The 57,292-nt window shown below is 53.1% G+C and carries 54 protein-coding genes (2 of these 54 only partly in view); 27 read left to right on the top strand and 27 right to left on the bottom strand.

All coding sequences use genetic code 11. The features are described 5' to 3' along the window. From H8B09_RS24380 to phnE (H8B09_RS24355), 6 genes are all read left to right on the top strand, one after another. A protein-coding gene (locus H8B09_RS24380; protein ID WP_191206203.1) for a tyrosine-protein phosphatase crosses the window boundary here: on the top strand, nucleotides 1-744 show its 3' portion. The gene continues 381 nt to the left of window position 1, outside the view; the window shows 744 of its 1,125 coding nt (coding positions 382-1,125); the start codon falls outside the window, past its left edge; its stop codon occupies nucleotides 742-744. 148 nt (nucleotides 745-892) lie between these two features. After that, nucleotides 893-1,273, top strand: coding sequence for a cupin domain-containing protein (locus tag H8B09_RS24375; protein ID WP_191206202.1), 381 nt, complete (start codon nucleotides 893-895; stop codon nucleotides 1,271-1,273). Nucleotides 1,274-1,479: 206 nt separating this feature from the next. Next, nucleotides 1,480-2,628 carry a phosphate/phosphite/phosphonate ABC transporter substrate-binding protein gene (locus H8B09_RS24370; RefSeq protein WP_318152745.1) on the top strand — a complete coding sequence of 383 codons (1,149 nt, stop codon included), beginning with the start codon at nucleotides 1,480-1,482 and terminating at the stop codon, nucleotides 2,626-2,628. Between the two features lie 337 nt (nucleotides 2,629-2,965). Further along, the gene (gene phnC / locus H8B09_RS24365) at nucleotides 2,966-3,751 is read left to right on the top strand and encodes a phosphonate ABC transporter ATP-binding protein (RefSeq protein WP_191206201.1); all 786 of its coding nucleotides are present in this window, start codon (nucleotides 2,966-2,968) and stop codon (nucleotides 3,749-3,751) included. Beyond that, on the top strand, nucleotides 3,741-4,556 hold the full coding sequence (gene phnE, locus H8B09_RS24360; RefSeq protein ID WP_191206200.1) for a phosphonate ABC transporter, permease protein PhnE: 816 nt from the start codon (nucleotides 3,741-3,743) through the stop codon (nucleotides 4,554-4,556). The genes phnC and phnE (H8B09_RS24360) overlap by 11 nt, the downstream gene beginning before the upstream one ends. Nucleotides 4,557-4,614: 58 nt before the next feature. Then, complete coding sequence (gene phnE / locus H8B09_RS24355; protein WP_191206413.1) at nucleotides 4,615-5,418, top strand: phosphonate ABC transporter, permease protein PhnE; 804 nt, start codon at nucleotides 4,615-4,617, stop codon at nucleotides 5,416-5,418. Between the two features lie 18 nt (nucleotides 5,419-5,436). Here the strand turns inward: phnE (H8B09_RS24355) and H8B09_RS24350 are convergent, their stop codons facing one another. Further along, a complete protein-coding gene (locus H8B09_RS24350; protein ID WP_191206199.1) occupies nucleotides 5,437-7,026 on the bottom strand; it encodes a bifunctional metallophosphatase/5'-nucleotidase in 1,590 nt (529 codons plus the stop codon). Nucleotides 7,027-7,292: 266 nt separating this feature from the next. Between H8B09_RS24350 and H8B09_RS24345 the strand changes: the two genes are divergently transcribed. Continuing rightward, on the top strand, nucleotides 7,293-8,252 hold the full coding sequence (locus H8B09_RS24345; RefSeq protein WP_191206412.1) for an MraY family glycosyltransferase: 960 nt from the start codon (nucleotides 7,293-7,295) through the stop codon (nucleotides 8,250-8,252). A gap of 88 nt (nucleotides 8,253-8,340) precedes the next feature. Here the strand turns inward: H8B09_RS24345 and H8B09_RS24340 are convergent, their stop codons facing one another. Beyond that, nucleotides 8,341-9,279 carry a LysR family transcriptional regulator gene (locus tag H8B09_RS24340; protein ID WP_224753956.1) on the bottom strand — a complete coding sequence of 313 codons (939 nt, stop codon included), beginning with the start codon at nucleotides 9,277-9,279 and terminating at the stop codon, nucleotides 8,341-8,343. Nucleotides 9,280-9,350: 71 nt separating this feature from the next. Here H8B09_RS24340 and aroC point away from each other — a divergent pair, with 71 nt between their 5' ends. Next, nucleotides 9,351-10,406 carry a chorismate synthase gene (aroC, locus tag H8B09_RS24335; protein ID WP_191206197.1) on the top strand — a complete coding sequence of 352 codons (1,056 nt, stop codon included), beginning with the start codon at nucleotides 9,351-9,353 and terminating at the stop codon, nucleotides 10,404-10,406. Between the two features lie 153 nt (nucleotides 10,407-10,559). Here the strand turns inward: aroC and H8B09_RS24330 are convergent, their stop codons facing one another. Continuing rightward, complete coding sequence (locus H8B09_RS24330) at nucleotides 10,560-12,056, bottom strand: S-layer homology domain-containing protein (protein WP_191206196.1); 1,497 nt, start codon at nucleotides 12,054-12,056, stop codon at nucleotides 10,560-10,562. A 242-nt stretch (nucleotides 12,057-12,298) separates the two neighbouring features. Here H8B09_RS24330 and H8B09_RS24325 point away from each other — a divergent pair, with 242 nt between their 5' ends. Next, the gene (locus H8B09_RS24325; protein ID WP_191206195.1) at nucleotides 12,299-13,129 is read left to right on the top strand and encodes an ankyrin repeat domain-containing protein; all 831 of its coding nucleotides are present in this window, start codon (nucleotides 12,299-12,301) and stop codon (nucleotides 13,127-13,129) included. Nucleotides 13,130-13,217: 88 nt separating this feature from the next. Here the strand turns inward: H8B09_RS24325 and H8B09_RS24320 are convergent, their stop codons facing one another. Beyond that, the gene (locus H8B09_RS24320; RefSeq protein WP_397376094.1) at nucleotides 13,218-13,850 is read right to left on the bottom strand and encodes a sterol desaturase family protein; all 633 of its coding nucleotides are present in this window, start codon (nucleotides 13,848-13,850) and stop codon (nucleotides 13,218-13,220) included. Nucleotides 13,851-14,076: 226 nt separating this feature from the next. On the opposite strand from H8B09_RS24320, the gene H8B09_RS24315 reads away from it, so the two are divergent. The 5 genes from H8B09_RS24315 to H8B09_RS24295 all read left to right on the top strand — a co-directional run bounded on the left by H8B09_RS24315 (nucleotide 14,077) and on the right by H8B09_RS24295 (nucleotide 20,497). Then, nucleotides 14,077-14,883: an AAC(3) family N-acetyltransferase gene (locus tag H8B09_RS24315; protein ID WP_191206194.1), complete on the top strand. Its 807-nt coding sequence runs from the start codon at nucleotides 14,077-14,079 to the stop codon at nucleotides 14,881-14,883. A gap of 233 nt (nucleotides 14,884-15,116) precedes the next feature. Beyond that, nucleotides 15,117-16,028 (top strand): iron-hydroxamate ABC transporter substrate-binding protein, encoded by a 912-nt coding sequence (locus tag H8B09_RS24310; protein ID WP_191206193.1) that lies wholly within the window; start codon nucleotides 15,117-15,119, stop codon nucleotides 16,026-16,028. 220 nt (nucleotides 16,029-16,248) lie between these two features. Beyond that, nucleotides 16,249-17,259 carry a FecCD family ABC transporter permease gene (locus H8B09_RS24305; RefSeq protein WP_191206192.1) on the top strand — a complete coding sequence of 337 codons (1,011 nt, stop codon included), beginning with the start codon at nucleotides 16,249-16,251 and terminating at the stop codon, nucleotides 17,257-17,259. Next, nucleotides 17,256-18,260 carry a FecCD family ABC transporter permease gene (locus H8B09_RS24300; protein WP_191206191.1) on the top strand — a complete coding sequence of 335 codons (1,005 nt, stop codon included), beginning with the start codon at nucleotides 17,256-17,258 and terminating at the stop codon, nucleotides 18,258-18,260. The genes H8B09_RS24305 and H8B09_RS24300 overlap by 4 nt, the downstream gene beginning before the upstream one ends. 419 nt (nucleotides 18,261-18,679) lie before the next feature. Beyond that, on the top strand, nucleotides 18,680-20,497 hold the full coding sequence (locus H8B09_RS24295) for an AAA family ATPase (protein WP_191206190.1): 1,818 nt from the start codon (nucleotides 18,680-18,682) through the stop codon (nucleotides 20,495-20,497). 72 nt (nucleotides 20,498-20,569) lie between these two features. Here the strand turns inward: H8B09_RS24295 and H8B09_RS24290 are convergent, their stop codons facing one another. Both H8B09_RS24290 and sigJ read right to left on the bottom strand, forming a co-directional pair. Next, entirely contained in the window at nucleotides 20,570-21,016 is a 447-nt protein-coding gene (locus tag H8B09_RS24290) for a carboxymuconolactone decarboxylase family protein (RefSeq protein WP_191206189.1), read from the bottom strand. A gap of 133 nt (nucleotides 21,017-21,149) precedes the next feature. Next, nucleotides 21,150-22,052, bottom strand: coding sequence for an RNA polymerase sigma factor SigJ (sigJ, locus tag H8B09_RS24285; RefSeq protein ID WP_191206188.1), 903 nt, complete (start codon nucleotides 22,050-22,052; stop codon nucleotides 21,150-21,152). A 65-nt stretch (nucleotides 22,053-22,117) separates the two neighbouring features. Here sigJ and H8B09_RS24280 point away from each other — a divergent pair, with 65 nt between their 5' ends. Further along, complete coding sequence (locus H8B09_RS24280; protein ID WP_191206187.1) at nucleotides 22,118-22,300, top strand: HD domain-containing protein; 183 nt, start codon at nucleotides 22,118-22,120, stop codon at nucleotides 22,298-22,300. Between the two features lie 22 nt (nucleotides 22,301-22,322). Here the strand turns inward: H8B09_RS24280 and H8B09_RS24275 are convergent, their stop codons facing one another. Then, a complete protein-coding gene (locus H8B09_RS24275) occupies nucleotides 22,323-22,760 on the bottom strand; it encodes a GNAT family N-acetyltransferase (protein ID WP_191206186.1) in 438 nt (145 codons plus the stop codon). Then, complete coding sequence (locus H8B09_RS24270; protein WP_191206185.1) at nucleotides 22,747-24,711, bottom strand: dihydroorotate dehydrogenase; 1,965 nt, start codon at nucleotides 24,709-24,711, stop codon at nucleotides 22,747-22,749. Before H8B09_RS24270 ends, H8B09_RS24275 begins: the two co-directional genes overlap by 14 nt. A 203-nt stretch (nucleotides 24,712-24,914) precedes the next feature. On the opposite strand from H8B09_RS24270, the gene H8B09_RS24265 reads away from it, so the two are divergent. Both H8B09_RS24265 and H8B09_RS24260 read left to right on the top strand, forming a co-directional pair. Continuing rightward, a complete protein-coding gene (locus H8B09_RS24265) occupies nucleotides 24,915-25,679 on the top strand; it encodes a YqjF family protein (RefSeq protein WP_191206184.1) in 765 nt (254 codons plus the stop codon). Nucleotides 25,680-25,841: 162 nt separating this feature from the next. After that, nucleotides 25,842-26,198 (top strand): hypothetical protein, encoded by a 357-nt coding sequence (locus tag H8B09_RS24260; RefSeq protein ID WP_191206183.1) that lies wholly within the window; start codon nucleotides 25,842-25,844, stop codon nucleotides 26,196-26,198. 107 nt (nucleotides 26,199-26,305) lie between these two features. Here the strand turns inward: H8B09_RS24260 and H8B09_RS24255 are convergent, their stop codons facing one another. The 8 genes from H8B09_RS24255 to H8B09_RS24220 all read right to left on the bottom strand — a co-directional run bounded on the left by H8B09_RS24255 (nucleotide 26,306) and on the right by H8B09_RS24220 (nucleotide 35,095). After that, nucleotides 26,306-27,124, bottom strand: coding sequence for a carbohydrate ABC transporter permease (locus H8B09_RS24255; RefSeq protein ID WP_191206182.1), 819 nt, complete (start codon nucleotides 27,122-27,124; stop codon nucleotides 26,306-26,308). A 24-nt stretch (nucleotides 27,125-27,148) separates the two neighbouring features. Beyond that, entirely contained in the window at nucleotides 27,149-28,057 is a 909-nt protein-coding gene (locus tag H8B09_RS24250; protein WP_318152742.1) for a carbohydrate ABC transporter permease, read from the bottom strand. Nucleotides 28,058-28,148: 91 nt separating this feature from the next. Continuing rightward, nucleotides 28,149-29,474, bottom strand: coding sequence for an ABC transporter substrate-binding protein (locus tag H8B09_RS24245; protein WP_191206180.1), 1,326 nt, complete (start codon nucleotides 29,472-29,474; stop codon nucleotides 28,149-28,151). Between the two features lie 114 nt (nucleotides 29,475-29,588). After that, entirely contained in the window at nucleotides 29,589-30,374 is a 786-nt protein-coding gene (locus H8B09_RS24240; protein WP_191206179.1) for a tyrosine-protein phosphatase, read from the bottom strand. A gap of 27 nt (nucleotides 30,375-30,401) precedes the next feature. After that, entirely contained in the window at nucleotides 30,402-31,232 is an 831-nt protein-coding gene (locus tag H8B09_RS24235) for a metallophosphoesterase family protein (protein WP_191206178.1), read from the bottom strand. Nucleotides 31,233-32,137: 905 nt separating this feature from the next. Further along, complete coding sequence (locus H8B09_RS24230; protein WP_191206177.1) at nucleotides 32,138-33,253, bottom strand: helix-turn-helix transcriptional regulator; 1,116 nt, start codon at nucleotides 33,251-33,253, stop codon at nucleotides 32,138-32,140. A 336-nt stretch (nucleotides 33,254-33,589) separates the two neighbouring features. After that, complete coding sequence (locus tag H8B09_RS24225) at nucleotides 33,590-34,243, bottom strand: GntR family transcriptional regulator (RefSeq protein WP_191206176.1); 654 nt, start codon at nucleotides 34,241-34,243, stop codon at nucleotides 33,590-33,592. 30 nt (nucleotides 34,244-34,273) lie between these two features. Beyond that, complete coding sequence (locus tag H8B09_RS24220) at nucleotides 34,274-35,095, bottom strand: AraC family transcriptional regulator (RefSeq protein WP_191206175.1); 822 nt, start codon at nucleotides 35,093-35,095, stop codon at nucleotides 34,274-34,276. Between the two features lie 122 nt (nucleotides 35,096-35,217). On the opposite strand from H8B09_RS24220, the gene H8B09_RS24215 reads away from it, so the two are divergent. After that, nucleotides 35,218-35,670 carry an SRPBCC domain-containing protein gene (locus H8B09_RS24215; protein ID WP_191206174.1) on the top strand — a complete coding sequence of 151 codons (453 nt, stop codon included), beginning with the start codon at nucleotides 35,218-35,220 and terminating at the stop codon, nucleotides 35,668-35,670. A 267-nt stretch (nucleotides 35,671-35,937) separates the two neighbouring features. Here H8B09_RS24215 and H8B09_RS24210 read toward each other — a convergent pair whose 3' ends face one another. Beyond that, complete coding sequence (locus tag H8B09_RS24210) at nucleotides 35,938-36,600, bottom strand: DUF2306 domain-containing protein (protein WP_191206173.1); 663 nt, start codon at nucleotides 36,598-36,600, stop codon at nucleotides 35,938-35,940. 282 nt (nucleotides 36,601-36,882) lie between these two features. On the opposite strand from H8B09_RS24210, the gene H8B09_RS24205 reads away from it, so the two are divergent. Then, nucleotides 36,883-38,253 (top strand): TolB-like translocation protein, encoded by a 1,371-nt coding sequence (locus H8B09_RS24205; RefSeq protein WP_191206172.1) that lies wholly within the window; start codon nucleotides 36,883-36,885, stop codon nucleotides 38,251-38,253. A 139-nt stretch (nucleotides 38,254-38,392) separates the two neighbouring features. Here the strand turns inward: H8B09_RS24205 and H8B09_RS24200 are convergent, their stop codons facing one another. Then, nucleotides 38,393-38,968, bottom strand: a complete 576-nt coding sequence (locus H8B09_RS24200; protein WP_191206171.1) for a GNAT family N-acetyltransferase — start codon at nucleotides 38,966-38,968, stop codon at nucleotides 38,393-38,395. Between the two features lie 231 nt (nucleotides 38,969-39,199). Further along, nucleotides 39,200-39,967, bottom strand: coding sequence for an exodeoxyribonuclease III (locus H8B09_RS24195; RefSeq protein WP_191206170.1), 768 nt, complete (start codon nucleotides 39,965-39,967; stop codon nucleotides 39,200-39,202). 291 nt (nucleotides 39,968-40,258) lie between these two features. Between H8B09_RS24195 and H8B09_RS24190 the strand changes: the two genes are divergently transcribed. Further along, on the top strand, nucleotides 40,259-40,930 hold the full coding sequence (locus H8B09_RS24190) for an NAD-dependent epimerase/dehydratase family protein (RefSeq protein ID WP_191206169.1): 672 nt from the start codon (nucleotides 40,259-40,261) through the stop codon (nucleotides 40,928-40,930). A gap of 16 nt (nucleotides 40,931-40,946) precedes the next feature. Here H8B09_RS24190 and H8B09_RS24185 read toward each other — a convergent pair whose 3' ends face one another. Continuing rightward, on the bottom strand, nucleotides 40,947-41,462 hold the full coding sequence (locus H8B09_RS24185) for a DUF1648 domain-containing protein (RefSeq protein ID WP_191206168.1): 516 nt from the start codon (nucleotides 41,460-41,462) through the stop codon (nucleotides 40,947-40,949). A 153-nt stretch (nucleotides 41,463-41,615) separates the two neighbouring features. Here H8B09_RS24185 and H8B09_RS24180 point away from each other — a divergent pair, with 153 nt between their 5' ends. Further along, the gene (locus tag H8B09_RS24180) at nucleotides 41,616-41,978 is read left to right on the top strand and encodes a hypothetical protein (RefSeq protein WP_191206167.1); all 363 of its coding nucleotides are present in this window, start codon (nucleotides 41,616-41,618) and stop codon (nucleotides 41,976-41,978) included. Continuing rightward, the gene (locus H8B09_RS24175; RefSeq protein WP_191206166.1) at nucleotides 41,971-42,852 is read left to right on the top strand and encodes a hypothetical protein; all 882 of its coding nucleotides are present in this window, start codon (nucleotides 41,971-41,973) and stop codon (nucleotides 42,850-42,852) included. Before H8B09_RS24180 ends, H8B09_RS24175 begins: the two co-directional genes overlap by 8 nt. A gap of 50 nt (nucleotides 42,853-42,902) precedes the next feature. Here the strand turns inward: H8B09_RS24175 and murI are convergent, their stop codons facing one another. Next, nucleotides 42,903-43,697 (bottom strand): glutamate racemase, encoded by a 795-nt coding sequence (gene murI / locus H8B09_RS24170; RefSeq protein WP_191206165.1) that lies wholly within the window; start codon nucleotides 43,695-43,697, stop codon nucleotides 42,903-42,905. A 236-nt stretch (nucleotides 43,698-43,933) separates the two neighbouring features. Between murI and H8B09_RS24165 the strand changes: the two genes are divergently transcribed. Together H8B09_RS24165 and H8B09_RS24160 are read left to right on the top strand one after the other, a co-directional pair. Next, nucleotides 43,934-45,463 (top strand): MDR family MFS transporter, encoded by a 1,530-nt coding sequence (locus H8B09_RS24165; RefSeq protein WP_191206164.1) that lies wholly within the window; start codon nucleotides 43,934-43,936, stop codon nucleotides 45,461-45,463. A 179-nt stretch (nucleotides 45,464-45,642) separates the two neighbouring features. After that, entirely contained in the window at nucleotides 45,643-47,100 is a 1,458-nt protein-coding gene (locus tag H8B09_RS24160) for a stalk domain-containing protein (protein ID WP_191206163.1), read from the top strand. A gap of 76 nt (nucleotides 47,101-47,176) precedes the next feature. Here H8B09_RS24160 and H8B09_RS24155 read toward each other — a convergent pair whose 3' ends face one another. Further along, the gene (locus H8B09_RS24155) at nucleotides 47,177-48,058 is read right to left on the bottom strand and encodes a DMT family transporter (RefSeq protein WP_191206162.1); all 882 of its coding nucleotides are present in this window, start codon (nucleotides 48,056-48,058) and stop codon (nucleotides 47,177-47,179) included. Between the two features lie 126 nt (nucleotides 48,059-48,184). Between H8B09_RS24155 and H8B09_RS24150 the strand changes: the two genes are divergently transcribed. Next, nucleotides 48,185-49,036, top strand: coding sequence for an AraC family transcriptional regulator (locus H8B09_RS24150; RefSeq protein WP_191206161.1), 852 nt, complete (start codon nucleotides 48,185-48,187; stop codon nucleotides 49,034-49,036). Here the strand turns inward: H8B09_RS24150 and H8B09_RS24145 are convergent, their stop codons facing one another. After that, nucleotides 49,037-50,476 (bottom strand): HEAT repeat domain-containing protein, encoded by a 1,440-nt coding sequence (locus H8B09_RS24145; RefSeq protein WP_191206160.1) that lies wholly within the window; start codon nucleotides 50,474-50,476, stop codon nucleotides 49,037-49,039. Between the two features lie 243 nt (nucleotides 50,477-50,719). Here H8B09_RS24145 and H8B09_RS24140 point away from each other — a divergent pair, with 243 nt between their 5' ends. After that, nucleotides 50,720-51,082: a cupredoxin domain-containing protein gene (locus H8B09_RS24140; RefSeq protein WP_191206159.1), complete on the top strand. Its 363-nt coding sequence runs from the start codon at nucleotides 50,720-50,722 to the stop codon at nucleotides 51,080-51,082. A 118-nt stretch (nucleotides 51,083-51,200) separates the two neighbouring features. Here H8B09_RS24140 and H8B09_RS24135 read toward each other — a convergent pair whose 3' ends face one another. From H8B09_RS24135 to H8B09_RS24120, 4 genes are all read right to left on the bottom strand, one after another. Next, complete coding sequence (locus tag H8B09_RS24135) at nucleotides 51,201-53,042, bottom strand: ABC transporter ATP-binding protein (RefSeq protein WP_191206158.1); 1,842 nt, start codon at nucleotides 53,040-53,042, stop codon at nucleotides 51,201-51,203. Nucleotides 53,043-53,080: 38 nt separating this feature from the next. Next, a complete protein-coding gene (locus tag H8B09_RS24130; protein ID WP_191206157.1) occupies nucleotides 53,081-54,808 on the bottom strand; it encodes an ATP-binding cassette domain-containing protein in 1,728 nt (575 codons plus the stop codon). A gap of 340 nt (nucleotides 54,809-55,148) precedes the next feature. Further along, entirely contained in the window at nucleotides 55,149-56,195 is a 1,047-nt protein-coding gene (locus H8B09_RS24125; protein ID WP_191206156.1) for a Gfo/Idh/MocA family protein, read from the bottom strand. A 24-nt stretch (nucleotides 56,196-56,219) separates the two neighbouring features. Further along, nucleotides 56,220-57,107, bottom strand: coding sequence for a sugar phosphate isomerase/epimerase family protein (locus tag H8B09_RS24120; protein ID WP_191206155.1), 888 nt, complete (start codon nucleotides 57,105-57,107; stop codon nucleotides 56,220-56,222). A 122-nt stretch (nucleotides 57,108-57,229) separates the two neighbouring features. Between H8B09_RS24120 and H8B09_RS24115 the strand changes: the two genes are divergently transcribed. Continuing rightward, nucleotides 57,230-57,292: the start of a helix-turn-helix transcriptional regulator gene (locus H8B09_RS24115; protein ID WP_191206154.1), read on the top strand. It continues 828 nt past the right edge of the window; the window shows 63 of its 891 coding nt (coding positions 1-63); the start codon lies at nucleotides 57,230-57,232; its stop codon lies beyond the right edge, outside the window.

Genomic DNA, 57,292 nt, shown 5'->3' with positions numbered 1-57,292 from the left:
CAAGGCGCGTTCAACTTCCGTGATCTCGGCGGCTACCAAACGACAGATGGCAAGACCGTGAAGTGGGGCAAGTTGTTCCGCGGCGAAGAGCTTGGCCACCTGACGGCTTCCGATCTGAAATATGTTCAGAACATGGGACTGAAATCGATCGTTGACTACCGCACGGACGCAGAAGTTAATGCACTCGCTGACCCTGTTATTCCAGGTGCGAAGTATATCCGTACGGACGAAGGCAATGCAGGAAGCGCAGCTGACCTGAACTCGATGATCGCTTCAGGCCTGATGAAAGACGAAGCTTCGGCTGTTGCGATGATGGCTGGTTTCAACAAGCAAATGGTCGATGCGCCGAAGTTCTACATCCAACTGATGGAGCTGCTGAACGATCCGAACAATATCGGTCTCGTACAACACTGCACAGCGGGCAAAGACCGCACGGGCCTTGGCTCGGCGATCATTCTTCTCGCGCTTGGCGTTGATGAGAAGACGGTAATGGAAGACTACCTTGCATCGAACGTTTATCGTGCAGAAGCGAATAAGAAAGCAGTAGAAGCAGTGAGGCAGCAAATCGGCGATGAGAACGTAGTGGCTGCTATTACGGCTCTGATGGGCGTGCAGAAGGAATTCCTGCAAGCAGCAATCGACGAGATGAAAGCGAAGTACGGCTCGATCGACAACTTCATTGAGCAAGGCCTCGGCGTTACGAAACAAGAACGTGCGAAGCTGAAAGCTATGTACACGGAATAGTCCATTCAATACCTGTGCCAAGAAGGCCTTGCCGTCAATGAGACGGCAGGGTCTTTTTTTTCATCCGAATAGATGCAGCTGGGGAGGTGAACACTACTGGTGGCTTTTGCCACCTACTACGAGATGCCCGAATTGGAGTGAAGCCCGAATGGCGGAACGAACGGTATTCGCTTATTTCAATACGCCGGAGCAGGCGAATCAAGCGCTGGAGCAGCTTCAGTCATTGAAGCTCGTCGAATATGCGATTGAACGAATTGACGGTTACGCAGGTACAGGCTATCAGAGCATTGATCAGATTGGCAATACGATTACAGGCAATTTCCCTGGACTTGGTTATTTGACGCTTAGCGGTGACTTCGACCTGCCTGACTCAGGGATATTGGCAGCAGCAAGCGTCAGCGCGAGCGGGTATAGCACAGGTGGACCGGACAACCGCGTTACTGGCAGAGATATTATGCTCGTCGCAATCGTAGATGAGGAAGATTATGAGCAGGCGAGTAAGATCGTGAAGGAAGCAGGCGCGTTGTAAGCTGCATAGATCGAACGATAGACCGTTGACGCTATTGCGTTAACGGTTTTCTTTTTGGCTGCAAATACGTGGCCGCCTCCGCCTAATTAACAATACATACATAATTTCACAATACTCTTCTAACATTCCGATAATCGCCCGTTAATAGAGTCGGCGTACGATAGTTTCGTGATACGAATGACGAAAAAAGTGGAGGGTTATCGAAAGTGAAAAACAAGCTTGTACTCTTTGTCGTATTTGCACTCCTTATTGGACTTATGGCCGGCTGCGGTTCGGACAAGAAAGATGACAAGACTGATACCGCTGCGAACAATACGTCGACGACGACTGACAATTCGCAATCAGCAACGAATACGGACACGAAGACTGACACAACGGATACCAAAGCTTCGACGACGGATGCTTCCAAACAAATCGGTGAACTGAAAGTAAGCTTCGTACCTTCGAAGGACCCAAGTGAAATCATTACGGCAACGGATCCGCTTAAGGATTTGCTCAAAAACCAACTGGCGACGGAAGGTTACACGGTAGATAAAGTTACGATCGATGTCGGCACAACGTACGAAGCAGTAGGCGAAGCATTGACGTCTGGTTCGACGGATATCGGGTTCATTCCGGGCGGCACTTACGCGTTGTACAGCGATGGCGCTGACGTTATTCTGACGGCTACGCGCGCAGGCCTGTCGAACGATTCGGACAATCCGAAGGATTGGAACGACAACAAGCCAACAAAGGCGACGGAAAACCAAGCAACGTACTACCGCGCCCTGTTCATTGCAGGCCCAACGAAGAAAGGCCAAGAGCTGGCTGCGAAAGTAAACGGCGGCGAACAACTGACGTGGGACGATCTGAACAGCGCGAACTGGATGGTCATGTCGACTTCTTCGTCGGCAGGCTACATCTACCCTACGCTCTGGCTGCAAGCAAACTATAACAAAAGCATTACCGACCTCGCGCATGTCGTAACGTCGGATTCGTATGCAAGCTCCTTCGCTCGTCTGGCTGGCGGACAAGCTGACGTCATCGTGGCTTATGCGGACGCTAGACGCGATTACGAGGAGAAATGGACGACGGATCTCGGCCGCAAAGCTTCGATCTGGGACGAGACGAACGTTATCGGCGTAACGCAAGGCATCTACAACGATACGGTCAGCGCGAGCAAGGAAGCAAAAGATTCGAAGATGACGCCAGAATTCAAAACGGCGCTGCAAAACGCATTCATCGCCATCGCTGCAACGGATGCAGGCAAGAACGTGATCAAGATCTACAGCCATGAAGGCTACAAAACGGCTCAAGCTTCTGACTATGACAACGAAAGAAAAGCGCAAGACCTGATCAAGAGCTTGAAGAAGTAATCAAAAGAAGTAATCAAAAGAAGTAATCAATAGCGCTAGAATTCTTATTTTCGAATAAGCAATCTCCATATGGTTGAAGAAAGATGAGCGCATCAGCCTTGATGTGCTCATCTTTTCCTAGTTCAAGACTATAAGATCAACCATGTTCAAAAAGTTCGGTTTTCAGCACCGAGAAGGTTGGATCAAGCGGGGAATGAGGATCGGAGCGTAGTGAAGTGCTACGTGAGAACCGGAAGTCTCAGCTTCATCCAGGATTCGATGCCGAATACTCTTCCTGTGGTGCTTCGTGATCAAAAGCGGACTTTTTGAACTACCTCTATAAGATCGGGGAATCCACATGATAGCGTTTATTAACGTGAACAAAACATATGCGAACGGCACGACCGCCTTGAACAACATCAACGTGAGCATAGAGCAAGGCGAATTCGTTGCGGTAATCGGCCTGTCGGGTGCCGGCAAATCGACCTTGATTCGTTGTATTAACCGGATGCACGACATTACGGACGGGCAGCTGCTTGTAGACGGCGTCGACGTGGCGAAGCTCAAGGGCAAGCAAATCCGACGATTCCGCCGGCGGATCGGCATGATTTTTCAATCGTTCAACCTGGTCACTCGCGCGACCGTCATCAACAACGTGCTTGTGTCTCTAGTGCCCGATCTGCCGATGTGGCGGAGGGTGACAGGGATCTTCTCAAGCAACCAGAAGCTTAAAGCGCTCGAGGCGCTGGAGAAGGTAGGTATTCTGGACAAAGCGTTCATCCGCGTTGACCAGTTGTCGGGCGGCCAGCAGCAGCGGGTAGCGCTGGCGCGCACTCTTGCTCAGAGTCCGGACATTATTCTGGCAGACGAGCCGATCGCCTCGCTGGATCCGGTCACGGCGAAGCTTGTAATGGATGATTTTAAGCGGATCAATCAAGAAATGAATATTTCCGTCATTATGAACATCCACCATGTGGAGATCGCGCTTGAATACGCGGATCGGATTATCGGCATTCGCCAAGGTGAGGTCGTCTTCGACGGGCGTGCCGCTGAGGTGACGAAGGATGTGCTGTCCTATATTTACGGCGGCAAAATGGAAGAAGCAGCAGCCTCGGCCGAGGAGCGTGCGTTCCATGTACGATAAAATGTTCCCGCCGAAGCAGATCGTGCTGCCAAGCGGCAAAGTCGTGTACCAGAAGCGAACGCGGCTGCCGCTTATTGCCGTTATCGTCATTGCGGCTGTCTATTATTCGGTCGAGCTCACCGACTTTAATCTGCACAAGCTTGTAACTCGGATCGGTGAATTTTTTGTTCTCATTGATGCGATGATTCCGCCGGACTGGAGCTCTTGGCACAAGATGTCGACAGCGCTGCTTGATACGCTGCAAATGTCGCTGCTCGGCTCTTTGCTCGGATCGCTGCTCGCTGTACCGTTCGCGATTGCGGCCTCCTCCAATATTGTCCGCAGCCGAATCGTCGTCGCGTTGTTCAAGACGATCCTCAGCCTGCTCAGGACGCTGCCGACGCTCGTCACGGCGCTTATTGCGACTTTCGTGTTCGGACTGGGGCCGATGGCTGGCGTAGTGGCTATCACGCTATTCACGATTTCCTATGTCGGAAAGCTGCTCTATGAACAGATTGAGAACGCAGATATGGGACCGTTCGAAGCGATGGAATCGCTGGGCATGACGCGTATTCAGGCGTTTCGCAATGCGGTTGTTCCTCAAGTGCTTCCTGGCTATTTGTCGACTTCGATATTTTGCTTCGAGGGCAATGTGAGGTACGCATCCATTCTCGGTTTAGTTGGCGCCGGCGGCATCGGCTTGCTCATCAAAGAAGATATCGGTTGGCGGGATTACCCGGGCGTGGGGATGATTATATTGGCGCTAGTCGTTACCGTCTATCTGATCGAAACGGTAAGCGAGCATATTCGGAAGAAGTTAATTTAATGCGTGTTCGAAAAGTGGACTTTTTGAACGACCTCTTTAAGGAGAATCGGTTGTTATGATGACGACAGTAGAAAGACAGCTTCTGACTTCGCCGCGCAAGATATGGTACAGACTGGCCATTACGTTCATCGCCATCATTCTGATCGGCTGGTCGGTGGGGGCTGTAAGCTTCAAAGACGTGAACCAGAGCGGTTTTCAAATCGCGTTTAATATTGTAAAAGGCATCGTTCATCCTGATCTTGACCTGCTGTTCAACGTATCCAAGCAAAGTGTACCCTATTTGCTCGTTCAGACGCTGGCGATCGCGTTTCTCGGTACAATCGTCGGCGGCATCCTCTCTGTCCCGCTTGCTTTCTTAGCAGCTTCCAATGTCGTCCCGAGGCCAGTCGCTTGGCTGACAAGGCTTCTGCTGATCGTTATACGAACGATCCCGGAGCTCGTCTACGGCCTTATGTTCATCAAAGTGGCCACGGGGCCGCTTGCAGGCGTGCTCACCATCGGCATTGTGTCCATCGGCATGCTGGCCAAGCTATATGTAGACGCGATCGAAGAGTTGGATGTGAAGGTGCTCGAATCGATGACGTCCATCGGCTGCACGACGTTCGAGAAGATCCGCTACGGCATCATGCCGCAGCTGTTATCGGTTTTCCTGTCCGTAACGATTTACCGGTTCGACATGAACATGCGCGAAGCTTCCATACTCGGGCTCGTCGGCGCCGGCGGCATCGGCGCGCCGCTTATTTTCGCAATGAACAGCTACAAATGGGATCAGGCCGGATCGATTCTGATCGGGTTGGTCATCCTTATTCTGCTGATCGAATTGGTCTCCAATAAGATGCGCGCCAGATTGGTCAAAGGGTAGCAAAGCCGCCCGAGCCCTTTAATAAACGATCCAGTTATGATTGCATTCGCTGCGAATCGTTCCGCGCTTCATAATGTAATCGGCTAGAATTTCCGTCATATCTGTCGGTATTTCACGCACGACCGTCCGGCCCTTGATCATATCGAAGTTGCCGCCGCCGCCCGCGCGGTAGCTGTTCATAGCGACCTCGAAGAACGTTTCGGGATCGATGGGCGCGTCGTTCCAGAGCAGCTTGACGACACGCTCTCCGACAGGCTGCGAAATATCGAGCGCATACTCGATGCCTTCCCACATGTCATAGTCAAAATGGCGTGGCTTCGGCAGGAGGTAAGCATCAGAAACCCGCAGCTCGCCCGTATGCTCATCCCGGTCGAAATAGCTGGCGCTCTGCTCAAGCGCTTCGAGGATTTCGCGGCCTGTTAGCCGAACGACCTTGAGCGTATTCGGGTAAATGTAGTTCGCCGTAACGTCGCGCATCGTAATCTGCCTGCCGAAGCCTCTCGCTTCATCGGTGAAAATAGCGGCGCACGAGATCGCAGCACCCGTCGTCTCCATCTGCACCCGATTGATGAATTCGGTGAACGGGTGATCAGCCTGCCGCGCCGCGAACGGCTCGGATATTGCTAGGTCGCCCTCCGCGTTGCCGATTGGCTGGTCGAGCCACTGCTGCGTCTGCCGCTCGCGCTCGGCGAACCGTGCTAGTAGTTCTTCGTCAGCCTGCTGCTCGGCATCCGCCGTAAGAAGCAGGCTGGCTCTCTTGCTGCGCAGCGACCATGCGCCTTCATCCGTCTGCTCGAATGTCAGTTGGACTTTGGCAATGGCTTGTCCGGCGAAGCCAGGCTGCGCGATGGCTACGCCATTGATTTCACCGGCAAGCAGGCGATGCTGATGCCCGGTGAATAGGACGTCCATGCCGTCGATCCGCATGCACATTTCGTAGCCTTGATTCTCGCTGGTAAGCGGCTCGGTCGGCTCGCCGGTAGCAGGATCACGTTCGAAGCCGCCGTGATAGCAGACCACAAGGGCATCGGGACGCTCATGCTCGTGAATATGCCGGGTCCAGTGTGCGGCCGATGCGAGTGCGTCCTCGAAGGCGAGACCGCGAATATGATCAGGGTTTTCCCAGTTCGGAATATAATGCGTCGTTACGCCGAGTACGGCAATGCGGATGCCCGCAGGCAAGGTGAAGATTCGGTAAGGGCGCCCGAACGCGGGTTGTCCGTCTGCTTCGTTCACGATGTTGGCGGACAGCCACGGGCAAGCAGACTGATAGACGGTATGCTTCAGCAGATCAGGTCCGTAGTTAAACTCATGATTGCCGATTACAGCGGCATCGTAACGCAGTGCATTGAGCGCCTCGGCGGCAGGGTGGATGCCGTCTCCGTCATATTTGGCATAGTGGTACATGAACGGCGTCCCTTGCAGCAGATCCCCGTTGTCAATGAGCAGCAGCGAAGGATCGATGCTCCGCTCCTTGCGGATGATGGTAGACAGCTTGGCAAGCCCAATGGGCTTGTCTTCGGCTCCCCGATAATCGGTGGGATACAGATGTCCGTGCAGATCGGATGTTTCCAATAATGTAACGATGGCTGTTTGCGGCGAATTCATAGGTATGCTGCTCCTGTTCGTCGAAGAGTAGATGATAGCTCCCTTCATTGAACCATATTTATGCAGGAAATGATGTTAAGCTTTTGCTAATTGTCCTATCTTGAAGCGAACGCGCACTCGGGCGTCATTGTGCCTGGTATTATCGTGATGGTGACGCTGATTGACACAATATCTGGTTTTTTGAGGAAGTCGATGGTTTAATCGACACAATTAGCGGTTAATATAAGGTGACTCGTATTTCGAAGCCTATGTAGGTGGTGAGGGAAATCTTATATTTAGCCGCTTTTGCGCTTTCATTTCTGATTGTTATCGCGCTCATACCGCCGTTCGGGAAGCTGGCTTTCCGGCTTGATTTTGTGGACAAGCCTCGCGCAGACGTGGAGCGTAAGCTGCACCGCAAGCCGATACCGCTTACGGCGAGTTATGCGATTTTTATTGGTTTCTTCGTCACGTACCTGCTCATTACGAAGGATTTCTCGTGGGAGACCGCGGCGCTTGTCGCTGGGGGCATTCTGCTGCTCGTCATCGGTACGGTTGACGACTGGTACAAGACGAAGGGCAAGGATTTTCCGGCGCTGCCGAAGCTGATCGTGCAAGTGTCAGCCGCAGTGCTCGTCTATATGGCAGGCGTTCAGTTCTCCGGCTTCTACAATCCCTTGTCGGGCGAATACGTGGTGCTTCCGGTTATTTTGCAATTCGTTCTGACGATTCTATGGATCTTCGGGGTGACGACCGTCATTAACTTCACGGACGGGCTGGATGGCTTGGCAGGTGGCTTGTCCGCGATCTCGGGACTCACCTTGTTCGTCGTGGCACTCGTGATGGGGCAATCGAACTCGGCGCTGCTTGCGATTGTGCTTGTCGGCGTGACGGCAGCTTATCTGCTGTTCAATCGGCCGCCTGCACGTATCTTCATGGGTGATGCAGGGGCGACATTCATCGGCTTCATGCTGGCCGTCATCGCACTGGATGGCGCGTTCAAGCAGGCGACGGTGCTGTCGATCTTCATTCCGATTCTGGCGCTGGGCGTACCGATCTTCGACAACCTGTTCGTTGTCGCTCGAAGGTTCATGCAGGGCAAGTCGATTTATCAGGCGGATGCGAGCCAGGCTCATTATCGGCTGCTGCGCGCCGGACTTAACACCAAGCAGGTGCTCATGTTCCTTTGCTTGATCAGCATGTGCTTCAGTTTAACGTCGATAATTTTGCTATTGGTTCAGATATAAAACATGTGAAGACGCAGCGGATAGGCCCTTCGGGCTTGTACGCTGCGTTTTTTAGTGTGTGATCCTAAGCAAGGAATTGCCTGATTTACTATCGAGAGGTAGAAGACAGCAGCCCCATATAGTAATCCGCAATTAACGATAAGGAAGCGTTGTTCCGGGTTGCGACGCCAATGAAACGCTCGGCAATCGGTGCTGTCGTCGTCAACTCGAACAGTGCTTCTTCACGAAGTTCATGCTGAACGAATGAACGCGTAACGTAGGCGGCACCATAGCCGTGGCGGGCAAGCTCAACGAGCATCTCGGAGCTGTTCAGCTCCATGTCGACTTCTGCCGTAATTCCCTGTTCAGCGAACCATCGCTCGATGAACTGCCGGGTATGGCTTCCTCGAGACAATAGAAGCAGCGGCAGCTTGTTTAGCTCCTCTGGTGTAATTGGCTGACTAGCCAGCTCCTTGTAGGCCGGACCAACGACGAAGCAGCCTTGGATCGCAGTGAGCGGCTTGATCTCAAGCTCGGGGTCGACGTACGGCAGATGCACGAAGCCAAGATCAATCTGACCTTCGACCAGCCGCGTACGAGTGTCAGCAGTGTTGCCTTGAAACAGACGAATGCGGACATTCGGATGCTGCGCGCGCAGCTCGTCCAGCGGCGGGAGCAGCAAATGTTTAATAATCGGTCCGCTTGCCCCGATGCGCAGCTCGCCCGATTCATAATTGCGCAGAGAAGCGATCTGCTTCTCGCCGTTATCGAGCAGCAAGAACGATTTCTCGACATAGTCGAGCAGCATACGCCCTTCGGAGGTTAGCGCAACGCCTTTCGACTGTCGGTCGAACAGCTTAACGCCAAGACTATCCTCTAGCTGCTTGATTGCATAACTGACGGACGGCTGCGTAATGTGGAGCTCTTGGGCTGCATGCGTCAAGTTGCCGGCCCGCGCGGTATGGAGAAATATGCGGTACCATTCCATATTCATTATCGATTTGATATAGATCACCTCTATGGCTGGTGTTCGAAATGATGATTTCATTAATTTCACTAATGCGATTATACTGAATATAGAGGAAAATACAACGTTCAGCATGATGGAGGGTATTGCATATGCCAGGTAGCACGTTTGGTGAAGCTTTCAAAATTACAACGTTCGGCGAATCGCACGGCGAAGCGGTAGGCGTTATTATCGATGGCATCACGCCAGGTCTTGAAATTAGCGAAGCAGAAATTCAAGTACAGATGGACCGCCGCAAGCCAGGTCAATCGTCGGTTACGACGCCGCGCAAGGAATCGGACAAGGTGCACATCGTATCCGGTATCTTCGAGGGCAAGGCAACGGGAACGCCGATGATGGTCGTCCTGTACAACCATGATATGAAATCCGAAGCGTACAGCGACATCCAGAATCTGTTCCGTCCGGGTCATGCAGACTATACGTACCTGAAGAAGTACGGCATCCGCGATCACCGCGGCAGCGGTCGTGCATCGGGTCGGGAGACAGCTGGCCGCGTAGCGGCAGGTGCGATTGCACGTAAATCGCTGGAGCAGCGCGGCGTCAGCATCGTGGCTTACACGAAGGAGATCGGCGGCATTCAATGCGAGACGTACTCGGAGGATGCTATCGAGAAAAACGCGGTACGCGCTTGCGATCCAGTTGCTGCTGAGAAGATGGTTAAGCTCATCGAAGGACTGGCGAAGGAAGGCAACAGCTGCGGCGGTGTCGTGGAATGCCGTATTCGCGGCGTGCAGCCAGGCCTTGGCGAACCGGTATTCGATAAGATCGACGCGGACTTGGCGAAGGCCATGCTGTCGATCGGCGCCGTGAAGGGCATCGAGTTCGGCGCAGGCTTCGCGGCAGCGCGTATGCTCGGCAGCGAGCACAATGATCATATGAACAAAGACGGCTTCGTTACGAACAATGCTGGCGGTATCTTGGGCGGTATTAGCACGGGCGAAGAAATCGTCTTCCGTGTTGCAGTGAAGCCAACTTCCTCGATCTCGGTTCCGCAGAAGACGATCGACGTTAACGGCGAAGAGAAACCAATCGTGACGGAAGGCCGTCATGACCCATCAATCTGCCCGCGCATCGTGCCTGTTATCGAAGCGATGGCTTGCCTCGTGCTCGAGGATCACTACAAGCGTCAAGCGTCATTGCACGCGTAATTTGTTGGACAAGGAGCAGCAGTTGTCGCGAAAGCGACGGCGGCTGCTTTTTTTTGCGTAGAGGGAAGTGGGCAAGGTGGAAGGAATGTCGGATGGAGCTAATAAAAAGAGAGATCCTGACGGATCCCTCTCGTGGTATTAAGAATTAGTCCATTAACCCAGCGTAAGCGTGAGCGAAACTTCTCTGACGTTGCCTGCCTCATCTGTCAATGTACCTGTAAGAGTGAGCGAATTCGCTGCGCCAGTCAGTACCTTCAGTTGGCTGACGGACAGACCGTCACCTTGTGCATCTGCACTGCCAAGGAAAGTTGCCAAGTTCAAGGTTTCTGCCGTTCCAGCTCTCAGATCCTTCGAGTAGGTAAGTGCTGGGTAAGCCGTCAGGTCGACAATTCCTTTAATGCCAGTCACCTTGAATGCAGCGTTCTCGTCAGCTGTGATCGTGCCAGTCTTCAGGTAAGCATCCGCTCCGAGCGTGAAACTGCCCGTGTTATTGTTGATCGTTACAGGGCTGCCGTTAATCGTTGCTGCAGTCAGGTTTGGCTTCGCATCGTCTGCTTTGATCGTTAATGTAACATTAGTGGAGTTACCTGCACTATCGCGCAGCGTGCCGCTGATGACGAAACCGTCTTGATTTTTATCCAAACTGTTCAACAGAGCCATCGATATACCATTTCCACCATGATCCAATGTACCCAGCTTTTCGATCAGATTGAATTTATTCTCTCCGGCAACCAGTGTCTGTGAAGTCGACAATGCCGCATAGTCAGTCAGTGTAATGCCTTCCACTGCAGTTACGGTCAACGTGGAGGCTTCACTTACGGTAATCGTTCCTTTGTTGAGAGATTCACTGCTCCTGAGGCCGACTGTTCCGTCCACACCGTTTAGCTTGACGTTTACGTCGTTAATGGTAGCGCCCGTAATCGTTGGTGCCGTCGTGTCCGACGGAGTAGACGAGTTGTTGTTATTGTTGTTATTATTTTGAGGTTCCTTCGAATCGTCGTCTTTGCCGTTATTCTGTTCTTCTTCTTGTTTCTTCTTCTCCTCGTAGGCCTGATTACCGCTGAACGCACCGCTTACAAGGTCAGCGCGAGTGGCTTTTTGTTTGCCTGTCGCGTCTGAAGGAATGAGCTTCTGCTCAATCGCTTGTTTAACGGCATCGGCGTACCATGGAGTACCGGAGATGTCTGGTTTTTCGCCTAGTCCTCTGAGTAAGCCTACAGCGAATTCGCCCATCGTTACAGTATTGCCTGGATCGAATGTGCCATCGGTTCTTCCGTTGAGAAGGCCAGCCTTCTTGGCTGCTTCAATGTAAGGGATTGCCCATCCGCTCGTGTTAGGGCCGGTGCCAACATCCGCAAAGCTGGAGGACTTAACGGAGGAGTCGATGTTAACGCCATAAATAAGCGTAAGGACCTTGGCGAATTGGGCCCGCGTCATATTCTGATCGATGCCGAAGTTATCGTTGCTGACGCCATCGAATACACCTTTGGACAGCAGCGCATCGATTTTGGCTTTGAGCGCGGCGTCGATTCCCGCTAGATCCTGAAAATTTGCTGTGGTCTTGGTTGCATCGGCGCTGGCGATAGCTCCTGGTAAGAGGAGGCTTACCCCGAGCGGGAGGAGTAACAATTTCGATAATTTCTTGTTCATTTACAAGCTCCTTTTCTAATTATTAGAAAAAACATACTAGGGCATTTATCGGCAACTTGGTTGTGATTCATTAGGATAATTTTGAGAGTCTTTATTCGGGTCGGCCAAGGCTGTGATATCGTATAAGGACAAGGGAATGTCGAGTAGGCGGAACGCAAGATGAGCGAATTTGGATGCGTTGCGCGTCGTTCGCCATCGTCGAAACGCGATAAGGGGAGTCATTTACATCGGGAGGGAGCTACATGGATGAACCATCACTAGGGGCATCGCCGATATTCCGGCAGGCTCTAGAGGCGATAGATAGGGGAGAGGCTGCGCGATTGGAGCGGTTGCTGGCCGAGCATCCTGCACTTGTGCAGGAACGCGCTGATACAGGCGAGGAAGGCTACTTCCATCGACCGTATTTGCTCTGGTTCACAGCGCATAATCCGATCCGTGGCTGCGGTTATGTGCCGTCGAACACGGACGAGATGATCCGACTCATTATCGCCGCAGCAGAACGGAAACAGTTGCACAGCCTGCAGGAGCAACTGGATTACACGCTCATGCTTGTAAGCTCCGGCTGCGCAGCGCGGCAGTGCGGGATGCAGCACAAGCTGATCGGCGCACTGTTGGATGCGCACGCCGACCCGCAGGCTGCGCTGCTGCCCGCGCTCGCCCATCGCGAGACGGCGGCGGTCCGCCAACTGCTCGCGCGCGGTGCCGCGCTGACGCTGCCCATAGCCGCTGCTATCGGGCCGCTCGACGAATGCGAGCGGCTCATTGCGAAAGCGGATGCGAATGAGCGCCAGCATGCGCTTGCAGCGGCTGCGCTGTATGGGAACGCTCCTGCGCTTGCGCTGTTGATTGCGGCCGGCGTTGATCTGAACGCGTACAGCCCTGCGTCATTTCACCCGCATGCGACAGCGCTTCATCATGCCGTCGATTCGGGCTCGCTCGAAGCCGTCCGGCTGCTCGTCGAAGCAGGATCGGATCCTTGCGCGCCGGATAAGTTGTTCGGCGGAACGCCTCTTGGCTGGGCTGACCATATCGGAAGGCAGGAAATAACGGCGTACTTGCGCAGTTTAAAGTGAGGGCTGTCGGCCGGCATGACATAAAGAACAACAGCCATCGCGTGCTTGGATGCACGGATGGCTGTTTATTTGATACCAATAAACCGTCTTAGTGCATCGTTTGACCACGCTTCTCGAGATCTTTGACCGTGGCGCTTGTCTGCACTGTTTTCTCATCCTTTAGCGTGCCGAACAGCACGTCGACGAACGGAGTGGAGACGCCGTACCAATAGTTCTCGTTCTTGTAATGATGGAGCAGGTGCATCCGTTTGTTCCAGCGCCCCAGCTTGGTCGTTGGCTGGATCGGTCGATGGGCGATGTAATGCTTCCATTCGTAGATAAGCAGCATGCACACAAGCCCGGCTCCGAAGGCCAACGTCGCGTTCAGCATGCCTGTCACGAGGAAGAAGAGGACGGCGAAGACGGCCAGATTCGGAAGGCTGTACCAGACCGGCAGAAACAGCAGCTTAAGGTCATTCGGATGGGTATGATGATCATAATGTAAGCGCTTTAGAAACTTTAAAGCAAGAGCGTTTTTCGGGGTTTTCAGATGGAATAGAAATCGATGAGTCATGTACTCGCTCACCATGAATGCAGCCATGCCAATAAGGAATATAGCCATGTTAAGCCACGTCAGCTCGCGATAGCTAACGACGACTGCCAGTACGAGCAGCACACCCGCCATCACAACAATATCGGAATGCAGAAAGAAATTGCGATAAAGCCCTTTCCTGCTCATCATAGCTGCCCATCTCCTTCGCCTATGCCTACAATCCCGAGTGTACAGGAAGAAGAGCACGGCCAGCAATAGGGGATAATCAGATATGGAAACGATTGTCGCACCTTATAATAGTTGGTATAATATAGAAAATAAACTTAAGGGCAATGCATCCCTAGTTATCACTAGAGACAACCCCGCTAATTACAGCGGGGTTGTCTTATTTTTGTGCCCACAAGGAGAGATTTGGATGAGGACGCTGGCAGCAGAGACAAGAGCAATATGGACATTGGAAGACTTGATTAACCGCTTCGCGGAGTGTGGGGTGAAAGAGGGCCAGACGTTGTTCGTCCATGCATCGCTGAGCAAGCTGGGTTTCGTTGTAGGCGGGCCGGAGACCGTTATTCGCGCGCTGTTGACGCTTGTGGGAGAGGAGGGAACGCTCGTGATGCCGGCGCAAACGTGGAAAAACCTTGACCCAGCGTCGGGCGTTCATTGGGAAGAGCCGCAGGAATGGTGGCCTATTATTCGAGCGCATTGGCCTGCCTATGACAAGGCTGTTACGCCTGCCATCGGCATGGGTGTCGTCGCCGAGATGCTTCGTACATGGCCGGGCGCCTGTCGCTCCGACCATCCAGCACGATCGGTAGCGGCGGTTGGCAAGCATGCAGCGTATATAACCGAGGAGCATGACCTGTGCAACATTGTCGGGGACGATTCACCGCTCGATAAGGTGTATCATCTGGACGGGAAGGTGCTGCTCATCGGCGTCGGTTATGACAAGAACACCTCGCTGCATCTTGCGGAAGCAAGGGCGAATTATGCGTCCAAAACCTTCAGCCAAGAAAGCAGCGCGATGCTAGTCGAGGGTGTTCGACAGTGGGTCACGTATGAGACACTGGCTGTGAATGATGACGATTTCGTACAGCTTGGCGAGGCGTATGACGAGGCGATGGGTACGGTTGTGCATCGAATCGGCAATGCCGATATTCGATTACTGAGTCAGCGGTCGCTCGTCGATTGGGCGGTCGGGTGGATGGAGCATAACCGCGTATAGAATGACGGTTGAGAAGGGCCATTTTCCATAAGGAGAATGGTCTTTTTGGCGTGGCAGTTTATCGGCCTTACAAATGTTTTATGAGAAATAAGTTGACAAACCGGTGTGCTTGGTTTAGCATTTTAATTGCAACTGATAATCATTATCATCAAGTGATTATCACATCACATATTCAGATCCGCCACTACTTACGTATTCCACTATCATTCATATAGACAAGGAGAAATCATCACATGTTTAAAAATCGCACCAAATTGCTGCTTCCGCTCATTCTCATTCTCGCACTGGCGCTTAGTGCATGCGGCAAATCCAATGAGGAGGCGAGCAGCGGCGAAACGATTACTTATCAATCGGAGTCGGGTCCTGTTGTAGTACCAGCTCACCCGCAGCGTGTTGTCGTATTGACTTCTTATGTCGGTTCTGTCATCCAGCTCGGCGTTAATATGGTTGGGGTGGACTCATGGTCCAAGTCGAATCCACGCTTCGAGGAGCAGCTGAAAGACGTTGCTGAAGTGTCTGATGACAATCTGGAGAAAATTATCGAGCTGAAGCCGGACCTCATTATCGGTTCCGACAGCACGAAGAACCTCGATAAGCTGAAAGAGATTGCACCAACGGTTGCATATACGTACAACAAGGTTGACTATTTGACGCAGTTCGTCGAGATCGGCAAGCTGCTGAATAAAGAGAAGGAAGCACAAGCTTGGGTTGACGACTTCAAGGCACGCGCAGCGAAGGCCGGCGAAGAGATCAAAGCGAAGATCGGTGCGGACAAGACGGTTTCGGTTATCGAGAACTATGACAAGAACCTGTACGTATTCGGTGACGCATGGGGCCGTGGTACAGAAATTCTGTATCAGGCAATGGGACTCGCAATGCCGCAGAAAGTCAAAGAAATGACGGAGAAGGCTGGCTGGTACGAACTGTCCGCGGAAGTGGTTCCGGATTACATGGGCGACTACGTGATCTTCAGCAAAGACGCAAACGGCGATTCCTCTTTCCAGCAAACGAATACGTACAAGAATACGCCAGCAGCAAGCAACAACCATGTGCTTGAAGTGGATGCGCAAGGATTCTACTTCAACGATGCGTCGACGCTTGATTATCAGCTGGACCTGTTCACGAAATTCTTTCTTGGCCAATAGTTAAGGACTGTTACGAAGAGGACTCGTCTATTGACGGGTTCCTCTTTACCACATAAGAATTTATAAGATATCGAGTCTCTCGAATAAACAAATTCTTATTGGCGATAAAACCTACCTCATGCTTACGAAGCTGCTTTGCTCCGCAAAGCTGTAGGTCGCTCATCTGTGAATAGCCTCGATAGGGGTTTTCTCATATTCTACTAGGGAATGAAGAGAGCCAATGACTATGAATCGTACGCGTACTAAATATATGGGTGTCAAAATCATTGCGGGACCCTTCGCGCTGGTCGTCATGTTCGCGATTTCTCTGCTCTTCGGAGCGGCGGATATTAGCGGCAGAGACGTCTGGCTGGCGCTGACCTCGCATGTAACCAATGACGATATCACGAAGCTCCGCGAACTTCGCATTCCACGCGAGGTTGCTGCAATGCTAGTTGGATCTGCTCTAGGCGTCTCGGGCGCCATTATGCAAGGATTGACGCGCAACCCGCTCGCCGATCCAGGCTTGCTCGGCCTGACGGCCGGCGCGAATGCTGCGCTTGCTTTCACGGTCGCGCTGCTGCCAGGGGTTAACTTCTATGGCATTATGGTCGCTTGCTTCATCGGCGCCGGCTTAGGCACGCTGATGGTGCTTGGCGTTAGCGCCCTGAAGAAAGGTGCGTTGTCGCCGCTGCGGTTGCTGCTTGCAGGCTCGGCTGTGTCTGCGTTTCTGTATGCTTTTGCCGATGGGATCGGTCTGCTGTTCAAAGTGTCCAAGAATGTGACGATGTGGACGGCGGGCGGTCTGATTGGTACGACTTGGGGCCAGATTCAAATCATCGCCCCGTGTATCATCGTGGGCATTATCGTCGCAATCTTCTTCTCGCGTCAGTTGACCATTCTGAGCCTGAATGAGGAAGCGGCTATCGGTCTTGGCTTGCGGATGAAGTATGTGAAGATTATTCTACACATTGTCATTACGCTGCTTGCAGGCGCTGCTGTTGCGCTGGTCGGTAACATGGCGTTCATCGGGCTGATGATTCCGCACATCGTGCGTGCGATGTTCGGGATTGATTACCGGGTTATCATTCCGATGTCGGCGATTTGGGGAGCGATCTTCATGCTGCTGGCGGATACGCTTGGGCGTACTATTCATGCACCATACGAGACGCCTGTCGTCGCCATTATTGCGGTGTTGGGATTGCCGTTCTTCCTGTTCATCGTGCGCAAAGGAGTCAAGTCCATATCATGATGGTACCAGCTGTTCGCAAACAACGAATTGTCGTCGCCTCGCTGCTGGCGCTTATTGCAGCCACGATCGTCGTCAGCATGGGCCTTGGTGCAGCATCGCTGTCGTTCGACCGACTCCTTCCAACATTGTTCGGTCAAGGCACGTTCAAGGAGGAGTTCGTTCTCTTCTCGCTCCGACTGCCTCGTATACTCATTACACTGTTGTCCGGTATGGCGTTGGCACTGTCCGGCACGATTCTGCAAAGCATTACGCGCAATGATCTGGCTGACCCGGGTATCATTGGGATTAACTCCGGCGCAGGCATTGCGATCTCTGTTTTCTTCTTGTACTTCCCGATCGAGCCTGGCTCGTTCGTCTATATGCTGCCGCTTGTTGCTTTCTTAGGTGCATTGGCGACGGCGGCGCTGATTTATGCTTTCTCGTATAGCAAGAACGAGGGGCTCAATCCGATTAAGCTCATACTTGTTGGCGTTGGTTTCTCGCTTGCCTTGTCCGGCGCAATGATTGTCATTATTCAGTCGGCGGAACCGGTTAAGGTCGATTTTATTGCAAAATGGCTCGCGGGCAACATCTGGGGTACGGACTGGCCATTTATCTGGGCAATTATCCCATGGCTTGTCGTACTCATCCCTTACACTATGTATCGGGCTAGTGCATTGAACCTGCTGGCACTCAATGAGGGGAGTGCGATTGGTTCCGGCGTAGCGGTCGGCCGTGAACGCGGCGTTATGCTCGTCGTTGCGGTTGCACTGGCGGCAGCTGCCGTATCGGTTACGGGCGGTGTCGCCTTCATCGGTCTGATGGCGCCGCATATCGCGAAGGCGGTCGTTGGGGCGCGGCACCAGCTGCATATCCCGGTTGCTATTCTGATGGGCGGCTGGCTGCTGCTGTTCGCCGATACGATCGGCCGCAATATCCTTGACCCGAGCGGCCTACCGGCCGGTATCATAGTCTCCTTCATCGGAGCACCGTATTTCTTGTATTTGTTGTTGAAGAAGTAACTCGGAATCACGTTCTTGCTTCACCGTGCCAGCGGTGAGGGGGGCGTGATTTTTTTGTTGGGGAAAAGGCTCTAAGCGCCTCGCCGATGCACAGTTTGTCCTTGTCGTCGTCCTGCCCGTTAATGTACAGTTAATAGGCAAAGACCTCTATCGATAAAGCTGCTAATTTAATAAACAGCTTCCTCTTATCCTCCATGAAAACCGACTCCCGTTTACAAATGAATCAAATGCTAATCGATGACTATCCAGCAAATTTCAGCCCTGTGCTTCATTAACTCGTTCAATTCCTATGACGAACATGTTCCGTCATCAAAAATTAATATTGGCATCCCAGCGGCGGACGTTCTATTCGGCTAGGTTTGAAATAGATAGAAGTTATCAAGTCGGATTCATTCCCAGTGCAAAGGAGTATGGCCGCTATGAGGAACTATCAATGGATTAAGTGGCGCAGATTGCTGATCAGTCTCGCAATAGTAGTCGTTCTACTCATCTTCATGTGGGCGGGTGCTCCAACGACCTGGATGGTCGGTTTAAGCATCCTCGGCATCGTCGTAAATCTTCTCTATGCAATGGCCTTCATGATCATTCAATTCGTTGCGCTGTTCTGGTTCCTCGCACGAGGGCGGACGTATTGGGTATTGCCCGGGGAGACGGGCGCCACATGGGACGACTATCGGGGAAACCCCGAGATTGTAGAAAATGCGAAGCGCATCGTTACCCTTCTACGGGGCGTGAAGAGCTTCAAGGAGATGGGCGGCGAAGCGATCCGCGGTCTGCTGTTGTGCGGACCTCCGGGTACAGGTAAGTCCTATCTCGCGCAAGTTATCGCGAATGAGGCACAAGTGCCTTTCGCGTATGCTTCGGCGCCAAGCTTCCAGAACATGTTTTTTGGCGTTGGCAACCTGAAGGTCATGCGCATTTACAAGAAAGCCCGCAAGCTGGCCCGAATCTACGGTGCCTGCATTATTTTCATCGACGAGGTCGATGCAATCGGCATGAAACGTCAAGGCAGCGGCGGCGGTGGCGGCGCAATGGGCATGTTCGGCATGGGCGGAGGTTCCGGCCTGCTCAACGAGCTGCTGCTCCAGATGGATCCGCCGAACCTCGACAGCTCGAAGATCGCGAAGCTGCTGCGTCAGCTCGGCTTGCGCCGTAAGAAGGCGGAACGCCCTCCGGTGCTCACCATTGCCGCAACGAACCTGCCAGATGTGCTCGACGAGGCGCTGCTGCGCCCGGGCCGATTCGACCGCAAGCTGTGGGTGGATTCACCTGACTATGATGGCCGGGTTGACGTCTTCAACTACTACCTGAAGAAGGTCAAAAAAGATCCGTCGTTCACGTCTGAGAAAGCTGCGCTCGATACGATCGGCTACAGCCCGGCTCAGATTAAGCATATCGTCAATGAGACGGTTGTTATCGCCCACCAACGGGGGGCGCAGCTGTCGAGCTACGAGGATTTCCGCGTCGCGATGGAGACGTACGAATGGGGCCTGAAACAGCCGCTTCGTTCCATGAGCGCAGACGAGAAGCGGAACGTGGCGTATCACGAGGCGGGTCACGCGGTGGCGCAGTATTTGCTGAAGCCGCATGATCGGGTATGGAAGGTTACGATTGTTCGCCGCGGCGGCGCGCTTGGCCTTGCGGCTACGAAGCCGATGACGGAGCGTTATAATCGAAGCGACAGCGAGATTCTTGCAGAGATTCAAGTCTGCTTAGCAGCACGTGCAGTCGAGGAAGAGTTCCTCGGCAAAAAGCTGAATGGCGTTACTTCCGATCTGCAGCAGGCAACGACGCTGGCAGGCGCGTATCTCGGCATTGTCGGTATGGGTGACGAACTGTTCAGTTGGCTGGCTGTTGGCGGTCGTGTCGATGGTTTCCGTGCGCTTCGTCCGAAGATTAACGAGCTGCTGAAGGATCAGATGAATCAGGTGAAGGAACTCGTGAACAAGCACGCGGACTTCGTGCATGTGATCGCATCGGAGCTGCTCCGCCAGGAGGATCTGACCGGTGAAGAGATCGAAGAGATCTACGTGCGGTTATACGGACAGCTGCGTCCGGAGCCGCCAACGGTTCGGCATCTTGTGAAGTTCGATAAGCTGTCGGGCCGTGAAAGTGCAGCAGAGCTGGAAGAGGCGGCTGAGCGCAAAGCGGGAGCGGAGGAAGAGCCATCAGACGACGGGGGCGAGGAGCCTGGCGACGGCGGGCCGGAATCATTTGAATCGTTTTATTTGAAGTGAAGAAAAAGGGCTGAGACGGACTGTCGGATGACAGCGGCTCAGCCCTTGTATTTTGGAACAAATAGCGAGTTTCTACACCTGTGCTGCTGGGAACATGCCTGTCGAGATTGCGATCCGGTTCCAGCTGTTGATCGTGTTGATCGCCATAATGATCGTCATGAACTCATTCTCGGAGAAATGTTCGCGTGCGTTCCGATAGACATCGTCCGGTACGCCGGCTTTGGAGATGAGGGTAACGGCTTCCGTCAGTTCAAGCGCTGCTTTCTCTTTAGCCGTGTAGAAAGGAACTTCGCGCCATACGCTTACCAGATCGACGCGTTGGCTCGACTCGCCCATGCTGCGCAGCTTCGTTATATGCATATCGAGGCAGAAGGCGCAGCCGTTGATTTGCGATGCACGGATTTTGATCAGCTCATACAGGGTGTGGTCGAGTCCGGAAGAAGCAATGAAACCTTCCAGTTTCAGCATAGTATTGTACACTTCAGGACTTACCTGTTGGTGATTGATTCGAGTATTCATATGGATTTCCCTCCACTTAATTGTTTATTGTCTGCGGCCGGCTGACAGTAATTTAGACAATTGAGCCGAGGGATTTGTGACATCATCTGAAAGAACTTTTCGATTTAATTTAGATAAAAGATGATCCTGCGTCCTAATGAACGGGTGAGCCCTGTATATGCTGCAATTTGTCCGGGTTTGCAATGGAGTAGATATATTCGATGGACTGATCGGATGAATGGCCGAAGCAGAACGCTTTCATATACCCGTCGGGACGCACGAATAAGACGCCAGGCTGACCGCTAATGCGCACGCTGTAGAAGTCACCCTTATAGGAGCCTTTGTTGTACAGGCCTTCGAAGAAAGCAAGAATGCGGTCCCGTCCGAGGATCGGATTGATGGCTGTGCGAACTTTGCCGCCGCCGTCGCTGATGAGCACGGCATTATGGGTCAGCAGCCGAATGAAGGGCTCGAACTGACCGGTCTTAGCCGCCTCTGAGAAGGCGCGAACATAGGGCTCAGCCTGATCGGCCTGGTTCGTCATGATCTCGTCTTCGGTGTGGCTGTGCGCGCCGATCTTGGCGCTGGCACGGCTGAACAGCTTGCGGCAGGCCGCTTCATTCTTCTGCAGCATCTGTGCGATCTCTTCGTAAGGATAACCCAGCGATTCCTTGAGAATATACACAGCTCGCTCCTGCGGCGACAGCTGCTGCAACAGGACAAGCAGGGCATAACCGAACCTTTCGCGAAGTACAAGTTGTTCGGACGGTTCATCCGCTGCAACCTCTGCGGTGAAGCGGATGTCCGGCTCCGGCAGCCACGTGCCGGGATAGACTTCTCGCTGGCGCCTTGCGGATCGGATCATATTGATCGATCGGTTCGTGACCATTTTCATCAAATAGGCCTTCGGATGCTCGATTGCTTGCCAGTCAAGGTCCCGGACCGCCATGAAGACATCTTGAACGATATCCTCGGCGTCCGTAAGAGAGCCGAGCATCCGGTAAGCATAAGCAAGCAAGACCGGCTTGTATGTCCGATACAGCGAATCCAAATTCATCGTATTAGCTCCTTTCGTTGTAAGGCAGCCCGATCCATAACCCCGCCATCAAGCCGCGCGATGCGATGACAACGAAGGAATACCGCGATCATCGCAGCAACACGGCGCTAAATCATTTCTATGAGAAGCTGTTTAAGCTGAAGGATCTCATTAATACATCGGCTGCCCGCCCAATTGCAGAGCAGCGCCATCAGTATATGGAGCAGTATGTTCAGCAGTTCCTGTTGGAGTGGGAAGGCACGGAATAGGGCTGAGCTTACCAGTTAGCGTTTAGGGCTGAAAAATCTCCATCCATTTCTCGGCATGCTGCAGCTGCTCGAAGCCGTATTGTGCATACAGGCCTTGCGCGTCAGCAGTGATGAGCATGAAGCGGCGCAGTCCTTGCAGATCGGGATGCTCCTTGATCGTCTGCATCATCCGTTTGGACAACCCTTGTCCGCGATAAGCCTCGTCGACGAATACATCGGTGAGATAGCCGAACGTCGCGCAGTCCGAGACGACGCGTGCAAATCCAACAAGCTTGCCGCCGTTCACTTGATCATAAGCGCCAACAACGACCGCCGTATTCTCGACGGCACGCTGCAGCTTTTCACAGGTATAGGCCGCGGCCCATGGCATTGGACGAAGTTGTTCATACAGATCTTGTACGTTTAACAAGGCCCGGTCAACTGAGATGAGAATCGAATCGGATTGGTTAAGTTGCGACATGTGAGTGGGCACGCTCCTTGGACATGAGATAGGGATACAGCAGAATAAGACCGGCTATATAGACGACAAGCACGAAATAAGCAGGAAGCAGATGAATGAAATCCGTATAACCGATTGCAAAATGTACGCTCAGCCCTGCGATAAATCCAGGCGAACCGCTCCACAGCAGCGTCCACCACTGCCATCTTGCGCCTTGCTGCAGTCCCCATAGGGATACGATTAGGATGCCGATGGCGTCGGACAGCAGCGCCCCGCCGAAGCCGGCACGGTCATGGGCAATGAGCGGAACCAGCCGGGAGTTGGCGAGGTCGAGCGCATTGCGTGACATGCATAGGTAGCCGATATCTTGAGGTACGAATACGTTGGTAATGCCTACATAAGCGATGACGAGGCCGCCAATGCATAGCGAAGCCCCAACGATGATGAAGCAGAGCTGCCCCCATAATCCTCGCCGCCACACGCTGCTGTTATGCAGATTGACCGGCAAGCGGTTAGGGCGATCCGGATTGTTCCGCATGGCAAGCAGGAACATCGGCAGCAGAATAAAGGCGGCTGCGGCATGGAGCGGGTCGAAGAACCCGTACCCCAAGTATAGGAAGAAGCTCGGAAATCCAACCCCGCAAGAGACCCACACGGCTGTTTTCGCCCAATGAAGACCATGTCTAAGGCCATGCCTTGCAAGCTGGTAATATAGAATCCCGATGGACAGCATCGTGCCAGCGAGGGTGATGCGGTCATGCGACATGAAGTTCAGCAGATTGTTGTTAATCGCCGCCACTTGGCTGCGCGCCATATCGAGGAACGACTCGTCGTAAGGGAGCAGCACGGAGCTTGCCGCGATAATCCAGGCAATAACGCCCCCAAGCATCATCCCGATCCCCAGTAGGCACATCCATCCCCAATTGGTCCAAAAAGACGGCGAAGGCGGGGCCTCTTCCCTCGCCAGTCTATCGTATAGAATGGCCTCATTGACCCGCTTAGGCAAGCCGGGTCCAGCATAAACGAAGCCGCTGTGCAGCAGCAAATAGTCGGCGCCAGCCTCTAATAGCGCCAGCGCATTGGCGGGCTCATGCACGCCCGCCGACGCGAACAGAATCGGACTTCCGATCGCATGCTCTCGGATCGTATGCAGTTTCGCGATGCATGCCTCACGGCCATTGCGTCCGGTTACGACAGTGCCATCAATAGCTCGAACCGAGTCTCCAATGACGAATCCGCTCCAAATGGATGGGTTGGCTCGTCGCACGATTTGCTGCAGTAAGGTGTCAGGCAAGTCGAGCGGAATGTAGAGCAGCATCGGTTTCTTTCTGATCGGGGTGACGGCGTTCTCGGCGAAGAATACAGATAGCTGCTCAAACAGTTGTATAGGACTCCCCGCAGTGTCTTCAAGACGTGAGCTCACTGCTTCAACAATAAGAGCAGATACGTTTGGCTCTCCTGCGAAGCGCTCGAACAATGCTTGCAGATCGGCGGCCGCTTCATTCGGACCGGCTCTAGGTGACGGTGCGATACGCACAAACTGCGGCAATCGATGATTAGGATTGCGAATGCGCTGCAGGATAACTTCCTCTCCAGCATTCTCGTATTCGCAAGGATAGATGATACTCTCGCTTGCCGGATCAATATGTATAGGTGAATCACTGGTGATAGGGCTGCGTGTAACGGGACCAACCTCAACGAAGCCGAAGCCGAATTGGGATATCGCCTTGATGGCAATCCCGTCGGCGTCGACTGCACCTGACAGGCCGGTTGGTGTCGGCAGCGCGATCCCTTCGAAATCGCTTCGAAGAAGCGGGGACGGCTCGACATGGCCCAGCGTCTTGATGATGAAGGTGCCGCCGGGAATCCGGCTCAGGCGCCCCATCGCTTGAAAGGTAAGCCCACGTGCGATACGTGCGGGAAGACGAAACAGGATCGGACGGAATAGTGTTTGATAAGACCAATCGGGCATAGGGCTTCACCGCCTTTTTGCTGCAGCAGGGTGTAGGTTAACTGATTACCAAAATCATACTATTATTCATGGCGCCATACTAGTATTCATTCTAAACAACAGACAGTATCATTCATCGAAATGGTGGTTTTTCAACGAAGTTCGAATCTGTATAATACTTGTTATGTATCCTATAAATGTGCATTAAAAGAAGGGTGGTCGAAATGAGAGTTGACCATCGGCCTTGGCCGGTTCCGTCTGGTCCATGGCTTATGAGACAGATTTGGTCGCAGCTGCTGTTCGCACACTGGCCGGTCAAGGCAGATCAGCTGCGTTCGATAATACCACGAGGCTTGGAGCTGGATCTGTATAAGGGACAAGCTTGGATGGGAATCGTACCTTTCTATATGAGCGGCATTCGTATGCACTATATGCCTTCGGTTCCCGGCACATCGGATTTCGGTGAAATCAATGTTCGTACATACGTCATCAGCGAGGGCAAAGCAGGTGTCTACTTCTTCAGCCTGGATGCAGCGAATTCTCTCGCAGTTCTATCTGCAAGAATGTTCTTCCATCTGCCTTACTATCGTGCAGGCATTACGCTGGGCAGCGACAACGGCTGGACGACCTTTCGCTCCGAGCGGCGTGGGACTGGTGCAGGTGCAAGTGCAAGTTCGGGGGAGGACAGGGAGGGGCAATCCTTTCTTTTCGATGCCCAATATCGCCCAACATCGGCTCCATTCATGGCGGAGCAGGAGAGCTTGGAATACTGGCTAACCGAGCGGTACTGCCTCTATGCCGAGCATGGCGATCATCTCTATCGTTGTAACATTAACCACGAACCGTGGCAGCTGCAGCATGCCGAAGCCAAGATTACGATAAACACGATGGTTGATCGGCGGAGACTGGAGCTTCCGTCCGCGGCTCCGCGGCTCCATTATGCCGAGCGGCTGGAGGCTGTAACTTGGGGATTGGAGCGGGTTAGATAGGGAGAAGACTGCACACCTAACCACAACAGAAAACTGTGGTAGAGTGACAGCTCATCCTTGCAGCTCAAGAAAGCCGCAGTTCCTCCATTGACAAACGATTGCCCTGGAACCCATAATTGATCCGGTCATACCATAAAATAGAATCTATTGCGGGGTCGTTGAATGAGTAAAGGTGCATCGTTCGCTGTATTTGCAGTGACAATTGTTTTATCACTGGTTGTTGCGGTGGCAATGCCGCTGCTGGTGTTCTTCGGAGGGTTTCCGCTCGTATTCCACACCTACTATGATGCTAGTTCGGATCATGGTTTTGGTCACGCGATCGTTTCCTTCGCCATGGTTGTTATCAACGCAGTGGCATTCCCGATCATAAGCTTCTTCTTGGTCCGCGGCTTAGCGAAACGGCAGAACAAATCCCGGTTTATCTTATCTATTGCCATTATGCTTATCGTTAGTATTGTGATCCAGGTAGCGTTAAGCATGCTCATCGAATTACCGGTTCTCGACGATTCGACGAGCTAGTCCAACACCTTCTTAACGTGCGTACGATCTATGCTCGAACAAGGAAGCCCCGCCGAGACCTTATGGGTCGAGGCGGGGCTTCCGTATATTTTACACCAAGAGAAGAGTTACTTAATGCCGAACCGGACGAACGAGTCGACGATCTGCCGGCGCAGAATAAGATAGATAAGCAGGATCGGGAGACACGATACTGTGGTTGCCGCCATCAATGAGCCCCACATGTTCGTGTCCGAATTGACGAATAACCGAAGACCGATCTGCAGCGGCGCATGGTTCATCGACTTGGAGATGAGCATTGGCCATAGATACTCGTTCCATGCATTAATGAACTGCAGGATGCCGAGCGATGCGATCGTAGAGCGGGTATTCGGAATAATGAGCCGAGTCAGAATGCTCCAGTCGCTCATGCCATCGATCTGTGCCGCTTCAATCAGTACGCTAGGGAACGATTGAAACGACTGGTACAGCGACAGAATGGCGAATGTCGAGACGCTGAAGGGAAGTACGATGCCAAGCAGCGTGTCATTCAGTCCAAGATCGTTCACGAGCACGTAGTTCGGAATCATGATCGATTGGAATGGAATAAGCCAAGTCAGGCTCAAGATTGAGAAAACCAATCCTTTTCCGCGGAAACGCCAACGCACGAGCGCATAGGCCGCCAGCAGACTGGTCGCGAGCTGGAGCAGCGTCATCATGATCGACACACCGAATGAGTTGAACGCCATCCGAACGATCGGCATCTCGGTGAACGCATACGTATAATTGCCGAATGTCGGCTTATGCGGGAAGAAGGACGAAGTGAAGATTTCCGACTCGTTCTTCAGCGAGGAGTTCACCATCCAATACAGCGGGAACACGGCAAGGATGCACAACAAGATCAACATCCCGTGGCGAGCAAACGATTGAATCGGGGAACGATGGTTCATTTGCGTTTCTTCTCCTTCACAGCCTTAATTGTCGTAAAATGCAAACTTGCGGGATAACATGTTGAGGCCGAGCGCGATGACGCCGAACACAACGAAGAACAGCAGTGCTGCCGCGGAGCTTAAGCCCACGTTCAAGCTTGAGAAAGCAAAACGATACATTTCGTAATAGATGTTCGTAGATGAGCCATACGGTCCACCCGTCGTGAGCATGTCGATGTAGGCAAACGTCCATTGGCTCGAGAACAGGATGCTCATCGTGAGCATGAAAATAATCATCGGCGACAGAAGCGGAATCGTAATATGCACGAACTGCCGGAAGCTGCCGGCGCCATCCTGTGACGCAGCCTCATAGTATTCACGGTTAATGCCCGTCAGCGCGGCGGAGAACATAATCGTGCTGAAGCCAATCATTTTCCAGCCGGTAATGAGCAGAATGATCCACTTGGCAAAGCTAGGGTCGGAGAAATAGGCAATCGGCTCTTTAATGAGATGCAGCTTAACGAGCAAATAGTTAACCAACCCGTTGGACGGATGGAACAACCACCGCCAGATCGCGCTGACCGATACCGGCGCCAGAATCATCGGGATGAAGAACATGGCGCGGTAGAAGTTTTTGGACTTGCTCTCCATTCGATCCGTAACGACCGCTAGGATCATCGGTATGAGAATAGAGAATGGCAGCAGGCCAACCGTATAGAAGATCGTATTGCCGATCGAATCGATGAAGCTTTTGTTGTGGAACAGATGCTCGAAGTTGTCGAACCCGACGAATACAGGTGACGTGCCAGGAACCATGCTCCATTTCTGAAAAGCAAGATAGAATGTGTACAACAGCGGCCGATACATCCAAATGCTAAGCAGTGCGACAGCCGGCAGCAAATACAGGTACGGCTTGAAGCGCCGCAGCTTCTTCGCGCTCAGGCGTCTACGCACGATTATGGACCCCCTCGATAAAGAGGGGGCGATTGTGTTGTCCAAAGATTGGCTCATAATCGTTCCTTTCTTGTTCTACCGCATCAGGTAGTTACGGCATCATGCCGTTGATTTCGTTCTGTGCTGCCGTCAGCGTCGACTTCACGTCGTCATCGGCCATTACCGATTTCACGATAGCGTCGGTAAACACTTTCGCCATTTCCGTTGCGTTGTCGCCTGGCCAGATGGCAACCGGTTGAATGCGTGTCAGCTGGTCAAGGTTAATGCGGTACAGCGGGTTCTGCTCGACAAAATCCTTCAAGCCGTTCGGATCGTCAGCCAGCTCCGTGCGAAGCGGCAGGTAACCGATCTGAGACGTAATGATCGTGTAGCCGCGATCGCCTGTTACGAATTTAACGAATTCCCATACCGCAGCTGTCTTCACGGGATCGCTCGGACGAACGGCGAGCACGCTTCCCGAGTTAACCGGTACCGATGGCGTGTCGCCGAATTGAGGCAGCGCTGCGCCATACAGCTTCCAGCCGCCTGCTTCAGATGCTTTCTTCATCCCGCTGTGCAGGGAAGTCGAAGAGACATACATGCCCAGGTTGCCTGCCATGAATTGCTCCATGAGCTCGGCGTCGGAGCCTGGAGCGGATCCGCCGTTATGGTACAGGTCTTTCCACATGGAGATAGCTGCGATGCTGGCATCGGAACCGAAATCAGCCGATTTGCGGTCCTTCGCGAGCACTTGACCGCCGTTGCTCAGAATGAGGCCTTCCGTAACCCAGCCGTTGTTCGGCGCGAGACCGAAGCCGTCTTTGCCTGTTTTGGATTTGATCTGAAGCGAATCCGCTTTGATCTCATCCCATGTTTTTGGCGGTTTCGAAGGGTCCAGACCTGCGTCTTCGAACAGCTTGCCGTTGATGAAGACGATTGGCGTACTGAACGTGAATGCCAGACCGTACATTTTGCCGTCGATCTTGCCTAGCTCGAGTGCGTTTGACGAGATGCCCTTCAGATGCTCGTCCAGCTCATCTTTCGGGAATATATCATCGTACGCCTTGAAGCCAAGGCTTAAGCGAGAGCTGTCGAGCGTACTGAACGTATGCTGGACGACGTCGACTTCTTTGCCAGCCGAGATATCTGCTTTGTACTGCTGCATCGTCGAATCGGCAACGCCTTCGACAACGACGCCTTTCTCCTTGCCAACCGTATCGTTGAACTCCTTGATCAGTTGCTCCATGCCCGCTTTCATGGTCGGGTAAGCAAGCGAGTAGGAATAAAACGTAACTTTGGTCGGATTAGCAGGATCTAGCGTTCCGAGCTCAGCGGCAGTACCCGTCGTAGTAGCTTTGGATTCCGAACCGCATGCGCTGAGCCATACCATCGAGCTCATGGTCATCAGTACAAGCGCGCCTTTTGCCAGACGTTTCATGATTAGTTGAACCCCCACAAGTTATTGGTTTGAAAGCTGCAGGAAGCCTTATTAGCCTGTCAATTGTGTATCGGCGAGTCGAGGCGGGCTATCCTGGCGGCGATAACGTTTGTTCTATTCGAGGCAGAAGTCTTGAATCCGCGTACGTACGGCTTCATCGATACCGAACTCCAGCTCGAGGTAACGCTCGAAGCTGCCATATTCACGCAGGATGCTGTCCATCGATGCATCGAGGTATTTCTCTTGCAGACGCATCGTTTCTTCGAAGGTGCGAAGCTCCTCCGGGCTGATGTACGGCGATACCATATCGTACAGCTCCTGATGGTAGCTCATCAGCGTAATGTTCGAGAGCAGGTAATCTTCCATGACGGTCTCGTACGGTACGCCCAGCGTCAGCAGAATGAGCATGCTGCCTACACCCGTGCGATCACGGCCGCCAGCACAGTGTTGAACGAGCGGCAGGTTCGTCTCCGGCGAGGAGAGCAGCTTCATCAGCTCCTGGTAGGAACGGTTGCCGATAGGCAGGTTCGCGTACATCTTGAGCAGCATGTCTTGTGAAAAATGGTGATGGAGCCCTTGCTGGAACAGCTCCACAAGGTCGATATGCGGTGCCTGTTCGGCAGCCTCGTTCGCTGGAACGCGCGTGTTGACCGCTTGGCCGATAGTCGGGTCGGGCTTCTGCTCCGCCTCGCCGCGGTTGCGGTAGTCGAATACATGCTTGAGGTTGATCGCATCAAGCTGGCGGTGGTCATCTGTCGTCAGGCCGGTCAGCTCTGCTGCACGGAACAGCAAGCCGAGCTTCACGATGCGTCCGTCCGTTGTACGGTAGCCGCCCATATCGCGGAAATTGTATGCTCCCTCGAGGGGGATCAAGCAGCTTGGCATTAGTTGATTAGGCATAGTCTTTCTACACTCCCGGGTGTGATATTAGTGGTTGCTTGTCTCGGCAGCGAGCATCGAGATTGGGAAGCGGAAGTATTCTTCCTGCGAGCTAGGCAGCACAACGGATTGAACTGAGATGCCTTCGCGGTTGACCGTTACAAGGTTGTAGCCGAGGAAGTCGATCATACGGAAGTTCTCGCCATCCGCCAGTTCGCCGGCGAAAGCGGTGCCCGTTGCCGCTACGCTGCAGATGCCGTGGTAGGAGCCAACGTTATTGGAGTGTACATGTCCTGCAAGAACGCCAACAACGTCTGTGCCAACGAGTACATCGCCGAGCTGTTTGCGGTTCTCGAGAACATGATCGTCCGGCATGCCATTAACGGAGAGCAGCGGATGGTGGAGAGCGACGATCGTGCCGTTCTCAGCAGGAACGCTCAGCGTCTCTTCCAGCCATGCAAGCTGCTGCTCATCGATGCGTCCGTGGTGCTGGCCTGGCACTTGCGAGTTCAAGCCGATCAGGCGCAGGCCGTTGATCGTAATGCTATAGAAATAGGCGTCTTCGGATCCTTCTTGTTGGAGGAAGCCCTCGCGGAACGGGGTACGGTGGTCGTGGTTGCCCAATACGACGTATACAGGAGCGCCAATCATCGTGGAGCCTTGCTCCAGCACTTCGCGGATGTAAGCATAGTCCTCGACAACGCCTTCGTGCGACAGGTCGCCCGTGACGATAACGAAAGCAGGTGCAACGTTCGTGTCGCGCAGGTGCTCGAACAGACGCGTTACTTTGCCTGCCAGGTTGAACTTCGAGAACATGTTGTCCGTTTGCGGTGCGTTCATGTGCGTATCCGTCAGGTGAACAAATTTGATCGTTTCCATCGTTTTTCTTACCTCCATAGGTTGGGTTGGTTATCGTTGCAGATGACGTCCTCGATCGGACAAGTTCATCTTGCATACAAGAAATGTACATCTTGTATGTAAAACCTGTGTCAACGTCATCTTTCGTTTTTATTAATGGTGGGTGTCGTGTTTACATGAGCTTAATAGAGTAGGAGGATGGAACGGCGGATGTTGAAAAAGTCCTCCCGACCGCATAAGCAATCAGGAGGCACGGAGGATGGCGTGAGTTTGAAACTTGTACGGGGATGGGCATGGGAGCGGAAGTAGGTGTGCCTATCTAACGGACTGTTGAGACGCTATTCGATCGTAATGAACTTGTACGAATGGTAACGGACCCTAGTGGCGCTATTGGCCGATTGGGCAGCTCGAAACGATGAATTGCGGCACAATAACGTCAATGAAGTCCGATAGAGGACGCGTTAGCATGATTCCAGACGAATAACGGCGATCCAGTCCGTTAGCCTGAAGGGTGTGCTTGGCAGGCAATTGCGAGGCTGGTGGTGGCGGCTTAACCCCCTAATTCCGGACACTAGCCATTTTCAAGATGGTGGCCATGTCCCTACGGCAAACAGCGCCCGGCCGGAGAGTCTAACGAACTGTGCTAGTCTTATTCGACCCGCAGCGGGGTGTCAGGGTTGTAACGAATCGAGCGGACGCTATTGGGCGTCCGCTCGATGGGAAATGGTCATTTATGTTGTAATAACGCCGCTGAAGTTCGTTAGAGCTGAGCATGGTGCATTTTCGGCCCAATAGCGTTTTTGTGGTTCGTTGTCACTCAAACAGTGGTGGGGAAAGAAATCATTAGCGATTAGCATAAGCTCAATATGTTTGGTTGATCGAATCTTTTGTTGAAGGAGCAGTCAGAGGAGCTGACTTCAGAGGCATCAATGCACGTCAGGGTCGACGCCTGAATCCGCTGCCTTAAGCTTTTGCAGCCAGGTGATATAACGCTCATCATGGGCAAACTCGGCAAATTTGTTTGTTAGTTCTCGGATCGCATCTCGGCAGGCGTGACCCGGAGTAACCTTGTTCATATAACCTTCCGTGCCAGCCATGAATTTGACCGCGGATTGCTCGTAGGAAGGGTTAGCGTCGAACCGCAGAGCATGATGGACGCCTCTGGCAAGACTGCCCCACATCCCCTCGATGTCACCTGCATCACGCTGATCCTTCGCTAAACCGAAGAAGCTCCATACACAAAGCAGATCGGCGTCGCTGGGCGTTTCGCCTGTGAAACGTTCCATAAATTCCGCATGAAGTTGTTGCAAGTCTATGACAAGCGCAGTATTGCCGTCCGCTTTAAAGCATTCATTAAGATTGTGAACGAGCGTACCGAAGGTGGAAGCGAATGTCCACAAGTATGACTGCAGTTTCGGCTGTGCTTCCGAATGTCTTCCCGCCCTTATCAGATAGCGAGCGATTTCAGCATCCATTACGCCTCGAACGTTGAGCTCTTCGAGAATGGCGATTGCTTGATCATACTTACCATTATCGCCATAGGTGTATGCTATTAATATTTTCAAAATTTCGGGCCGAACGGGTGAGTTCGATGGTCTGACCGTCAATGCGCGTTGGAAGCGGTCAACCGCCTGCTCGACATGGAGCTCCTTCTCGGCGTTATCGCAGTCGTCAGCGTTGGCCTTGAACATCTGAAGCTGGGCGGCATGCCGAAGGATATCAAAATCGTTCGGGTACTTTATCAGCGCCTCCTCTGCGAGAGAGAGGCCAGCATCTAGATCAAACGCTGCGGTATGCTGCTTCAATTGCTCGCTATATCGTTGGGCTTGGCCGGATTGTACCTGGTGCCCAAGAAGCGTATCGACAGATACGTCGAAGAACGAAGCAATCGCAGGAAGTATCGTTATATCTGGATAGGAGCTCTCGCATTCCCACTTGGATACAGCGGCAATAGATACGCCCACCGCAGCTGCAAGCTGTTCCTGCGTCATACGTCTCTCTTTTCGAAGCTCTGCAATCATCGTGCCTATGCGAATCGTCATTTCGCTACATCCTTTTTATTGAGATATTTGTGTCGGCGCCGACAAGTTCATCATAGCACGCACTTCGAAGAGGCGTAATGGAGTAGTAAGAGAATAAGGTTGATTCCAAATTCAACTGTTGGTTGAACGGGGGAAAAAGGGTAGTCTAATGAACCGTGCGGACCTTATTCGGCCCGCAGCGGTGCGCTGATTCTGTAACGAATCGAGCGGACGCTATTGGGCGTCCGCTCGGCTGGAAATGGTCATATGAGTTGTACTAGTGCTGCTGAAGTTCGTTAGAGCTGAGAAAGGTGCGATTTTGGCACATTAGCGTGTATAGGGTTCGTTAGTGGTTTCTTATGGCAGCATACTGTTGCGAAGCAGATCCTCGCGCATGTTGCGTTTGTGCTCCATGATCGCTTTCTTCGCTTCTTGGTAGTTGCCTTCGGCAAGCCGATGATAGATCTCCTCGTACAACTTGCGTCCTGTATACGGTCGGTTAGCGCCTTGCGTCAGACGGTAAGCAACGACGTAGAACAGCAGCTTGTCTCGATGTAAGTTGAACGTCTCGGTAATATAGCGGTTGCGAATGGAAGCCAGCAAGGTGTACATAAACATAAGCCCGTTCTCGTAGTACGCACGGTATTGCTTGTTGTCGCTCGCTTCGATGAGTTGATCGTAATGCTTGCGCAGCTGCGGCAAATCCAGCTCGTAGTACATGCCTTGGTCGATGCAATCGAGCGCATAAGAGTAGAGCGCGTTGAGGAGATCGAATATATGATAAAGATCTTTAGCTTCAATTCCTCTGACAATGATGCCGCGCTTGTACAGCGTTTGAACGAAGCCCTCCTTCTCAAGCAGGGAGATAGCAGAGCGAATCGGCGTGCGGCTCATGCCAAGCTCGGCGGCGAGCTCTGATTCTGTGAACTGATGGCCGGGCAGGTAAACACCGTTCAACAGTTGTGTGCGAATATGCTGATAGGCAATTTCAACGAGAGGTACTTCCGACATGTTGATTCTCCTCGATCATAGATAGTGGGATTAGAGATGAATTTCCTTGCGATAGGCATCCGGCGATTTGCCGATAAGTGATTTGAACGCTTTGATAAAATGCGCCTGGTCAAAAAATCCAAGCTGCTGCGTCAGCGCTGCCCAATCGGTCACGCCGCCGTTCTCCATTAGCTCAGCCGCTTCCTGTATCCGAAAACGCTGGATAACCCACTTCGGGCTCACCCCGACGTAGCGGCTGAACAAGCGCTGAAGGGCTCGGGTGCTCATATTGAATTGTACAGCCATTCGCTCAACCTGTGTCATCTCGCGATTGCTGATCGCGGCCTCGACTATATCGTTAACGAGCTGTGTATTGGGGTCAGGCTGAGAAGGCAGCCGCGTGAGAAGCCATTGCTCTGCCAGCTGTGCCATTCGTTCGCCGCTGTCCTGCTCCCAGATCTGTTCTTCAATCTGCGTGACAGGCTCGCGGAAGAGCTGATGGGCTGGGATGATCTGACCGGTAAGCTGAGAGACTGGCTGTCCCCATACGGGATAGAAGCCGCCGGGACGAAATTTGATGCCGAGCACCATGCCTGTATCCTGCAGATGGCGTGTATAGACCGCTCTTGGAACGCCATAGACGCCAGTGAATCGGCGGCCGCTCTCATTCTCGAACGATAGGTTGACGTTGGGATAGGACAGCACGTTCTGGCTGAACGGCGCTTGTCCGCGCAAATCCCATTGAACGGTCCAGTAATGTTCAATATAGGGAGCGAGAGCTGGGGCCGGACTATACCGCATTAGCGAGAAATTACGCATGCCCATCTCGGCCTTCAGAATCCCCCGGTCCGACGTTTGATCCTTCTGCCGCATTGTCCACCCCTCAATACTGTTGTCGCGTTTTTACAATACTAGTGAATTCTGCTTCTCTATAATGAGACTATCAGTTCATTGCTATTCGTGCAACGAATGGATGACGAAATGGAGGAATTTGAATGACAGAACTTCGATATGAGATGTATGTTGGCGCGCCGATCGAGCATATATGGAAGTTGTTTATTGAACCAGAGGGAACCAAGGCGATTCTGTTCGGCAGCGTACTGGAGTCAACTTTCGAGATTGGATCACCGTATCGTTATATCGGCCCAGGCAATGATGGGGATGAGACGGTTCATGTGTACGGCACAGTGCTGGCTTTCGAGCCGAATCGGTTCATGAGCTATACGGAACATCCAGGCCCATCTTATCGGGAGAACCATGCGGAGTTGGAGACACGCGTATCGCTGACGCTGGAGGCGGTTGGCTCCACTACGAAGATGACGTTGGTGAATGATCAATGGCCGGACAACCACCCATCATACGAGAGCACGAAGCAGAGCTGGCCAATGATTCTGAGCAATCTGAAGACGCTGGCGGAGACGGGCAAAACGTTGGACTTCGGCTGGTAGCAGCAGGGTGACGCACGACCGAGGGTATAAGCAAGAAGGGTGCACGCGGGATGCGTGCACCCTTCTTGACGTTTATTTAACTATGGCACGGAGGAGGAGATACGACATCCGAGTATGATGGGCTAGCGTTTGTACTTGTAGTCTCTGCCTCTACTCTCGCATGTTGGTGGCTTGCGCTGAGGATCATAAGCATGCTCATGCTCCATACGGCGACGGTAATCTCGAGCTGTTGACGATGTGGTTTTCTCATGAATCCTCACCTCTCGCCTACAGCTCAATCGGCCGCTGGCGTGACTGCCCGCGACCGCTAATGAGCATCTCGGCGAACAGCAGATTCGGGATCCAGCACAGCCAAGCAATGACGGTGAACGAATCGTTGTTGTCCGTAATGCCGAACAAGCCAGCGGCAATTGGGACGTAGACGCGGAGCGTAATGGCCGCACAAGTGAGCGCGTAGTTGCGAATGAACCACCAGCTGTGTTCGACTTGGTTCCGGTCGACAATAATGCTTTTGAGCCCACGGAACAGGGTGTACAGCCACACAAGCGCCAGCGCAGTGAAGCCGATTCGGCCGCTCAGCCCGCCATCGGCATACCATGCGACATACAACCCCGTAACGCCTCCAACCGCAATGCCGGCGCTATACAGATAGCCGACTATTCGATGTACATTCGGATTGCGGCGGCGGATTTTTCTTATGAACTGCAGCCAGCCAATTCCGAGTGCCGTGCCGGCAGAGATCGCATGAAGCCAGATGAAGGTATACCATAGATCCGGCAGATGATCCTCTGCCTTGCCCTCTGCGAAACCGCTGTTGCGTGCACTGTCGATCGTGCCGTAGAAGGTGAAAGCGTACAGGCCGATGCCTACCGCCAGAAAAGCAAGCAGTCCGAACAGCCACTTGCGGGCCGCTGCCTTGCGAATATACATGATTGAAACCTCCGTATCCGATCGTTGGATTGTTGTTCCCTTGTTTTTCCCTGTCTCCAATGTAGCATTGGAACGGATAGGTTTCCCAGCGGCCGCAGTCGGGTTGAGCGATCATACGTTGGGCCAGCGGAGACTCCGTCTTCAGTGCCGCCGCATATCCGACTTGAGACGGGTATGGTTTGGAATATTAAATTTTCTATAAAATGTTCCCGAATCGGCAACCTTGTCTAAGCTTCGCCGTCTATTGGTGTAGATTCTAAAGGGAATGCGGGGAGGTACATGATGTCCAAACGACGGGCTCATCGCTCGAAGCAGCTCGTTCTGACAACGGCCGCAGGAGCTTGCATGCTGCTGTTGCTGGCGTCGGTTACAGGCTGCAGTACGGCGTCAGAGGAAGGTTCTCGGTCGGACCGGGAGCAGATCGAAGTAATAGGCGATGCGGCAGAAGATACGAAGCAGGATGAGCCAGTCACGTCGGACGTAACGCAGGAAACGTCGCCAGCTGGATCGGAGTCTTCACCGATCAGCTCAGCATTGGAGGCAGAGCCGGAGCGTAATTTTGACGATGTCTATTTGTACAACCCTGTGGTGCCGGGCACGTCTGGAGAGCTGATGGTGGATCCACAAACGTTGGTATATGCCGTGAACGGAGATACGGAGTCGAAGCTGTACCGATATGATTTGGTGTCGAGGGCTTCGGAGCTCGTCGGGTCGTTCCCAAGCTCGAGTATTACGATCGGACTGTCCCGCGTGCAGAAGGATACAGTCGATATTACCTATTGGAGCGAAGAATATGCGACGGAGCATTATGCGGCATGGTCGGCAGCGACGGGCAAGCTAGAGCAGCAGAGGGTGATCGGACGGAACGAGCAGTGGACACTGTACTACGGCAATGTAGCTCCAGGAATATGGGCAGCACCTGTGAATGGGGCGGATGACAAAGGCGTACGGCTTACCTCTTATGACATTGATAACTCGCCGCTGTGGATTCCGGGCACGAATCGGTTTGTTTACATTCGACACACGGGCAATACCATAGCGGATGGCTCGGGTTATGAATTCGTCTTAGCGATGTATGATCTCGACGTGCCGATGAACCAAGAGCTCCCGCTCGGCATGGGTCCTTGGATGATGCGCGGTTGGCTGGAGCCGGGGAAGACGCTGCTTGTCGATCACGCGTTCAATGAAGGAGAGAGCGTAGATTATACCGTGCCGTATATCGTCGATCTCAGCACGATGAAGGAGAAGCCGCTGCTGCCGGAGGGAACAGGGGCGCATGATATTTCATTTGGCCCGCTGGACGCTGGGTTCGTCTTGGTCGTGAAAGACGATTTGCAGTTTTATGATAGCAATGCCAAGCTTACGGCCAAGGTACCGCTTCTTTCGGATTCAGGTGAAAGGCTGCGACAACGGTTTACTTATTCGCCGGATGGGAAGAAGGGCTTCTACACGATGGAGACAGCGGACAACACAGCAAGTGACGGGACAGTGGAACGAATCGTCGTTGCCAATGCTGATGGCAGCCATGCTGCTCGGTTGAACGAGAAAGCTGTTAATATCGGAGGGGTACAATGGCTTCCGGACGGAGAAACCTTATTCGTGCTGGCAGAAAAGGATGGACAGCTATATGCTGCGACGAAGCGGGTGAAGTAGTTGGGCTGGCATGCGAGGTCATAAATCCGATGGCATCGCGGTGCGATGCCCGTGAGCTAAGCGGCGAGTGGATCGGGCCAGCTATGCGGGATGAACTAAGGGGCTGCCAGTGGCAGCCCCTTAGTCGTAAGCTCGTAAGCTAGTTTGCGCTTAACTTGTAGTAATGATAATTCTGATGATCGATGACGACATCGTTTTGGAACACAAAGCCGCATTTCTGTATTACTTTATTCGAAGGAAGATTGCTTATCTCTGCGATGGCGATTAGCTCTGTGACATTGGTGTGATCGAATAGGAACTTTATTAATCCTTGTGCAGCTTGTGTCGTATAGCCCTTATTGCGATGGCCGCTTGAGATGCCATATAGAATCTCCCGATTCGGAGCAGGCAGTTCATCCTTAATTCCCGTCCCGCATACGCCAATGAATTGTCCGGTCGCTTTAAGTATAATTCCGAGCCGCAAACGTAGTTCTCCAATATCGCCGTCTTGCGCAACAGCATCCAAGAACCGTTTGTTATCGGGTATTTCATACTGGAGGAACCACTCTTCTCGCTGTTCCCGTGCTACGTTCCAATCGGTCAAATAGGCATGAAAGTGCGGCTCCCACGTAAGCGCGTGGAAAGCATCCAAATCATTCTCTTGAAACTCTCTTAGTACAATATCTTCGCATTCTATCGTAAAGACGTTTCGATTCTGCTCTTGTGAATGGCTCATTGTAATCCTCCTAAAGTGTAGAAGGAACAAAGCATCATAATGGATGGCATCTCACACTGTGCAGGGAATCACAAGGATTCGCTGCATGATGTGGTGAAAAGGCACATTATGCTTTGCATCCTTGTAATAGTTTAAATGATGTTGTTGATTAACCATTACAAAGTTGCTGGCATACCGTTCATCACCCTCCAATAATTTCCTAATAAATTGTAGCAAAATGCAGGCTCGCGCTCAACCCATCAGCTTTTCCGATAGCTCGAGCTTCACTGGACAATGATCGCTGCCAAGAATGTGGCAATCAATCTCTGCCTCTATGATCGCAGGCGCAAGCCTTGCCGATACGAGGAAATAGTCGATGCGCCAGCCGATATTGCGCTCGCGTACCTTGGGCATGAACGACCACCAGCTGAACGTGTCGCCGCGCTCTGGATACAGATGGCGGAAAGAATCGACGAAGCCGGCTTCGAGCAGCGTCGCGAACTTGCCGCGCTCTTCGTCCGTGAAGCCGGAGTTGCCGATGTTGGAGCGAGCATTCTTGATATCGATCTCTTGGTGGGCGACATTAAGGTCGCCGCATACGATAACGGGCTTGATCGCATCAAGCTGGATAAGGTGAGCGCGGAATCGCTCCTCCCATTCCATCCGATAGTCGAGCCGCGACAGATCGCGCTTCGCGTTCGGCGTATACACGTTCACGAGGTAGAACTTATCGAACTCAAGTGTCAGAATTCGGCCCTCGTCTTCGCTGTCTTCCTCTATACCGTAACGTACGGTAAGCGGCTTGACCCGCGTGAAGACAGCGGTGCCGGAGTAACCTTTTTTGACCGCATAGTTCCAGAATTGATGGTATTCCTCGCCAAGGTCAAGCTCGATCTGTCCTTCTTGCAGCTTCGTCTCCTGTACGCAGAAAATATCGGCGTTCTCCGAGCGGAAGTAGTCGCCGAAGCCTTTGGTTACACAGGCGCGGAGGCCGTTCACATTCCAAGATATAAGTTTCATTGTGAGATACTCTCCCTATTTATTAAGAATCAATGATCGCGTGTTCAGAATCCACTCGTTCAAGTGTAGCATAAGACAGATAGCCAAGCGATGCGGGAGCAGCTGGTTCATGGGGTGATAGATTGCGGCTGATGATTGGTGGAGTCTGCATTCTGTCCGAAGGTAGGCGGACGCTCAATTGAGTTCCAAGTTCTGGCGCCGTATACTGACTTGTAACAGCGATTGCTGCAGATTGAATAGAGCGTGAGGGTCGGGAAATACCATATTAGGGCAGAGGACGGTTGAGGGAAGATGAGGCTGAGCGTTATTGTAACGGGGGCTACTGGCATGGTAGGCGAAGGGGTGCTGCATGAATGTTTGCAGTCCCATGAGGTGGAGCGAGTGCTTGTTCTTAACCGCAAACCGTGTGGAGTCCAGCATCCGAAGCTGACCGAAATTGTGCATAGCAGCTTTCATGATCTGAAACCGATCGAGCAGCAGCTCTCGGGTTATAACGCATGCTTCTTCTGCCTGGGCGTATCCTCGGTTGGCATGACTGAGGCGGCCTACCGGCAGGTAACCTACGATCTAACGATGCACGTGGCGTCAACGCTTGTCCGCCTTAATCCGGATATGGTGTTCACGTATGTCACGGGTATGCATACAGACAGTACGGAGAAGGGCAAGTCGATGTGGGCGAGGGTGAAGGGGAAGACGGAGAACGATCTCATGAAACTGCCGTTCAATGCCGCATATATGTTCCGCCCGGGTTATATTCATCCGACTCCCGGGCTTCATAATGTACATAAGTATTACAAATATATGACCTGGTTGTACCCGGCGCTGCGCCGTCTATTCCCCAAATATGCGCTGACGCTGCGTGAGCTTGGACAGGCGATGATCCATGCTGCGATGGATGTGCCTGATCAGCGCATACTTGAGGTGCCGGATATTGTCCGGCTGGCGACGGGCAAACAGGGGTAACAGCCGCTAGTTGGCGCTAGCTCGTTGTGCGTGTTCTGAACCGACGAACGATATGAAATACGTATCCGAATATGGTGCCGAGTATGACGATAGCGCCGATGATCGTGAAGATGCCGATGCTTCCGGCGTGGCCCGTAGTTGCGCTGCGTATCACTAGGACGCCAAGGGAGCTGAATAAGAACACCATCTCGAACTTGAGCCAGTTGAGCATTTGGACAGTGAGCCGATACAGCTCAGGAGCGTTCTGTTCTGTTACTGCAACGGGAAAGTTGAACGTATGAGGAAAGCGGCTAATGATCGTGATCAGAACATATGGAGCAATGGCGATGAGCGGAAGCAGCAGCAGCGTTGATCGGCTTCCCCAACCATCAGCTTCGCCTGAACCAGCGTAATGAATTGGAATCGTCGACGGCAAATCGCGCCAGCGAATGAGTAAATAGACAAGCGTTCCTATAATTATTACGATGTTCAGCACCTCGAGACAGACTTCCAACGGTGAGCGCGTTAAGCGGATGACGGGTCGTTGTTCCATGATGATGCCTCCTTGTGTAATAAGTAAGCAAGCTGCCAAGAGTATACCATCCTAAGGAATAATTTGAATATACGTTCTTTACAATAGCAACCAATTGCACGTTACGGGCGTCTAGAGAACAAACTTATGCATGGAATCGAGGAGGTTGAACGTTTGACCGTTAAGCATAAGCAGATCGTTCTCCTATCCGTCATCGTTATGCTGATGCTCGCAATTGTTGCGGCGGCTGGTATTGCTCTTTTGTGGTGGTCGAAGGAGGCATCGGATAAGGGGACGTCAGTGACGGCAGTTGCACAGTCGAAATTTGAGTTAGGTACATTCGAGCCAGGGTATGATATGCCTGCCTTGCCGAATCGGATCTTGGAAAGCCAGATGTATGATGCTGCCACTTGGCCCGATCGTTCAAGTCATGACATGGTGAATGACAGCGTGACCCTTCGAGTCGTTGGCGTCAGTCGATATGGCAGGCTGGAAGTATTATCGCAGCCGGGTGAGGCTGTTCTGAAGGATGGCTAAGGGTACGTATACGGTGCGATATGTAGATACATCGGGACAGGAGCATAAGCTGCCAGCCCTGGTTGATCAAGTGCTGCGCCAGCTGCCAGAGCTTGCTTCGATGAAGGTGGTTCAGTTAGATGGAGTGGATGTGCTGTTGTTCCAGCCAAGGTATTATCGCTTTGCACAAGGCTATGGCTCTATGTTTACAACCTACGCCTATGCGATTAAGTCTAATGAAGAAGCATTTCCGCTTCATTTCGTGTATAACGAGCAAGGAAGCGGGTTAAAAGATATGAGCTCGTTCTTGTTCGATATGAACGGGCCGATCGAATCGACAGGAACCGGCTTGACTGCGCAGACCATCATTATGGGCACGAGGCTGGAGATTGCATGGGTGCTGGATGATGGGAAGCACCAGCTTCTTGCTAAAGGTGTGACGGATCGGACGAAGGAATATGCCGGGCTTGATGAAATTACGGGGAATGCATCGCTCCATATCGGTCAAGCCCTTGGGCTGAAAGAAGTGGAGTATCCGGGTGGACCGCTGCCAGAGGACAAGCTGCGTGCATTGTTCACGGACACAGCATGGAGCAATCCTGGATTTCAGTATCTGAGAGAAGCTATCGCGAAGCAGGAGCGGGAGACCGGCAATATGAACCGCGCCTTCGCTTGGCAGCCTATCGATGCAGCGTATACGTCGCCGGACACGATTCGCTTCACGTTCACGATCAACTTGCGGTACGCGATCGGGCTTGCCGGACATCTGGAGGTCGAGCTGAAGCAGCAGGACGGCGAGTGGATCATCGCGGACCTTGGTACATTGGAGACGGAGAAATTCGACGATCCCAACGCCCCATTCAGCGGCCTGATGATGGAGGATCCGTTGGAATAGAGCCCCAACACAATAACCCCGCTCGGCATAGGCTGAGCGGGGTTTCATTTTTAAGAAATCGATTCTTCGCGTTGTGCAACGTTGGTCTCGTAGTAGGAGAGAGCCGTTTGCATTTTGTCGATATAGGCGGGCTCGTTGCCTGTGCACATGAAGCGGACTTGCCCGCTGCCATGTCCGACGATGCCGAACCGGTTGAGCAGCGCCGACAGCCGGCGAACCGTACCCGCATTGCCGTCGACAATTTCAATATGACTTGGCAGCATTCTGCGAAGGATGTTCCGATAGAACGGATAGTGGGTGCAGCCAAGAACAATTATGCCGTAGTCATCGAGATTGTATGGTTCGAACTTGGATCGGAAGTATGCCTCCATCACCTGCGGATCAAACTGCAGACTCTCGCAATAGCGAACGAGCTCCGGCAGCGGCAGCGAATCCACGATACCCCCCTCATCTACACGGGAGACAAGCGCATAATAGCGCGGCAGCTGAAGCGTCAGTTGCGTTGCTAGTACGAGCACACGTTTACCCGTCGCGCGGTTCATCTCAACAGCTGGCTTAACGGCCGGCTCCATGCCGACAATCGGCAGATCATAGACAGAGCGCAGCTCCTCCACCGCAATGCTGGTTGCTGTATTACACGCCACGACAAGCGCGTCGATCCCCTGCTGCATCATTCTGTCGACAGCTTCGAATATATATCCTCTTACTTCATCCTTTGTCTTGGACCCGTAAGGAACATGCAATGTATCGGCCATATATAAATAATCCTGATCGGGCAACCGCCGAAGTGATTCTGCAAGCACTGACAGCCCGCCAATGCCCGAGTCGAAGAACCCAATAGTCATGTGCAATCGATTCCTATCCTATGTAGTCTAAGTCTCTACTCAGCATACCTCGTCAGTTCCCGTACGGCAAGGGACAAAAGCGGCAAAATCGCCTAAGTTCACCAGCTCCTAGCCTAAGCGAAGGAGTCCGGCACCCGTCTCAAGGCTGATGAAACCTAGCTTTGATTGCTCTATTGTCTAGATAGCGGAATTTGAACACAACGGACCTGAAAAATAGTGGAATCGAGGTTATAACGATGGCGATTCAAGGAAACAACAAAACGCTTGTACTTATCGGTCTGATGCTCGGCTTGATTTTCTCCGGGCTCGACGAGACGGTGGTCTCGACAGCTATGCCAACCATTATTCGAGAGCTGCATGGCCTCTCGTTGTATGGCTGGGTAGCGGGTGTGTATATGCTCGCTATTACGATGTTTATGCCGATTATCGGCAAACTTGCTGACTTGTACGGACGCAAAAAGGTTTATATGATCTGCATGGGCTTGTTCATCGCAGGATCGATCGTGAGCGGGTTGGCGAACTCGATGATTATGCTCTTGGTCGGACGCGGCATTCAAGGCATTGGCGCGGGCGGGTTAATGCCGCTGTCGCTCGTCATTATCGGGGAGACATATCCACTTGAACAGCGGGCCAAAATCCAAAGTCTTATCGGTCCTCTTATGATTATCCCGCAGCTGCTTGGACCAACGCTTGGCGGATACATTGTCGGGCACGTGAGCTGGCATTGGATTTTCCTCATCAACATTCCGGTCGGTCTCATTGCTTCACTCGTATTGGCTCGCGGCATGAAGGAGTCAATTGGTACGGAGAAACGCAGCGTCGACTGGGCAGGCGCGGTTACGCTCATCCTGTCGCTCATGTCACTTCTGTTGGCGCCGGTCCTCATCGATACGAAGGGTTACTCGTGGGGCTCGCCGATTATTATCGGCATGCTCGTATTGGCGGCAGTCTTCATGGCAGCCTTCATCCGAATCGAGCGCCGGGCAGCAGAACCGATCATCCCGCTGTCGTTGTTCCGCAATCGGACGGTCGTGGTTCTCTCCTTGCTCGTATTCACCATTATGTTCGGCGCGATGGGCGGTATGGCGACATTCCCTCTCTTCCTGCAAAATGTCATCGGCTTAACGCCAACCGCCTCCGGTTACATGCTGCTGTCGTTCATGGCGGGCGCGGTGCCGGCCAGCATTGTGAATGGCTTCGTCATTACGAAGGTGCCGTATAAGACGTTATTTATCGGATCGTTCATCCTGCCTGTCGTCGGCTTCTTCATGCTAACCTATCTGACAGCCGACACAACGGCGCTGTATATTATCGTTAGCTGCTTCATTCTAGGGCTTGGCATGGGCGTGTTGTTCGGCTCCGACAACCTTATTGTGCAGGAATCGGTGGACTCGTCCATTAGCGGTGTTGCGCTGTCCACGGTTCAGCTCGTTCAATCGCTTGGCGCAACGATGGGCTTTAGCATTTTCGGCAGCCTGTTGGCTGGGCATATCAAGAATGGCCTTACGGGAATGGGAGATCAGCTGCCTGCGAATACGGCAGAGACGATCGCAACTGACGGTATTCCGAAGGAACTCCCGGGCGATGTCCTGCAGCAAGTGAAGACGATATTTGCAGATTCGTTTAACGCCCTGTTCATGGTTGGCGCAGTCTTCGCCGTTGCTGCGTTCATTATCACGTGGTTTATGAAGAAGGAAGTGCTGACACCGAAGAAGGAAGACGGTCAGCAGCCGCCAACCTCGACAGCCGTATCGGCAGAAGGATAATGAACCAAGGGATCGGCAGGTATGTCGGTCTCTTTTTTTTTTGTAATAGAAGTCTGTCTGAATTCGCCGTTCGCATTGCGAAGGGCGGACTTTTTTGCATTCGAGTGAAACCTTCGAACAAGCATAATCGTCTACATATATGCTAAATAATGGGTGATATACGGAGGTGCGCAATACACGTGAGAACAATACGATGGCTGGCGAGCGTCAGTGCGACGGCAATCCTTGCCTTCAGTTTAGTATCGGCGGCAGCAGCAGATTCGGGTTCCGACAGCAGCAAGTTTGTGAACAATGTGAAACAGATCGATGGCGGCGGCTACAGCGGCTATGCGCTGAAGACGGATGGTACCGTATGGGCCTGGGGCGGAGCCTACACTTCGCTTGGCAACGGATTTACGCAGACCGTGTATTCCCCCGTACAAATGCATATCGATCATGTGAAGCAGGTGTCCGGCGGTTACCGTCATTCTCTCATGTTGAAGGAAGACGGCTCTGTCTGGGCAGTAGGCGGCAACGAGCATGGTCAGCTTGGCAATGGGAAGCAGTCGATCGATATTGCGGTAGAGCCGGTTCAAGTGGAGGGACTGAAGGACATCATCGCCGTTGCGGCGGGGGACGATCACAGCCTTGCCCTTCGCAAGGATGGAACGGTATGGGCTTGGGGCGGCAATCAGAACGGTCAGCTTGGCATCGACGGGACTGGTAATCAGCTGCGGCCGGTGCAGGTGAAGGGACTGTCGCATATCGTCACGATCTCAGCAGGCTTATATGAGTCGGCGGCGCTCGAGAGCAGCGGACTGATCTGGGCTTGGGGCCTTGACCATAATATAGATGGCATTAAGAAAGTGACCCGGAAGCCCGAGCGGCTGGATATGGCTCCGCAACCGACGCAGAGCAATGAATTCGGCGCCATCGTAGCTGGCGGAACGTATGGCACGGCGCTCGCGTTCAACGGAACGGTCTGGATGTGGAAGAATGCCGAATGGGCGCGCCCCGAGGTGGCGACTAATGAGCTGTTTCAAGTGAAGGGACTAAAGGACGTCGTGTCGATTGCCAATTTCGCCGCGGTGAAATCCGACGGTACGGTCTGGACGTGGGTCGTCAACGACAAGCCGGAAGAACTCAAGCAGGTAGCGGGCATTAAGAATGCCAAGGCGATTACCGAGAGCAACAATAATTATTACGTGCTGCTCAATGATGGACGGATCATGTCTTGGGGTTCGAACGGGCTTGGACAGACGGGACTTGGCTTACCGGATATGGCGATTAGGGAGCCTCAGGTCATACCAGCTTCGATCCGAGTATATCTGGATGGCAACGAGGTTATAAGCGATACAACGCCGCTCCTCGTGCAAGGCTCGACCTATGTGCCGCTGAGAGGTGTAATGGATCAAATGGATATCCAGCTGCAATGGGATCAACCGACTCGTTCGGTCATTGCGACACGAGGGGAGACGAAGGTCGTGCTTGACTCTGTGTCCGGCGCGACGACCGTGAATGGCAAAGCAATGGATACGAAACTGAAGCCGATCATCGTCAATGGGCGTACGTTCGTTCCGCTACGGCTCATCAGCGAAGCGTTCGGCAATAAGGTAGAGTGGGATGCGGCAGCGAATGCCGTCCGAATCTCATCCTAAATAATAAGGCTGTCTCGCTCGTCATCGATAACAATCGATCACAGATGAGACAGCCTTTTTTTTTGCGATACGCGTATCAGTTCTTATCCCCATGCCGAATGAACAGCCACACGCCGAACAGAATCAGCATGCCGGCTCCAAGCTGGTAAGCGGTGAGCGCCTCGCCGAGCAGAATCCATGCAAGCACCGATGCGATGACGGGCTCTCCAAGTACGGACATGGACACCGCAGCGGTGTTCATGAATTTCAGCAGCCAGTTGAACAGATAGTGGCCGAACAGCGTCGGCACAATCGCGAGCAGCAGGAACACGCCCCACTCCTTCGCCTCGTAGCCGAAGAACGGTACCCCCCGTACTAGGTTGTATACCGCGAGCGATGTAGCGGCCAGCGCGAACACGGAGAAGTTATAGACGAACGCACTCATATCCTTGCGCAGATGTTTGCCCAGCATCATATGAATGGCGACAGCGAGCGCACCGAACATCGACAGCAGATCCCCGACAAGCGCGTCGCCTGACAGGCTGAAATCGCCAGAGCCGATAACGATGGAACCGACCATTGCGATACCGATGCCGATCAGCATCATACGGTTTACGCGGGTACGGAACAGCACATAGGAAGCGAGCATGACAAATACAGGCTCCAGCGTTAGAATGACGGTAGAGCTGGCTACGGTCGTCAATCGAAGCGATGCCATCCATAACAGAAAATGCAGCGCAAGCATAACGCCTGATGCAGTTAGAAGACCCCATTGCCGGAGCCGAAGGCGCATCCACTCATGGCGATAGCGCCATACGAGCGGCAGCATAAGCAGGTTGGTAAGATAGAGCCGATACATGGCGATGACAGCAACGTCAGCGTTGGACCAGCGTACGAAAATCGATGAGAACGAAATTGCGATAATACCGATAACGAACAATAGCTCGTACGTACCGGCAGTCTTGCGGTCTGTAGGCATAATGAATGAAAGTCTCCCTGCGGTGTAAATAAAGTCACGCTTGTAATCGTACTACAATTGCCCTGCGAGAGGAAATGCAGACATTCATGTAATCGTTGGAAGAACGGAAGGAGGCGCTTTAGACGGATGAAGGCGAATGAGCAGACATTCTGGCAAACCTATTTGTCCGGTATGAAGCTCCATGTAGCGATCGCGCATTATACGAAGGTGCCGCCGTCGTGGAACGAGGATGACTACGTACCTGACGTGAATAAGCTGTATTGGATCGAAGAGGGCGAGGGGTACTTGAAGGTGGGCGACCGCAAAGTGCTGCCGAAGCCTGGCGAGCTGTGCCTGCTGCCTGCGGATGTGCGCCAGTCGTATGGGACCATGGGAGACAATACGTTCGGCAAGTATTGGTGCCACTTCACGGCGAAGGTTGGTTCATTCAATCTGTTCGAGCTGCTGAAGACGCCGATAACCGTGCAGGTCACAGACAGCGAGCGTGTGCGGGAGTCATTCAAGCGGCTTGTGCATTACCATAACAGCACGGAGTGGACGGCTGCGATTCACGTGCAGTCCGCGATGCTGGACCTCATTGCAGCGTTCGTTGAGAATGCAGACCCGATTACCGTTCAAGCGCCTGCGTCAGGAGCGATGGACAAGATGAATGTCGTACTCGCCTACATCGATGAGCATTTGTCCGAGAGTCTAACGGTCGATCAACTGGCGCAGCTTGTCCATTTTCACCCGAACTACTTTATTCGTTTATTCAAAAATACAACCGGCTTGTCGCCCATCCAATACGTAAACCACAAGCGAATGGACAAGGCGAAGCAGATGCTCGCCTTTACGAATATGAGCGTCTCGGCGATTGCCGAAACGCTCACGATGGATGCTCCTTATTTCAGCCGACTGTTCAAGGAATATACGGCATTATCGCCGACCGACTTCCGTGAACTGGCGCATGCTGGCACCACGCCGGCCATGCAGGGCTGATCAAGGATAGAAGGTATTCGCCGGCGTCGTTGTCACGCACCAACGTGCTTGGAACAAGGAATGAATAAGGACGTCCTTCGCTTCTTCCGTTCCGATATAACGCAAAGCCTCCAGCGCGTGTGCACGAACATAACGGTTGTCATCGTCCAGCGCAGCAGCGAGCGCAGGGACAGCTGCTGCTGCGTCGCGGCCAATGCGGCTCAGCGCGAGTCCGGTCATGAAACGAACCTGCACATCGGAATCTTGCAGTGCCCGAACGAGAGCGCTGACGGCTTCTTCTACAGGAGCCTTCGCTTGCGTTTCGCTGCTTGCTGCATTGCCGATCATGCCGAGCGACTCTACTACTGCGCTGCGAACGGCAGGCGAGCGGTGCGACAGCAGGGCGGACAGCTTCGGAACCGCCGATCCAGCAAGTGCACCGAGTTCTCCGAGCGCAAACACCGCATGCTGCACGGTTTCGTCACGCTCATCGTCCAGCGCGGCCGACAACCAGCTGACAGCACCTGCTCCCGATGCTGCAAGACCATACGCCGATACACGAGAGACGGCGATGGATTCGTCGTGCAATCCGTTCAGCAGTGCGGCAATTCCTTCTACGCCGCAGCGCGCTAGCTCATAGGTAGCATTAAGCGCGTTTGGTTCGAATGCATCTCGCAGCTCTGCTGTTAGACGTGTAATTTGCTCTTCATTCGGCTCTGCCGTATCGGCAAGGCTGCCAGTCCGTCCAGTCAGCCAATTCCATGTATCCTCCCACATCGCCTCGTGCCGAGCGATCGGCAGCGCTGCCTGCGCAGGCTCTCTCCATTGCAAATCCGAACAGTTCCAAGAAGGCTCCGTTGGCGCGGCCGTTCTCATGAACTCGAATTTCAGCATATACCGCGGCTTGCCGAGGATGTTCGCTGTTGCGCGATGCCAGATATCATAATGGATGAGCGCGAATGTACCGGCTTGGCCGCTGGCGTATCCTTCGCCTTCGATCTCATCGGATTCGAAGGTGCGTGTTTCATAATTTTGCGTACCAGGCAGAATCCCGGTTGGTCCGAGCTCGATCGGCGTATCCTGCGGAAAATACATAATCATCGCCCACCATGGATGGTGATGGCGCATTTTGTTATAACCCCAATAGCTGTCCTTATGCCATCCGCCAGCCGTTGGCTGCGCATTGTAGTGGCCGTGCCGGTGCGCATGAAGCATGTAATTCGGTCCTAGCACGCTCGTCAGTGCTCCGGTAATGATCGGATGGTCGAATACCTGTTGAATCTCCCGGATGCGGGGCAGCAGGTTGTTGCCGGGGTTGCCTTCCTCTGTATAGACGCGGTGCAGTTCTTGGGTCATGGCTTCGTGGAAGGAAGCAGGAAAGTCGGTCTGCAGAATCAAGAAACCTTCCGTTACGAACGTTCTCATCTGCTCATCGGTCAGTCGAATGGGCTCGCTGTTCATCAATCATGTACCTCCTATAAGGAAATGTTCGCTGTGCTTGATTTGATTATAGGAGTGGCGGCGTCCGAGCTAAATACACGAAACTAAGCATTGCTTGCACAATATTAAGGTGGCACTCATGTAATTTTGAGGTAATTATGCTATTGTATTGCAGGTAGCTTAAATTTCGTTATTGGATAGGAGAGGGTCCCTCTGAGGAACAAATCGGCGTTACTCGCTGCTTCGGTCGTCATCGCGATCGCAATGCTAAGCGGCTGCGGCAAATCGGACAAGTCCAGCGATTCGTCATCCACAGATACGGCGGCATCCACGACAACATCTACGACGGACAGCGCTGCAGACGTAGTTGAAGTAAAGGTAAGCGCGAAAGATTGGGAGTATGATCAGAAAGAGATTCATGTGAAGAAGGGTGATAAGGTCCGTATTACGCTCACCAGCGATGATGGCGGACATGGGTTTGCGCTCCCCGTCTACAACGTTGACATACAAGGAAATAACAGTGCGGAGTTTACCGCTGATCAAGCAGGCCAATTCGAGTTCCACTGCTCGGTCCGCTGCGGCTCGGGGCATATGGATATGAAAGGTACGCTGATTGTAGACGCCTAGCACTGTATATTGGGAGAATTAATGACTGCTTCTGTACGCAGGTCCGAGACGGATCTTTTTATGGTTATGTTATTGTAAAATGCAACCCCCGCCTATTTCAGTGGCGGGGGTTGTTCTGTTATGACGCAGTAGTGTCAGGCTGCTGCCGCTCAGCCGTTGGCTCATACCAGGCCGCCTGCGCGCGGAAGGAGTCGGCGTACAGGCCGTTCCGCTCCATAAGCTGCTCATGACTGCCGTCTTCGGCAATGGTGCTGTTATGCAGGACGAGAATTCGATCGGCATTCCGTGCCCAGCCTAGCCGATGCGAGACGAAGACAGCGAGCTTGCCTTGGAAGAGGGATTGGCACATGCGGTACAGCTCAAGCTCACCGCTCGGGTCGATGGCGGAGGTCGGTTCGTCCAGCGCAATGACACGACTGCTGCGCAGCGCGGCTCTGCTGATCGCAAGCCGCTGCCACTGCCCGCCTGACAGTTCGCGGCCATCAGGCCATACATTGGTCAGCTTAAGCGCAAGAGCATTGCTCCCCTCAGACAAGGAACGGAGTCCGCATGCTGCTAACATTTGCTCAATTTCGTTGTCATCGGAAGTGGCTGTTGTTGTTGAACTGGTTCCTGCAGTAACGTAATCTCGCACGGTAAGCGGGTAATGACCGCAATCTTGGAATACGGCGCTTAGCTGCTGGCGCAGACAATGTTGGTCAAGCGTACGTATATCGTGCCCATTGACCAGGATGCGGCCGGCTGTCGGTTCGAACAAGCCGAGCATAAGCTTTACGAAAGTCGATTTGCCGGCTCCATTGTCACCGACAAGCGCAGTCGTTTCTCCTGTTCGCAGCGTTACACGAAGGCCGTGCAGCACATCGGATTGTGCGCCAGGATAGCGGTAGCTGACATTGTCGAATTGAATCGTATGAATGGGCTCGTCCAACAGATCTTGCTGCTGCGAGAGATGCGGAGTAGGCTCATTGTTCTTGATGAAATCAACAAGATCAGCAGCCTGAGCACCTTGCACATAGAGTCGACCTAATGACCACGACATTTGGAGCGGGACGCCCTGAGCCTGAAGGATGGTCTGGAACACGATGGCGACTGTGCCGACGGTAACGGCATGTTGATTGAGTCGCCCAATCATAATGGCAAGCGATGCAAACAGCAGAATGAGGAAGGAGAGGCCGAACCAAGCGGCCATTCGGCCCTCGCGTCTTCGGTAATTGTTACGTGTGACCTCATAAGTCTGTGCACGTCCGAACCATTGCTCGGTCATATAGGAGATGGCGTGAAATACGCTTAACTCCTTGATGACTGCCGGCTCTGACAGCGATTGCTTCAAATAATCGGCCATGCGGCCATTTGTCGTTAACGCTCGGGCAGCCTGCTTCACCTTAATCTCAAGCCGTACTCGTTGAATGAGGACGATCACGCTAACGATGAATAGGAGCACCGCAATGGTCCAGTGTCCGGCTGCCGCGACGACGATCATTCCGGCAAGGGAGAAGGTCAACCGGACGGTTTCCGCGGCGCCGAACAGTATGCTGGTTAATGCCTGCTCTGCCGCAGTCTGGGCACGGCTGAGCCGATCGTAGTATTCAGGACTTTCAAGCTGCTCCAGCGGCACATAGATGGCACGGTTCTGAATCTCTGTCAGCAGCTGCCGTGCTGCACGATTCGCCATATAGGTATCGGTCAGCTTCTTCATCATGGCGAATAGAACAGCTGCAACGGATGCCGCAGCCAGCGTAAGGAGCGGCGGCCACGCAGCCTGTAAGATGCTTGACCTGTCGAGCCCTGCATACGCGATGGCCGTGTCGATCAACTGCCGCTCGGCCGCTGCCAGAGGAATGATGATAAAGCCCGATAGTAGAGGGACGATCAGCCATAAGCAGGTGAGAATGGGGTGCTTGCGGACAATAAGCTTTAACAGGCTCATGATACTGGCTGCCCGTTGGATATATAGCGTCAAGGGAAGGCCTCCTTCTTTCTGTGCTGCCAGTGTTAGGGTCAGGCATACCAAGCCGCTTGCAGGCGATATAACCGTTCATATTCGCCTTGTGCTTCTATCAGCTGCGCATGTGTGCCTTGCTCGATTAAGCGTCCATCCTTCAGGACAAGAATGGTGTCGGCAAGCTTCGCCGCGCCTAATCGGTGTGTAACAAGAACGGCGGTCTGTCCCTCGGCAGCCTGCAGGAAATTGGCGAAAGCCTCCCGTTCCGCTTGCGGATCGAGGGCAGAGGTTGGCTCATCGAAGACGAGGAAGCTGTTCTTGCTAATAAAAGCGCGCGAGGCCGCAATCTTCTGCCATTGTCCGCCGGACAAGTCGAATCGGCCGAATGCGGTGCCGATCATGTCGTTCAATGGTGTATGCGGCCGGCTCACTCCAGCCTTGGCGAGTGCTGCATGAATGGCATCATCGTCATTGACCTTGGTCACGTCCCCGATGGCAACATTATCGCGGAGCCTAAGCTGGAAGCGGTTGAAGTCTTGAAAGACGGCGGCTGTCCGGTACGCCGGATCACCAGCTTGGCAAGTGCCTTGACTCGTCTCCCATTGGATGACACCTTCGTCCGGACGATACAGGCCGAGCAGCAGTTTGACAAGCGTTGATTTGCCGGAACCATTGTCACCGACAATAGCGATCTTCGTGCCTGGTTCCACCTCGAAGCTAACGGAATCGATTGCCGCAGGGCGGTCATCGGCGTGATCGTAACGGAATGATACTTGCTCTACCCTTAGACCAATGGGTTCAACGCTATTAGTAACTGTGCCGTTGTGAGGATGAGTCGCCGAGTCCTCCGCAAGTTGAAGATAGGCGTTGTTGTTGTTGAAGTGGACGGCCATTTGAGATAAAGAACCAATCTGCTTCACAGCGCCGGGAATAGCCCCGGCCAGCAGCGTGACGCATTGAAACAGCACAACATAATCGCCGGCGGAGCTGGAAGCGGATGAACCTGCGAGCATGATGATCAGAATCGCCACTCCGCTTATGAGGGAGAAAGATAGTTCAGGGAGAAGCTTCTGTCGTTCGCTCCGGGCAATGGCCCGTTCATTCTGCCTGCTTGCATCTTGGTTATAGGTTAGCCAGCGCTGCTGAAGCAGGGTGTGGAGGCTGAAGACTCGAATTTCTTGGGCTGAGCTCTTCGCAATAAGCAGGCGATGAAGATGGTCGGCGAGACGAAGTGAGGCAGCCTGCTTGGTCTGGGAACGCTCAAGGCGTGAACCGATGGCAGCGTAGAGCCAGCTTTGCCCGCAGCCGAGCAGCAGCAGTCCAACGGCCAGCGGCCAGCAGCCCAGCAGGCAGATGATTCCGATCAGCAGAATCGCCTGCACACTTTGGATGAGGAAGCTTAATCCCTCAAGGCAGACAGCATCAGGAGCGTACAACAACGCGCGTCTTCGAGCGTCCTGTACGGTTGGCGATTCAAGGGCGCGAAGGGGAAGACGAGCGGTCGTGTCCACGATGATGCGTTCCTTGAGCAAGGTGCCAATTTCGAAAATGCGGGTGTGCATGAGCAGAGAAGAGGAGCCGATGAATGCGGCGGCTGTCATAAGTGCTGCGAGACCCGTGCAGGCGAACAGGAGCGTCTCATGAGTACTCGTTGGTAGATTCCATCGTTGGATCTGATCCATAACGAGCTTGATTAGGAACAGTCGAAGCGGCAGCATAAGCATGCTGACGGTATCGAGTGAGGCTGTGCGGATGACGGGTCGTCGATCCTCACGACTAAGCATAGTAATCGAATAGCGGAATACGCGATAGAGGTTAATCAGTGGGAAGTACCCTCCTTCAGATGACTTGGCTGCCTAAAGAAATGTATCCCAAAATAGATAAAAAGTGTAGACTGATAATTTTCCATGATTTATACTAATATTATGAAAGGCGAGGACGCCTAAGCTCTGCTTGAAGTCACCCAGTTTTCGATATCTGGACGCACAGACACCTTTGGGTGTCTTTTTTGTTGCAATAAGAAAGCCTCCGATAATCGCCTATGCAGCGAATGTCGGAGGCTTGTTTGCTGTGTGCTTTATCCATTCAGACGAGCGGGGAGAGCCGCTGCTGCTTAGTGAAACACTACTGCTGTTGTTCCATAAAAGCGGCGATGTTAATCTTCTGGCCTGTACGTGCGCTTTCGAGCGCGGCCAGTACCATCGCCATGCTGTAGCGGTTGTCGTGCCCGGAAGTGCCGGACGGACGTCCTTCGTTAAGCGACTCGAACATCTCGTCGATGCAGCCATCATGGAAGACACTCTCCATAGGCTGTTTCTCGGTCGTGACGCGGACATACTCTCTAATGAATTTGCCTGACTGATCACCAGGCGCAACGACGTCCGCATAAGGCGCATCGATGCCGTTCCAGATGGCCGTTCCCGTCTCGCCCGTAATGCGCCAGTCTGCCTCCCACGAGGTCGGCTGGCCTTCCGCGCACCAAGAGCCGCGGTAGCAGAACACCGAGCCGTCGGACATCTCGAAGATGCAGATGGCTGCTGCATTGCCTTCATACCAAGAGCCGGCAGGGTTGAATTCTTGGCAGTAGACGGATACAGGATCAGCGCCGATGATGAAGCGCGCTTGGTCGAACGTATGGATCGACATGTCTAGCAACAGCGGGCTGTCCATTGCATCGCGGAAGCCTCCGAAGTGAGCGCCGATAAAGAAGTCTGCGCCAACATAACCTGGTTTGCCGATGGTGCCGTCCGTAATCAATTGGCGCAGCGCACGAATGCCTGGCTCATAACGGCGATTCTGCATAATCGCATGCGAGCGATCCGTCTGTTCGGCAAGCGCTACGAGATCGTTGCATTGTTCCATCGTTTCGGCCATTGGTTTCTCGCCGAATACGTGGCAGCCATTCAGCATCGCGGTGCGGCGAATCTCGTAGTGAGCCGCTGGAATCGTAATGTCGAGCACGAGATTCGCATCCGTTGCTTCGATGGCTGTCTGCAGATCGGTGAACGTGGGGCAAGATAGCCCGTATTTCTCGGCCATCGCTTTAGCCGACTCCTCGCGAACGTCAATGAGGGCGACGACAGAAGCATCTTTGCGTTGAACCACATTTTTCATCCAGAGGTTCGCAATGCCTCCACAGCCGACGAGCGCAATACGATAAGGGGTTGTCATCATTCGTATCCTCCGCGTTTGAAATTAGACCGGGTTCGGAATGATGCTTCCGCCGCGGCAGTTTTTAAGATAGTTCAATGCGTGGACTTGTCCTGTCATCTCCAGTTCGCCCCGGTAAACCGGGTCGTGCCAGCCCTCGATGTCGATCGTGCCTTGATAGCCTGCCTGGCGCAGGATCGTGATGATGTCTGTCCAGTTCGTATCGCCGAAGCCCGGCGTCCGGTGCCAGACGAACTCTTTCGGTCCATGAATGCCGTATTCTCTCACGATGTCCCATGCGATCGTGGCGTCTTTGCCATGCACGTGGAATACCTTTGATACCCATTTGCGCAGCTGCGGAATCGGATCGATCAGGCTGACCATCTGGTGGCATGGCTCCCATTGGAGACCGATGTTGTCCGATGGAATCGCGTTGAACATCTTCTCCCAAGCTGTCGGGTTGAGTGCAATGTTCCAGTCGCCGCTGTTCCAAGTGCCGCCCATATCGCAATTCTCGAATGCGATCCTAACGCCCTTGTCCGCAGCGCGGCGGCCCAGTTCTCCGAATACTTCAGCATAAGCAGGGATGGAATCGTCAATAGAGCGGCCCGTCAGGCGACCAGTAAAGCCGGAGACGATGTCTGTGCCGAATAGATGCGCGTGATCGATCAGGCGCTCCCAGCTTGCGAGTGTATCCGCGTTGTCGCCTGCACCTGTCAACGGATTGCCGAAGATGCCAAGCGTCGATATAACAAAATTGTGCTCCTCCGCCAGTTCGCGAACGCGAGCCGCCGTTTCCTTCAAATCAACCGAACCTGTCGTCTGCCAGAAGGTGAGACTGAACGATTCGAACCCATGACCTACGATTTGGGGAATGACGCGAACCGCGTCCCCACCGCCAACCAGCGTGCCGATGCGCAGTAAGTTACTCATCTTGTGTATCACTCCAATATTGGCTTATAGTAGAACTAACAACTTCATAATAGCGCTATCATTTATTGAATTCTCTATATAATCTTGGGGAATAGTAGTCGGATCTTGTGGGGGTGGCATGTATGACGTATCCGCAGGCATTATGGGAGAACACAAGGCTCGCGCACAAAACTTATCCGTACATG

It is taken from the genome of Paenibacillus terricola (assembly GCF_014779765.1).
GTDB lineage: Bacteria > Bacillota > Bacilli > Paenibacillales > Paenibacillaceae > Paenibacillus_T > Paenibacillus_T terricola.
This window is presented reverse-complemented; position numbering and strand designations above follow the sequence as displayed.

Bases quoted from the DNA above. Each gene is read 5' to 3' on its own strand.
- H8B09_RS24330 (WP_191206196.1), bottom strand. From the start codon at position 12,056: ATGAACAAGAAATTATCGAAATTGTTACTCCTCCCGCTCGGGGTAAGC.
- H8B09_RS24265 (WP_191206184.1), top strand. From the start codon at position 24,915: ATGAGAGTTGACCATCGGCCTTGGCCGGTTCCGTCTGGTCCATGGCTT.
- H8B09_RS24290 (WP_191206189.1), bottom strand. From the start codon at position 21,016: ATGAATACTCGAATCAATCACCAACAGGTAAGTCCTGAAGTGTACAAT.
- H8B09_RS24315 (WP_191206194.1), top strand. From the start codon at position 14,077: ATGAGGACGCTGGCAGCAGAGACAAGAGCAATATGGACATTGGAAGAC.
- H8B09_RS24165 (WP_191206164.1), top strand. From the start codon at position 43,934: ATGGCGATTCAAGGAAACAACAAAACGCTTGTACTTATCGGTCTGATG.
- H8B09_RS24305 (WP_191206192.1), top strand. From the start codon at position 16,249: ATGACTATGAATCGTACGCGTACTAAATATATGGGTGTCAAAATCATT.
- H8B09_RS24205 (WP_191206172.1), top strand. From the start codon at position 36,883: ATGTCCAAACGACGGGCTCATCGCTCGAAGCAGCTCGTTCTGACAACG.
- phnE (WP_191206413.1), top strand. From the start codon at position 4,615: ATGACGACAGTAGAAAGACAGCTTCTGACTTCGCCGCGCAAGATATGG.
- H8B09_RS24155 (WP_191206162.1), bottom strand. From the start codon at position 48,058: ATGCCTACAGACCGCAAGACTGCCGGTACGTACGAGCTATTGTTCGTT.
- H8B09_RS24310 (WP_191206193.1), top strand. From the start codon at position 15,117: ATGTTTAAAAATCGCACCAAATTGCTGCTTCCGCTCATTCTCATTCTC.
- H8B09_RS24195 (WP_191206170.1), bottom strand. From the start codon at position 39,967: ATGAAACTTATATCTTGGAATGTGAACGGCCTCCGCGCCTGTGTAACC.
- H8B09_RS24230 (WP_191206177.1), bottom strand. From the start codon at position 33,253: ATGACGATTCGCATAGGCACGATGATTGCAGAGCTTCGAAAAGAGAGA.
- aroC (WP_191206197.1), top strand. From the start codon at position 9,351: ATGCCAGGTAGCACGTTTGGTGAAGCTTTCAAAATTACAACGTTCGGC.
- H8B09_RS24320 (WP_397376094.1), bottom strand. From the start codon at position 13,850: ATGATGAGCAGGAAAGGGCTTTATCGCAATTTCTTTCTGCATTCCGAT.
- phnC (WP_191206201.1), top strand. From the start codon at position 2,966: ATGATAGCGTTTATTAACGTGAACAAAACATATGCGAACGGCACGACC.
- H8B09_RS24125 (WP_191206156.1), bottom strand. From the start codon at position 56,195: ATGACAACCCCTTATCGTATTGCGCTCGTCGGCTGTGGAGGCATTGCG.
- H8B09_RS24300 (WP_191206191.1), top strand. From the start codon at position 17,256: ATGATGGTACCAGCTGTTCGCAAACAACGAATTGTCGTCGCCTCGCTG.
- H8B09_RS24325 (WP_191206195.1), top strand. From the start codon at position 12,299: ATGGATGAACCATCACTAGGGGCATCGCCGATATTCCGGCAGGCTCTA.
- H8B09_RS24175 (WP_191206166.1), top strand. From the start codon at position 41,971: ATGGCTAAGGGTACGTATACGGTGCGATATGTAGATACATCGGGACAG.
- H8B09_RS24210 (WP_191206173.1), bottom strand. From the start codon at position 36,600: ATGTATATTCGCAAGGCAGCGGCCCGCAAGTGGCTGTTCGGACTGCTT.
- sigJ (WP_191206188.1), bottom strand. From the start codon at position 22,052: ATGAATTTGGATTCGCTGTATCGGACATACAAGCCGGTCTTGCTTGCT.
- H8B09_RS24200 (WP_191206171.1), bottom strand. From the start codon at position 38,968: ATGAGCCATTCACAAGAGCAGAATCGAAACGTCTTTACGATAGAATGC.
- H8B09_RS24120 (WP_191206155.1), bottom strand. From the start codon at position 57,107: ATGAGTAACTTACTGCGCATCGGCACGCTGGTTGGCGGTGGGGACGCG.
- H8B09_RS24190 (WP_191206169.1), top strand. From the start codon at position 40,259: ATGAGGCTGAGCGTTATTGTAACGGGGGCTACTGGCATGGTAGGCGAA.
- H8B09_RS24220 (WP_191206175.1), bottom strand. From the start codon at position 35,095: ATGCGGCAGAAGGATCAAACGTCGGACCGGGGGATTCTGAAGGCCGAG.
- H8B09_RS24240 (WP_191206179.1), bottom strand. From the start codon at position 30,374: ATGCCTAATCAACTAATGCCAAGCTGCTTGATCCCCCTCGAGGGAGCA.
- H8B09_RS24375 (WP_191206202.1), top strand. From the start codon at position 893: ATGGCGGAACGAACGGTATTCGCTTATTTCAATACGCCGGAGCAGGCG.
- H8B09_RS24145 (WP_191206160.1), bottom strand. From the start codon at position 50,476: ATGAACAGCGAGCCCATTCGACTGACCGATGAGCAGATGAGAACGTTC.
- H8B09_RS24340 (WP_224753956.1), bottom strand. From the start codon at position 9,279: ATGAAATCATCATTTCGAACACCAGCCATAGAGGTGATCTATATCAAA.
- H8B09_RS24225 (WP_191206176.1), bottom strand. From the start codon at position 34,243: ATGTCGGAAGTACCTCTCGTTGAAATTGCCTATCAGCATATTCGCACA.
- H8B09_RS24130 (WP_191206157.1), bottom strand. From the start codon at position 54,808: ATGCTTAGTCGTGAGGATCGACGACCCGTCATCCGCACAGCCTCACTC.
- H8B09_RS24185 (WP_191206168.1), bottom strand. From the start codon at position 41,462: ATGGAACAACGACCCGTCATCCGCTTAACGCGCTCACCGTTGGAAGTC.
- H8B09_RS24140 (WP_191206159.1), top strand. From the start codon at position 50,720: ATGCTAAGCGGCTGCGGCAAATCGGACAAGTCCAGCGATTCGTCATCC.
- H8B09_RS24270 (WP_191206185.1), bottom strand. From the start codon at position 24,711: ATGCCCGATTGGTCTTATCAAACACTATTCCGTCCGATCCTGTTTCGT.
- H8B09_RS24255 (WP_191206182.1), bottom strand. From the start codon at position 27,124: ATGAACCATCGTTCCCCGATTCAATCGTTTGCTCGCCACGGGATGTTG.
- H8B09_RS24275 (WP_191206186.1), bottom strand. From the start codon at position 22,760: ATGTCGCAACTTAACCAATCCGATTCGATTCTCATCTCAGTTGACCGG.
- H8B09_RS24280 (WP_191206187.1), top strand. From the start codon at position 22,118: ATGACAACGAAGGAATACCGCGATCATCGCAGCAACACGGCGCTAAAT.
- H8B09_RS24350 (WP_191206199.1), bottom strand. From the start codon at position 7,026: ATGAATTCGCCGCAAACAGCCATCGTTACATTATTGGAAACATCCGAT.
- H8B09_RS24235 (WP_191206178.1), bottom strand. From the start codon at position 31,232: ATGGAAACGATCAAATTTGTTCACCTGACGGATACGCACATGAACGCA.
- H8B09_RS24260 (WP_191206183.1), top strand. From the start codon at position 25,842: ATGAGTAAAGGTGCATCGTTCGCTGTATTTGCAGTGACAATTGTTTTA.
- phnE (WP_191206200.1), top strand. From the start codon at position 3,741: ATGTACGATAAAATGTTCCCGCCGAAGCAGATCGTGCTGCCAAGCGGC.
- H8B09_RS24245 (WP_191206180.1), bottom strand. From the start codon at position 29,474: ATGAAACGTCTGGCAAAAGGCGCGCTTGTACTGATGACCATGAGCTCG.
- H8B09_RS24215 (WP_191206174.1), top strand. From the start codon at position 35,218: ATGACAGAACTTCGATATGAGATGTATGTTGGCGCGCCGATCGAGCAT.
- murI (WP_191206165.1), bottom strand. From the start codon at position 43,697: ATGACTATTGGGTTCTTCGACTCGGGCATTGGCGGGCTGTCAGTGCTT.
- H8B09_RS24295 (WP_191206190.1), top strand. From the start codon at position 18,680: ATGAGGAACTATCAATGGATTAAGTGGCGCAGATTGCTGATCAGTCTC.
- H8B09_RS24150 (WP_191206161.1), top strand. From the start codon at position 48,185: ATGAAGGCGAATGAGCAGACATTCTGGCAAACCTATTTGTCCGGTATG.